Source organism: Micromonospora sp. NPDC023814 (assembly GCF_040639595.1).
GTDB lineage: Bacteria > Actinomycetota > Actinomycetes > Mycobacteriales > Micromonosporaceae > Micromonospora.
In genome coordinates this window covers 57672-112458 of sequence record NZ_JBFAAF010000020.1, presented here as the reverse complement: position 1 = coordinate 112458, position 54787 = coordinate 57672, and the positions used below count along the sequence as shown (strand labels likewise).

The following is a 54787-nucleotide window of genomic DNA, read 5'->3' as shown; positions in this document are numbered from 1 at the left end:
GCAAACTCGTCGAACGACCCACCGCCGAACTCGACACGACCGACGCCGCAGCCGCCTGATCAAGATTTCTCATCCACAAGTCTTGACTATTGCTCCCGGGGCAGGTGCCGAAGATCTCCATGGTGTGGCTGACGGTCGACAAGGCCGTGCTGGGCAGCGACCCGGTCGGCCCAGGCCGCGCTCAACCACGTCCAGCAGCTGGTGGCCACCGCCCAGGACCACGTCCGCGTGAGCCTCAGGATGCGCGGGCAGACGCGGCGGTGCTCTGGGTGCGCGATCCTTCCGGCAGGCGCGCTCCGGCGATTGTCAGCTCCGTCGTCCTGTCGTTCCTGCGCTGCTTCGCGTTCGCGGCAATCGACGACCTGGACGACCCGATGGCCCGCAGGGGGTACTGCTGGTACCTCCCATGACAGGGGCTCCCTTCCGATCGAGCACGCCGCTTGGATGGGAACACGGATCGGGGCTGTCCGCGACCAAACGGAAGGATATTCATCGGATGCGAACGAGACTAACGACGGCGACGACGGCGGCACTGATCCTCGCGTGCTCGCTGGCCGCGTGCGGCGGCGACTCCGACCCGAACACGCCTCGGGCGACACCGGAGGCGTCGTCACCCGCACCCAGCACACCGGGCGCATCCCAGGAGCGCGGCCACCAGCGTGTGGCTGGCACGGTCGTACGGTTCACCGCAGGTTCGATCGCGGTCGATGTGGCCATCGAGGAGGACACACCCACAACCCGGGATTTCCTGTCCCTGCTGCCGATGACGCTTGCGTTCGAGGACTACGGCGGGCGGGAGAAGGTCACCAATCCGCCCCGCCCGTTTGACTACGACGGCGCGACCGGGATGACCCCGCAGAACGGCGACCTCTTCTCCTACATGCCCTGGGGAAACCTCGGCTTCTTCTACAACGCCGACGGCCTCGGACACTCCGACGATCTCGTCCGCATCGGCACGACCGACGCCATCGATCAGCTCATGCACTTCGACGGGCAGGACGTCAAGATCGAGATCGCCGACTGAGCTCAGGCCTCCGGCGTCTCCTGCGCCGGGAGCGCTGCGAGGGGCCTCGCCGTCGGCTAACGATGCGACGTCGAGAGGCTGTTGTCGCTGGTGGTGGCGGCCCAGGAGGCGAGAAGCGTGAGCGCGTGCGCGGTCGGCGAGTCGGGTTCGGCGGCGTAGATGGTCATGGTGAGCTCCGGCTCGGCGCGCAGTTCCATGCTTTCGTACGCGAGGGCGAGGTCGCCCACGATGTGGTGGTGGAAGTGTTTGACGCCGGTGCCGTGGATGCGTACGTTGTGCGCGCCCCAGCGGCGGCGGAACTCGTCGCTGCGGGTGGACAACTCGCCGACGAGGTCGTGCAGACCCTTGTCGTGGGGGTCAATGCCCGCCGCGGTGCGCAGGTTGGCCACGGTCATGTCGGCGAACAGGTCCCAGTCCGGGTAGAAGCGGCGGGCGGCGCTGTCGAGGAACGTGAACCGGCCGAAGTTCGGCACGCCGGTGGGGTCGGCGTAGACGTCGCTGTACATGGCCCGGCCGAGCAGGTTGGCGGCGAGCAGGTCCTGCCGGTTGTTCACCACGATCGCCGGGGCGGTGACGGCATCCAGCGACCATTGCAGGCTGGGCCGCACGCTCCGCTGCTTCGCTCGTCGGCTCGGCCGCAGCAGCGCACTGCTGCCGTTGGCTTCCTGCGCGAGGCGCATCAGGTGGGCGCGTTCGGCGTCGTCGAGCTGCAGTGCGCGGGCGATCGCGTCGAGCACGCTGGCGGAGACTCCGGCCAGCGAGCCGCGCTCGAGCTTGGCGTAGTATTCGACGCTCATCCCGGCCAGCGCGGCGACTTCGCCGCGGCGTAGCCCAGGTACGCGACGCCGCCCGTCGGCAGGCAGCCCGGCCTGCTCCGGCGTGATCTTGGCGCGGCGCGAGGTGAGGAACTCGTGCACTTCGACTCGGTTGTCCACACCCTCGACCGTACGACGCGCCGCGCTGAACTGGGATGTACTGCGGGTACACCCATCGCTGGCGACTTCCACGCGCCGCCCCGAACGGATGTGCTTGACGCATCGCAGCGCCGCATCCTTCGGCAGGAACGCGGATAGCTTCACGGGAGATCTACTGGCCCGTACCGGGTCCGGGTGGCCCCGGTGCTCAGCGCCCAGTACCGGTCGCCGAACGACCAGTGCCACCATTCGGTCGGGTAGTTGACCAGGCCGGCGGACGAGAGCGCCTGGGCGAGGATGTCGCGGTTGGTGCGGGCCTGCGGGGAGATGTGGGGTGATCCGGTGAAGCAGGCGTTGGCGCTGTCCACCGGGCTGGCGTTGACGATCGTGCCCAGGTCCAGTTCTGTCCCGTCGGCCGTGCCGAGGGTGAGGTCGACCGTCCCGCCGGTGCTGTGCGGAGCCACCTCGGGCGGCGAGATGTACTTGCTGGCCTCCACGTGCCGGCGCGTCGAGTCCCACTCCGGGTGCCTGCGGCGCAGTTCGTCCTTGTAGCTCTCGAAGTAGGTCGTCTGCAGGCTGAGCGGCCGGTACCCCTCGATGATCAGCAGCCGCAGTCCTCGTGGCAGGGTCTGCTGGGCGGCGAGCAAGCGCTGGACGGTTGCCTCCCGAAGGTGCGCGTAGGCTCCGGCCTCGTCGGCCAGGCGATCGTCAACCCGAAGTTCCGCAACCTGGCGCACGTCGACCAGGGCTTCCCCGTTGTCGCCAAGCGGGATGGCCGAGATGCGCCGATCAGACAGCAGGATCATGACCGGCACCGGCCGGCAACGTCGATGATTGCGCTGGCCACGGCTGCGGCCGCGTGGGGGCGGCCGTGTTGACGGGCGGCGTTGGCCAGCTCCTGGCGTCGTTCCGGGTGGTCGATCAGCACCATGATCTCCTCGTAGAGGCGGTTGGCGGAGGCGTCGGGACCGGCGAGCATGCGGGAGGCACCGGCGTCGGCGAGGTGGCGAGCGGTCCGCCGCTGTTCGTCGCCGCCGGTGGGGATGAGCGGGATGAGGACGCATGCCTTGCCCAGGGCGGTGAGTTCGGCGACGGTGCCGGCGCCGCTGCGCGCGACGACGATGTCCGCGGCGCTCAGGACGTCCGGCAGCTCGCCGTGGACGTAGTCGACGACCCGGTACCTGCTGCGCAGGTGCTCCGGAAGGGCGGCCTCGACCTGCCGCATCCGGTCGAGGGAGTAGTCGCCGCACTGGTGCAGCACCTGACATTTCGGCAGGAGTCCGGGGAGGCTGTCGGCGATCAGGTCGTTGACCTGGACGGCGCCCTGGGCGCCGCCGGTGACGTACACCAGCGGCAGGCGGGGGTCCAGGTGGTGTGCGGCGAGCGCCCGGTTGCGGTTTCCCGTGAGGATCTCGGGCCGAATCGGGTTGCCGGTGACCACCGCGCGGGTTCTCGCCCCGGCGGGCAGATGGTCGATGGAGGATTCGTGGCTCAGCAGGACCCGATCGGCCAGGCGGGCGAGGATCCGGTTCGCCAGCCCGAGCGTGAGGATCTGCTCGTGCATGACCAGCGGGCGGCGGGTCATCCAGGCGGCGATCCCGATCGGGACGGAGACGTACCCGCCGGTGGAGAAGACAACCTCGGGCCGGGTGCGCATCATGATCATGATGGCCTGGAAGATGCCGAGCGGCACGCGGAAGGCGTCGACGACGTTGCGGCCCCACTCGTGCAGGTCCGGCGAGCGGCGCAGTTTGCCGGTGGTGATCGCCGTGAAGGGAATGCCCTCCTGCCGGGCGATTCTGGCCTCCAGTCCGTGGGCGACGCCCACCCAGCGGACGTCCGGTTCGGTGCCGGCTGCCGCCAGCCGGTCACGGAGCGTACGGATCGTGGTCAGCGCCGGGTAGGTGTGCCCGCCCGTTCCCCCCGCCCGCGACGATGATACGGAGACCACGGAGATGTTCCGCGGTGTAGACGGCCATCAGCAGGGACTCGGGCAGGGGGAGGCGGTGTGGCGTCGGTGCAGCGCGCCCTGGATGAGGATGTCGAGCAGTGCCGGGTAGCCGACGCCGGCCCGCTGCCAGATCTGCGGGTACTGGGAGGCGGCGGTGAATCCAGGGAAGGTGTTGACCTCGTTGATCACCGGCTCCTGGTGGTCTCCGGTCCACCCTGTGCCGTGGTCGGCGTCCGGATCCGGGAGGAAGAAGTCGACGCGGAGCAGCCCACGGCATCCGAGCGCGTGGAACGCCTGCACGGCCCGGTCCTGCAGTAGTCGGGTGGTGCCGGGGTCGAGTTGGGCCGGAATCTGGAAGACGGCACCGCCGTCGTACTTGGCGTCGTAGTCGAAGAAGGAGGCGTCCGCCACCCGTATCTCCAGCGGCGGCCCGGCCTCGACGCGACCGTCGGGGTGCTGAAGGACGCCGACGTCGATCTCGCGCCCGCGCACGGCGCGTTCGACGACAACCTTCGCGTCGCTCTCGCGCGCGAGTCGCAGGGCGGCGGGCAGTTGCGCCCATTGTTCGACCTTGGAGACGCCCAGGCTGGAGCCGGCCCGGGCCGGTTTGACGAAGACGGGCAGTCCCAGTCGCTCCTGGTCCCGCGACGACAGCTCCTCGTCGGGGCGCAGCGTCACCCCGGCGGCCACGCGCAGGCCGTCGGCGGCGAGGAGTTTCTTCGTGACCGGCTTGTCCATCCCCGCGGCGCTGGCAAAGACACCGTTTCCGACAAACGCGACGCCGAGCCACTCCAGCATCGACTGGACGGTGCCGTCCTCACCGTACGGACCGTGCAGCGCCGGGAACACCACGTCCTGGTCGCCGAGGGTCCGCAGCGCCTCGGCGAACGTGGCCCGGTCGCCGTTCACCCGCCACTGGCCGTCCCGCTCGATCAGCACCTCGGTCACGTCGTACGTGTCGCGGTCGAGATGGGCCAGGATGCTTTCCGCCGAGCGCCGGGAGACGTCGTGCTCCCCGCTGCGCCCACCGAACAGCACCGCCAAACGAACAGTCATGACGTTGTCGCTTCCCCGTGTAGGTGTACGCGCGCCACTCGCGCGCCGATTCCGGTCAGGACTTCGTGCGGGATGGTGCCGGCCCACTGCGCCCACTCGGCGGCCGTCGGCTCGGCCGGGTCGGGCGAGCCGGGCTCGGCGCCGGGGCCGAAGACGACCACGGGATCGCCGAGCGCCACCGGTAGATCGCCGACATCGACGACGCACTGATCCATGGCGATGCGGCCGACGATCGGGCATCGTCGACCAGCGAGCCAGACCCACGCGCGGCCCTCGGCGGTGCGCGACAGGCCATCGGCGTACCCGAGCGGCAGCAGAGCGAGCGTGGTCGGCCGATCGGTCACGTGGTCGGGCCCGTACGAGACGCCGGTTCCGGCGGGCACGCGTTTCAGGTTGATCACCCTTGACCGCAGGGTCATGGCGGGTCGCAGGCCGAAACGGCGGGGACCGGCCGCGCCAAAGGGGTCGATGCCGTACATGGCAAGGCCGATCCGACAGAGATCGAACCGGGTTTCCGGGGCGGCCAGTGCCGCCGCCGAATTGGCCAAATGCACCACTTCCGGATCAAGCCCAGCATCTCGGGTGATTCGCAGTGCCTCCCGGAACGTCGACAGCTGCCGCGCGATGCTCGGGCATCCAGGCACGTCGGCGTTGGTCAAGTGGGACCACACCCCGTGTACCCGGACGCTGCCCTCCGCCTCGTGCTTGCGAGCCCAGGCGACCAGCTCGGGCCATTCGTCGCCGCTGGCACCGTTGCGGGACAGACCGACGTCCGCCTTGAGGTGGACCGCGGCGGGCACCCCGAGACCCGTCGCCGCGTCGGCGATCGCGCGCAGGTGGGTCAGGGTCGCCACCGCGATGTCGACGTCCGCGGCGATCAGGCGGGCGAAGTCCTCGTCCGGCCGGTGCAGCCAGCTCAGGACGGGCGTGTCGATGCCCGCCGATCGCAGTGCCACCGCCTCCGTCGCCGAGGTCACGCCCAGCCAGTCGGCGCCGGCCCCCAACGCAGCCCGCGCCACCGGCACCGCGCCGTGCCCGAACGCGTCGGCCTTCACCACGGCCATCAACCCGGTACGGACGATCGCTGCGATCGTCCGAATATTCTGCGCGATCGCCGCGAGATCTATCACGGCCTCGGCCAGCTCGGCACTCTCACTGATCACACCGGTCCCCGCGCGCCGACCGCGCGTACCCGGCGTCACCCGGCGGCCCTGGGTTCGACGGGCGGTTCCTCCGGCGGTTCGGCGGCCCCGTGCCCGCCGACAGCGGCGGCCCGGCGCACCGCGAGCGTCTCCCGGATCCGCCGCCGGACCGCCCGCCGCTGTTGCTCCCCGCGGCGGCCTGGGCGTGCTGGTTCCAGGATCATGTCCGGCTCCTGACTGACATGACCGGAACCGTAGGCAGCCTGTGGTGAAGAACCTTTGAAGAAGCCGTGGGCCAGCTGTGCGGGTATCCCGCTCGCCGCTCTCCGGAGCCCGTCCACATCAGTTCTTCACAGGTTTCGGTTTTACTTGACCCCGCCACCACTAGCCGGAACGGGGAAACATGAGCGCGCGGATCCTGGTCGCCGAGGACGACCCCAAGCAGGCCAACCTGGTGCGGGTCTATCTCGAACGCGAGGGGCACAGCGTGCTGCTGGTCGGCGACGGGCGGGCCGCGCTGGACCAGTGCCGGACCCGCCGGCCGGACCTGGTGGTCCTCGACGTGATGATGCCGGTCGTCGACGGCCTCGACGTGTGCCGGATCCTGCGCGCCGAGTCGGAGATTCCGATCCTGCTGCTGACCGCCCGCACCACCGAGGACGACGTCCTGCTGGGCCTCGATCTCGGTGCCGACGACTACCTCACCAAGCCGTACAGCCCGCGGGAGCTGGCCGCCCGGGTACGGGCGCTGCTACGCCGGGCCCGGGTGGTGAGCGCCGACAACCGGGCGGTTCTGCGCGTCGGCGAGCTCGAGGTGGACGCCGGCCGCTTCGAGGTACGCGTCGGCGGCCGGCCGGTCGCTCTGACGGCCAAGGAGTTCGGCATCCTCGAGGTGCTCGCCGGCGAGCCCGGGCGGGTGTTCACCCGGGCGCAGATCATCGACCGTGCCTTCGGCTTCGACCATTTCGTGCTCGAACGCACCGTCGACGCGCACGTGATGAACCTCCGCCGCAAGATCGAGGCCGACGTTGCCGAGCCGCGGTACGTGCAGACCGTCTACGGCCGCGGCTACCGGCTCGCCGAACCGGAGCCGGAACCGGCGGCGACGCCGACGCCCGAGGGGACGCCCGGAGCCAGCCGGTGAGTTTTCGGCTACGGGTGCTCTGGCTGGTCATCCTCGTCGCGGTGAGCGCAACCGCGGCGACTGCGTGGCTGACCCTGCGGCAGGCCTCGCAACAGATCAACGAGTCGGCCACCGTCGACCGGGCGCAGCTCGACCAGGTCGTCGCCCGACTCGAGGCGTACGGCAGCCGGCACGGCACCTGGGAGGGCGTGCCCGGCCTGGTGCAGGACCTACGCGCCGAGACCGGTCAGCGGATCCACCTGGTCGCCGATACGGGCCAGGTGATCGTGGACACGGACACCCAGGAGAATCGCACCGCCCGTCCGCTCGGCACGATGGTCGGGTTCGTCGACCCGCGGCCGGTACTGAATCTGGCCGCATTGCCAGCGGAGCCGGCGGGCCGGGAGAAAGGCGTGGTCGGTGCGATCGCCGCCTACCGCACGGGCGTGCTGTTCGCGGCCTGCCTGACCCGGGAATCCGTCCCTGTCGTCGCCTCACCTACCAGCACGGGAGTTCCGCAGTTCGACGCAGACCTGGGCACGGCCGACGGGCGCGATCGCCAGGGCGTCGACGAGATCGTCCGCGGCTGTCGCGACATCGCGGCCCGGCCGGGCCCGGACCGGGCGGCCGGCGCCGACCGGGTGCAGGGCTGTGGCGCCCTGACGGCGGTGGAACCACTGGATTCCTGCCTGGCCCAGGTCTTCACCAACCAGATCAGTGACGTCGCGCCGGTACCCGCCCGGGTCTACCTCGGCGCTCGTGGCGATCCGGCCTCCGCGCTGGCGGCCGGTCCGCTGCTCGCCGCGGCAGCAGGCGTTGCGACGGTCGCGATCATCGGCACCGTACTGCTGAGCCGGCGGGTGCTGCGCCCCATCGACACGCTCACCGCAGCCGCTCAGCGGCTCGGCCGGGGCGACCTCACCGGACGGGTTCCGGTGCGGGGCAACGACGAGCTGGCGGAGTTGGCCCGCTCGTTCAACCGGATGGCCGACTCCCTGCAGCGCGGGGAGGAGCGGCAACGCCGGCTGGTCGCCGACGTCGCACACGAACTGCGCACCCCACTGGCCAACCTGCGCGGCTATCTCGAGGCACTCTCCGACGGCGTGGTCACGCCGGACCAGGAGCTCTACGCCTCGCTGCTCGAAGAGGCGGTGCTGCAACAGCGCATCGTCGACGACCTGCAGGACCTGGCCCTGGCTGAGGCCGGCAACCTGGCGTACCACCGGGTCACGGTGGACCTGGCCGAACTCCTGGAGACCTGCGGCACCGCCCACCACGCCCGGGCGGAGTCAGCCGGGGTGTCGTTGCGCGTGGCGGCCGAGCCGGTTGCGGTACACGCCGATCCCGACCGGCTCCGCCAGGTGGTGGGCAATCTCGTCACCAACGCACTACGGGCGACCGCTGCGGGCGGCAGCGTCCGGCTGGTCGCGAGCCGCACCGACACGCAGGCGATCGTCCAGGTCGTCGACACCGGCTCGGGAATCGCAGCGGAGGCGCTGCCGCACGTGTTCGACCGGTTCTGGCGGGCCGACGCCGCACGGGGCCGCCGTACCGGGGGCAGTGGCCTCGGCCTCGCCATCGCCCGGCAGATCGTCACCGATCACCAGGGCACCATCACGGTCGCGAGTGAGGCCGGCGTCGGGACGACATTCACCATCACGCTTCCCCGCCTGGCGGTCGGTGGTGGTGCAGACGATCCAGGCCGCTGACCTGTCGCGGGTGGGTCCGCGACGCATTTACCAGCGCACGCCTGCAGCCGCGCGCGTTCACCGCCGGTAGGTGTACCAGCGGCCCGAAGGGGTACCCGCGCCCAACATCCCGCCAGAGAGGGAGGCCGCGTTGGAAAGTCGAGCCAAGGCGATGGGTCACGGGATCCACCCCATGCTGATCGTTTTCCCGCTGGGGCTGCTCGCCACGGCGGTGATCTTCGACATCCTGTATCTGATCACGGATCGGGCCGGATTCCAGATCTCCGCCGGGTACATCATCGGCGCCGGCATCATCGGCGGTCTCGTCGCCGCGGTCTTCGGGCTCACCGACTGGCGGGCCATCCCGTCCGGCACCCGCGCCAAGCGGATCGGCGCGATCCACGGCATCGGCAACGTCGTCGTCGTGCTGTTGTTCGCGGTGAGCTGGCTGGCGCGGGCCACCGCGGCGAACTGGGAGCCGAATGCCCTGGCCCTGATCTGCGGCTTCGCGGGCATCGTCCTGTCCGGGATGACGGCCTGGCTGGGCGGCGAACTGGTCGAACGGCTCGGCATCAGTGTCAGCGACGGCGCCGGCGTCAACGCGTCGAGTTCCCTGTCCCGCCGCCCCGCGCGCCGCTCCCGCGCCTGACTGGATCGGGGCGACATCACCACGACGCCACCGGCCCGTCGACCTCGCGTGCCGACGGAGGAACCCATGACCGGGTTACGTACCGACCTGTACGAGTTGCGGATGGCGGCCAGCTACCTGCGCCGGGACATGGTGGAGCGCGCCACGTTCAGCCTGTTCGTCCGCCGCCTGCCGCCGCAGCGCGGCTTCCTGGTGGCCGCCGGGCTGGCCGAGGCGCTGGCCTTCCTGGAGAGCTTCGCGTTCGACGAGGACGACATCGGCTATCTGCGCGACACCGTCGGGCTCGACCAACCGACCCTGACGGCGCTGGCCGGGCTGCGGTTCACCGGTGACGTCTGGGCCGTACCGGAGGGTCGCATGGTGTTCGCCGACGAGCCGCTGTTGGAGGTCACCGCGCCGATCGCGGAGGCGCAGTTGGTGGAGACCGGCGTGCTGAACCTGATCACCTTCCACACCACGGTGGCCAGCAAGGCGGCCCGATGCCGCCTCGCGGCCGGCGACGCGCAGTTGGTCGACTTCGCGTTCCGCCGGACGCACGGGATCGAGGCCGGGGCGGCCGTGGCGCGGGCGTCGGCGATCGCCGGCTTCGCCGCGACCAGCGACGTCGAGGCCGCGCGACGCTACGGGCTGGCGCCGTCCGGGACGATGGCCCACTCGTACGTCGAGGCGTTCCCCGACGAGCGTGCCGCGTTCCGCGCGTTCGCCACCGACTTTCCCACCAACCCGGTGTTCCTCGTCGACACCTACGACACGCCCGCCGGAGTGCGGGCCGCCGTCGAGGTCGTCGCCGAGCTGGGCCTGACCGGCCCGGTGGCCGTGCGGCTCGACTCCGGCGATCTCGCCGCGCTGGCCGTGCAGACCCGCGCGATCCTCGACGACGCCGGGCTGACCCGGGCCCAGATCGTGGCCAGCGGCAGCCTCGACGAGGACGTCATCGCGGCGCTCGTCGCCAAGGGCGTACCGATCGACGCCTACGGCGTCGGCACCCGCATGGGCGTCTCCTTCGACGCGCCGTCCCTGGACAGCGCCTACAAGCTGGTGGCCGTCGGCGACCGGCCGGTGCTCAAGCTGTCGCCCGGCAAGGCCACCCTGCCCGGTCCCAAGCAGGTCTTCCGTGATCCCACCGGTGCCAGCGGCGACGTGGTGGGGCTGCGCGACGAACCACCGCCGGGCAACCGCGATCCGCTGCTCGTGCCGGTCATGCGCGGCGGTCGTCGCCTCGACGCCGCCGACCCGGCCGGCGAGGTACGCGCCGCGCGTCGCCGATTCGACGCGGACCTCACCTGGCTACCGGAGACGGCGCGTCGGCTGGCGGACCCGACGCCGCTCGCCGCCACCGTCAGCCCGGCCCTCACCGCGCTGCACGACCGGGTGGCGGCGCAGGTGGCGCGGGGCGCGACCTACTGAGCTGTCGGAATCGCCTGCCCTGGCGACGACGTGCCGACGGACTCGCGGGCGAGCCACACATCGCGCCGGATCAGCCGGCCCACATGCCGTTCGACCAGCGCACCCCCAGGTCTCTCCCCACCCGAGCGATCGCACAGGCGTTCTGGACTACGTCGCCGGGGTGGAATTCCGCAACCGTCGAGCGACGCTGGTCCTGCTGCTGGGGGCGGCGACCGTGATCGGTGCCGGCGCGGCCACCGGAACCCTCTTCGGCTACGGGTTCACGTTCGCCTGGGTCGTGCACTTCGCGCTGATGGCCTGGATCGCCGGGTGGATGCAGCAGGCGCAGCCTGCGCTGTCGGGTGGTTACTGGCGGGCTCGGCCCTGGGAGCATGCTCTCCACCGACGGCTCGGCGTCTGGTGGTACGCGCGCCTGCTGGGCTGGGAACGGTTCATCCGCAACCAGCGCGGGCGTTGCGGACCCGGGTCGAGCGGATCGCCACCGCCGACGCGCCGCCGGCGGTCTGAACGGACAACAGGGAGACCGGAGAACGGCGTCGGCCGGTTTCCCACCCGGCCGACGCGCCGTTCACGCGGGACGTCAGTGCTTTTCCAACTCCACCTTCGGCAGCAGCCTCGCCAGCGGCTCGGGCATCCACCAGGCGCGCCGGCCCATCAGCTGCATCGCGGCGGGCACGATCAGGCAGCGGATGATAACCGCGTCCACGAAGATGGCCACCGCCATGCCGAAGCCGGTCTGCTGGAGCAGCCGCTCCGGGCTGAGCATGAAGGCGCCGAAGACAACGATCATGATGGCGCCGGCGGCGCTGATGACCGAGCCGGTGTGGCCGAGGCCCTGACGGACGGCGAGTGCATGGTCCTTGGTGCGCACCCACTCCTCGTGGATCCGGGAGACCAGGAAGATCTCGTAGTCCATGGAGAGACCGAAGACGACCGCGAAGATCATCACCGGTAGGTACGCCTCGATCGGGCCGGGCTCGACGCCGAACCAGCCCTCCTGGAAGACCAGGGTGATCGCGCCGAGCGCCGCGCCGATGCTGAGCAGGTTGAGCAGCGCCGCCTTGAGTGGGATCAGGACCGAACGGAACACGGCCATCAGCAGGATGACGGATGGCGGGCACGTTGAGCATCACCGTGGCGTAACCGGTGGTGCCGTCGGGCGCGATGGCGGCCGCATCCTCGTAGAGGCTGCGTACCTGCGCGACGTTGGGCTGCTCGGCGACCTCGGCCAGCATCGTCTCGACGCGCTGCCGGACGGCGGGGTCGCGCAGTCCGTCCTTGGTGTGCAGGACGATCTCCATGGTGTCCCCGGCGCGGGCCGCGCCGCTGGCCCCAGCAGGTCGGCGGCGGCCTGGGACTCGGTGCCGGGTAGGGAGAAGTCCTCGCGGTAGTCGTTGCCGGCCATGACGGCCGAGGTCCAGACGCCGATCATCACGGCGAGCCAGAGCAGCAGGGCGAGCCAGCGGCGGCGGTGGGAGAAGCTGGCGAGGCGCGCGAACACGCCCGGCCGGCCGCGTGAGTGCGGTGCTGCCTGGGCGATCTCTTCGGTGAGGGTCACGGTCTCTTTCCAGGTCGGATCAGCAAGGGGAGTCGGTCGGTGCGTTTCACCACGGGGTGGTTCCGCGCGGCCGTTGCGCGGCCGGCCCGTCCTCGCGGGTCTGGCGGCCCGCCCGGGGTTGTTGCGGGCGCATATCCGGGTCGAAACCCCGCAGATTCACATACATCTGCCCGTCACGGATACGGTCACGAACCTGATGGGCCCGGTGTGCCGCCAGTGCGGTCTTGACTCAGCCAGCCGTGTAGGGGGTGGCAACGGGCGTGATCATGTGGTGGTGAAGTCGGCCATCATGGCCATGTCTTCGTGTTCGAGGTTGTGGCAGTGCAGCATGAAGGTCCCGGCGTAGTCGGTGAACCGGATGGCGATCTCGACCGCTTCGGACGGGCGTACGTCGACGGTGTCCTTCCAGCCGGCGTCGTACGGGCCGGGTGCCCGGTTGTTGCGGCTGATCACCTGGAACGGGTCGAGGTGAACGTGTACCGGGTGGTGGAAGTCGCTGATCAGTCGCCAGACCTCGGTGGTGCCGAGGCGCGGCCGGGCCAGCGGGCGGCCGGGTCGGTAGGGGTGGCCGTTGATGGTCCATCCGTGGTCGGGGCGCAGCTGGAAGTGGAATGTCCGTGTCACCGCGGCGCGGGCCGGGTCGAGGGGCTCGATGTGGCTGAGTCGCTCGGGCAGGCCCGGGTCGTCGTGGGTCGCGTCGGTGATGTCGAAGGCCATCACGTGGGCCGTCTGGCCGGTGCCGAGGCGGTTCACCAGCCGTACACGTGTGCCGGGACGGTAGCGAGAGAAGTCGACGACCACGTCGAAGCGTTCGGCGGGTGCGATGTCGATGGTGTGGTGGGTCAACGGGCGGTGCAGCAGACCACCGTCGCTGCCGATCTGCACCAGGCCGCCGCCGGGGGCTGGCGGGTCGAGCGCCAGCCGGTACCGCCGGGCGTTGGAGGCGTTGAGCAGCCGCAGCCGGTACCGGGCCCGGTCGGTCCGCAGCACCGGCCAGGGCGCGCCGTTGACCAGGATGACGTCGCCGAGCACGCCGTTCATGTACGGGTCGGTGACGCCGGGGGTGCGCAGGTCCGGGTCGATCAGCGGGTAGCGTAGCGAACCGTTCGCGGCGAACGACCGGTCGGCGATCATGATCGGGATGTCGCGGTCGCCGGCGGGTAACCGCAGCGCGTCCTCCTCGTCGTCGTGCACGAGGTGGAAGCCGGCCAGCCCGCGCCAGACCGCCACGCCGGTGTGCCCGTGCCGATGGTCGTGGTACCAGAGCGACGCGGCCCGCTGCCGCATCGGGTACGTGTAGTCCCGCTCGCCGACGCTGATCCGCCCCGGTTCGTGGCCGCCATGGTGGCCGGCGTGGTGGCCGGCGTGGTGGCCGACGTGCGCTGGGGTGCTTCCTCCGGCCGGCATGATGAGGTCCGCGGGGTAGCCGTCGCTGTCGGCGGGGGTGTGTCCGCCGTGCAGGTGGACCACGGTCGGGTGGGGCAGGGTGTTGCGGTGCCGGACGACGGTGCGCCGGCCGGTGCGGGAGCGGATCGTGGGGCCGGGGAAGCTGCCGTGGTACGTCCACGCCTCGGTGGGCAACCCCGGCAGGATGCTCAGCGTGGCCGGCCGTTGGGTGATCTCGTGGTAATCCGTCGTGGCGTCGGAGCGTACCGGCGCGAGCACCGGAGGAACGGGCAGCGGCACCTGGTACGGCCGGGGCAGCGGCACCTGGCTCGGCAGCAGCCGGCCCGGTTCGCCGGGGCCGAGCAGCCCGCTGCGGGCGAGCCAGCCACCGCCGGCGGCCGCCGCCACGGCGGCCGCGCTCGTGCCGAGCAGTCGACGGCGGGTGATACGTGGACTCATGCGGCCTCCTCCGTGGTCAGGTCCGGCGTCCCTCGTGTCGGCGTGCCGGTCGCCGTCCGCCGGGGACGGGTGGGTGCCGCGCCCCATGACTTGACGAGCAGCAGTGCCACGCCCACGGTGAGTCCGACGGCGAGGGGAACATGGACGGTCAGGACCCGCTGCTCGCCGAGGGGGATCAGCGCGCCGGCGATCAGGAGTTGGATCAGGCTGGTCCGCACCGGCCAGGACGGGCCCCTGCTGGCCCGCCACCAGACCACGGCGGTGATGCACTGCACCAGCAGGGCCAGCGCCAGCAGCCCTCCGTTGAGGCCGTGGGCGGCGAGGGCGTCGTAGTGCCCGGAGAGGAACCCGCCGGCGAGGGCGGCCTGGCCGAGGATCAGCACGGCCACGCAGGTGGTGATCGCGCGGAAGAGCAGCCATGACCGGGAGCGTGCGGCGCCCGGGGTGGGGGCGGGTGCGCGGTGGTCGAGGATCGTCACGTCACCCGTCCTCAGATCTGGGAGTCGGCGACGGCCGGCTGCCGGGTCTGGCGTACGCCGCGACGCCAGACGTCGACGACGGCGCTGACGGCGTGGATGTCGGTGGTCGGATCCCCGTCGACGAGCAGCAGGTCGGCGCGGAGCCCGGGCGCGATGCGGCCCCGGTCGGTCAACCCGAAGTGCCGGGCCGGCACGCTCGTGGCCGCCGCCAGCGCTTCGGTCCGGGTCAGTCCGGCCTTGACGAGCAGCGCCAGCTCGCGGTGCATGGCGGTGCCGTGCTGCGGGGCGAACGGGGTGGCATCCGTGCCGGCCAGCAGCGTGACTCCGGCCCGGTGCAGCACGCCGGCGGCGTGCACCGCGTTGGCGGCGCTGCCCGCGGCGACGTGGTCCAGGGCGGCGCCCTGGCTGATCGCTTCGAAGTAGGCGAGCGTGGTGACCACGAAGACGCCGTCGCCGGCGATCCGCTCCGCGAGTCGCCAGCCGATCGGGTCGTCCGACCCGGCGTCGGCGTAGACGTGCGCGAGCCCGTCGACACCGCCGTCGAGGGCGATGGTCACCTCCCGGGTCGTGATGGCGTGTGCGATGACTGTCAGGCCGACGGCGTGTGCCGCCTCGACCAGGGCGGACACGACGTCGGGGGTCAGCACGGGAAGGTCCGCGCCGTGCATCGCCCCGTCGTCGACGACGATCTTGATGTAGTCGGCGCCCTCGGCGACCCGGGCGGCGACGAACGGCGCGGCGTCCGCCACCTGTGCGACGGTGGGGAACGGGCCGGCCGCGTCGCCGAGCGCCGCCATCGCCTGCGGGTCGAGACCGGTCATCAGTTGGCTCGGGTGGCCGCCCGGGGCCGTGGCGAGCAGGCCGCAGCTGCGCAGGTCGGCCACGTCATCGCAGTCGGCCGCCAGCCGGCGCTGGCGGGCCAGGTTGTCCGGCAGGCAGAACATGTCCAGTTCGGTGGTGACGCCGGCGGCCAGGGCCTGGGCGAGGCTGCCGTCGAAGGTGTGGGTGTGGGCGTCGATGAGGCCGGGCAGCAGGGTCCGGCCGGTGCCGTCGACCTGCACGTCGGCCGGTCGGTCGTCCGGTTCGGCAATCCGGTCGCCGTCGATGAACACGTCGGCTCGTTCCACGGTGTGCTGCCCGTCGAACACCCGCACGTCACGGATCACGGTACGCATTGCGGCCTCCAAGGCGGTGGGAGTGGCTCGGCCGGGACGGGATCGTCCCGACTCGGCAACCAGGAGGGCGCCCGCGTCGCCAACTGTGACAGCGGTGGTGCTCGGCTGCGGGATGGATCACATTTCGCCACCGGCGATGTCACACTCCGGGGCGACGGTGTCCTCTCAGAGGTGAACCCGACCGGAGGTGACACCCGTGTCCGACGACGTGCAGCCGGCGCCGACCGCCGACCCGACGACTACCTTCCTCGCCCACCGGGAACCGCTGTTCTCGGTGGTCTACGCGATGCTGGGCAGCGTCGCCGACACGACGACGTGCTGCAGGAGACCTGGTTGGCCTGGGCGGCAAGAAACCACACCGACGGTGCGTCGATCGAGAACCCACGCGCCTATCTGACGCGGGTCGCCGTCAACCAGGCCCTCGCCCAGCGCGCGGCCCTCGACCGGCGCCGGGAGTCCTACGTCGGCCAGTGGCTGCCCGAGCCCCTCGCCACCCTGCCCGCCGAGGACGGCGACGCGGGCGACGCCGTCCTGCGCGCCGAGTCCTCGTCGATGGCGCTGCTGGTGGTGCTGGAGACCCTCACCCCGGCGGAACGGGTCGTCTTCGTCCTGCACGAGGTGTTCGGCTACCCGCACACCGAGATCGCGACCATCATCGGCCGCTCACCGGCGGCGGTGCGCCAACTCGCCCACCGGGCCCGTGAGCATGTGCAGGCCCGCCGCCCCCGGTTCCAACCCGATCCCCGACTCCAGCAGCAGGTGACCGAGCGGTTCTTGACCGCCGCGCTCGGCGGTGACCTGCGCGGCCTGCTGGCCGTTCTCGCCCCGGAGGTCACCCTGTGGACCGACGGTGGCGGCAAGGGCCCTGCCACCAGCCTGCACCCCGTGCACGGGCGCGACGAGGTGGCCCGGCTGCTCGTCGCGGTCGCCGCCGGTGTCCCGGCCGGGCTCGACATCCGCTACCGGCCGGTCAACGGCGATCCCGCCGCGATCCTGTTCGAGCGCAATGTTCCGTTCGCGGTCCTGGTGCTCGACCTCGACCCCGAGCAGGAGACGGTGCGCCGGGTCTTTTCCGTCACCAACCCCGACAAGCTCTCCCGGGTCGGCGGATGAGGCGGCGGATCGCGAGCCGGCCTGGTCGTGCCGCTGGCGGCCGTGCCGCCGGCACCACCGTCCGCCGGGTCGTCACCGACAACGGCCCCTGCTACAAGTCCTTCCTCTGGCCAACATCCTTTCCGAGGTCAGGGGGCAGGTCGGCACTCCCCGCGCCCTCGTGAGCGGTCCAGGTCCGCGGACCATCGAAGCGCCACGCACGACCGGCGGCGTCGGCAACGTCGTCGCCGGCCTCCAGGAGGGACCTGGCCCTGGCGCGGCCACCGTGGCAAGGTGGTGAGGCGCGCTTGACGCTGGAGCTTGATCATGCAGGAACGGGTGGTCGTCGTCGTCGGCTACGACGGCGCTGAGTTGCTGGACGTCGCCTGCGTGACGTCCAGCCTCCACCTCGCCAACCGCATCGGGGCCAACCCACCCTACCGGCCCCTGCTCGCCACACCCGGCAGCCGTCCGATCACGTGCGACTCCGGGCTGCGGGTGGATGCCCATGTCGCCGTGGAGCGATTCAACGCCCCGCTGGACACCCTGCTGGTCTCCGGTGGCCTCGGCCACGAACGGGCTGCCGGAAGCACCTCCCTGGTCGGACACGTGCGACGCTTGGCCGCCCTCGCTCGCCGGGTCGCGGCGGTCTGCACCGGGTCCACAGTGCTGGCGGAGGCCGGTTTGCTCAACAACCGGCGCGCCACCACCCACTGGATGTACGCCGACCAGCTCGCGCACCGCTATCCCGACGTACAGGTCGATCCGGATCCGATCTACATCCGGGATGGCCGTATCGCGACCTCCGGCGGAGTCACGAGTGCCCTGGATCTGACCCTGGCGTTCATCGAGGAAGATCACGGGGTGGCACTGGCGCGCGGCGTCGCGCTGGGCACGGTCGCGTATCTGCAGCGCCCGGGCGGCCAGACACAGCGGAGCATGTTCCTGACCCCTCACGCCACCGACGATCTCGTGGTCCGCCGGACGACCAACCACATCCTGAGCCACCTCGGCGACGACCTCAGCACCGGCAGACTGGCACGGCTCGCCGGGGTCAGCGAACGCCACCTGTCCCGGTTGTTTCTCGCCTACGTGCACGAGACCCCCGCGCAGTACGTACGCCGGGCGCGGACCGAGGCGGCGGCGCACCTACTGACGTCGACCGCTCTGCCGCTGGCCGCAGTAGCCCGGCGGTGCGGCTTCGGCTCGACCGAATCGTTGCGGCAGGCGTTCCGCGGTCGGTATGCCGTTCCGCCGTCGCAGTACCGGCGAAGCCGCCAGTCGTCCGGAACAGTTGAGCCCACGATATCGGCATCGCTTCACAGGAATCCGGACCCGATCCACCGCGGCTGCTGACCGGCCCTGGTACGGCCCCGACGATCGGTGCCATGACTGAGAGGCTGGTGCCGCGTGGGGCGAGGCTCACCGATCGTTGGCCGACCGCGTTGGCGATCGTTGTCAGCTCAGGCGCGATCACCGTGATTGCGCTCGTGGGACGCGAGGCCGAGCTGTTCGGCCCGGCCATCGCCACGATGGCGGGAATCTATCTGATGGCGTACGCGGTCGGTCGTCCGTGGACGGCGTGGCCGGCATTCGTCGTGCTGAGCGCGGTCGTGTCGGCGCTGCACGTCCTGCGGCACTCGCGACTGCTCCCGCTCGATCCGGCGACGGGGATGGCGTTCGTCCTGGTGCCTCTGTGGTTGTGGGCGGTGGCCCGCCGTCGGTTCACCGATGTCGGCACGTTTTCGATCCAGACTGGCGGCGCGGTGGGCTTCGGTGTGCTCACGTTGCTGTGCGCAGCAGTTCAGCCGCGGCTGGGGGCCGTGCTGGCCGGTATCGGTTTCCTGACGCACGGGGTCTGGGATGCGTACCACTTCACAGCCGGCAAGGTGGTGAGCCGGCCGTGGTCGGAGTTCTGCGCCGTGGTCGACCTCGTGGTGGGCGCGGCCCTGATCGTCGCCGCCATGGCAAGGTGAGCGATGTCCGACGTGGAGGTGATCGGCGGCACCGGGCTGGCGGTTCGCGTGTTGGGGCCGCTCGAGGCATCGGTGGGCGGGCGGGCTGTCACCCTGACGTCGCCCCGGCTGCGCAGCTTGCTGGTGGTGCTGGCCCTGTCGGCGGGGGCACCGGTGTCGATCGGCCGGTTGGCGGCCGCATCTGGGATGAGGACCTGCCCGAGCACGCCCGTCGCGCGGCGCAGCCGGCCGCAGCGCGGCTCGGGCTAACGAGCCCGATGGTCACCTTCTCGGCTCGTACCGCATCACCACCGCCCCCGAGGCGAACTCCAGCCGGCTCACGAGCTTCAAGTCGACATACTTCGACAGACCCGCGAACAATGTCGGCCCGTGGCCCGCTATCCGGGGCTGCACCACGAACTCGTACTCATCGATCAGTCCCAGTTCCGCCAACGCCAGCGGGAGCTGCACGCCTGACACGAAGAGTCCCTTACCCGACTCCTGCTTGAGCTGCTGAACGGCCTTGCCCAGGTCCCCGCGCACGAGCTCCGCATTCCAATCGACCCGCTCCAGGGTGCTTGACACGACGTACTTCTTTGCCGCGTTGATCGTCTGGGCGAAGGGTTCCATCCAATCAGGTCTCGACCCCGTCGGCGCCGGCGGCCGCCACGCTGCCTCCATCATTTCGTACATCACCCGACCAAAAAGAAGTGCATCGGCCCGGTTGAGGTTCTCGGTGTGGTGACGATGCAAGTCTTCGTCAGGGGGAATTGCAAGATGATCGCAGCACCCGTCCAATGTGACGTTGATGGAGTACCGAAGAGGTCGCGTTTCGCTCGCCTCGTCGCCTGTGGTCACATGGTCTCCTCGTGGCTGGCGGATCCGGTCCGATGAGCGACGAACACCACAAGCGGTGCGTCGCCCCGGTTATGGCCAGCATACGGGGCGCTGCCCCGGTTATGCCGGACGCGGATTTGACCCGGACGCGGTACGTGCGGTCTGCCGGTACGGCTTCGAGAAAAAGAACCACGCGGCTCACCATCTCCACCAACCGTCGGATTCGTTGACGAAGGCCGACTGCGCCAAGTCGGCGTCGGCCTGGGCCGTGATCGGCGCGGCACCGTCCGCCGGGGACGCATGGTCGCCGACCGGGCCCGGCGGCCACGAGATCCCGCCCGTCGCGGTGGCGTCCCGGTAGTTGCCGGAGGCGTCACCGACGCGGGTGCCGGGCCGCTCGTCCAGGGGGGAGGTACGCCTCCTCGATCACCGGTGTGTCGGCCAACGCCCGGATCTCGGCGGGCACGAGCGCCCGCTGCCAGACCTTCACGTCGTCGATCCGACGCGCCGCCACGGAGAGTGCCGGTCAGGCCGGGGCGTGGTAGGCCAGCACGCCCCGGTTGACCGCGGCGATCGCCTGCCTGGCGGTGGACCTCAGCTCCGACGAGGCACCGCCGGAGTCGGCGAGCTGACCGAGCAGGTCGACCACCTGCCGGGCCCACCGGACGAAGTCGCCGGCCGGCATCTCGCCGTCGATCTCGTGGCCGCTCGCGAGCACCTTCGCCAGGGCCTCGCCCCGGGCCCAGCGGTAGACCGGCCAGGCGAAGCCCAGGTCCGGCTCGCGGGTGACCGCTAGGCCACGGGCCGCCTCGTCCGCCTCGATCTCGCTCCACAGCTTGAGCGTCTCGTCGACCGCCTCGGATACGGGGCCGCGCGGCAGCGACGCCCGCTCGTCGACGTCGCGGCGGGCCTCGAAGACCACCACCGACACGGCGGCGGCGAGCTCGGCCGGGGAGAGCCCGTCCCAGACCCCCCGGCGCAGGCACTCGGCGACCAGCAGATCCGCCTCCGTCCAGATCCGGCCGAGCATCCGGCCGGCGTCGGTCACCGTGCCGTCGGGCGCGAGGTAGCCGCGGGCGGTGAGCAGCGCGACGATCCGGTCGAACGTACGGGCCAGCGAACCGGTCCGGCCGGCCACCCGCTGCCGCAGTTCCTCCGTGTCCTTCTCCAGGCGGCGGCGCCGTTCCGCCCAGCGGGCGTGCTCCTCCCGGTCGGGGCAGGCGTGACAGGGGTGGCGACGCAGCTCGCCGCGGAGCTGGCTGAGCCGGTGGTCCTCGCCGACGGCCTGGCGGGAGCGGCCGCCCCGGCGCCCGCCGTGCCGGTCCAGCCCGGTGCCGCTGACCTCGGCGGCCAGGTCGCGTCGGGCGGCCGGCGACCGGTGGTTGAAGTGCTTCGGCACCCGGATCCGCGCCAGCACCTCGGCGGGGGTGGTGAAGTCGCCGGGACTGACGCGGCCGGCCCAGCGGTCCTGGGTGAGCACCAGCGGCCGGGGCTCACCGAAGCCGCCGGTGGCCGGGTCGAGCACGACCGCCAGGCCGGCCCGCCGGCCCGACGGCACCCGGATCACGTCGCCGACGCGCAGCCGCTCCAGCGAGGCCACCGCGGCGGCCTTGCGCTGGCTCTGCCCCTGCCGGGCGATGGCCCGTTCCCGGTCGGCGATGGCGACCCGCAGCGCGAAGTACTCGTCGAAGTCGCCGTGGTGGCAGGCCGCCTCCACGCCGTACGCCTCGATGGTTTCGGTGTTGCGCTGCACCTGGCGGGCCAGGCCGACCACCGAGCGGTCCGCCTGGAACTGCGCGAAGGAGGACTCCAGCAGCGCCCGGGCCGGCTCGGCGCCCACCGTGCCGACCAGGTTGACCGCCATGTTGTACGACGGCCGGAAGCTGGACCGCAGCGGGTAGGTGCGGGTGGAGGCGAGGCCGGCGACGTGCCGGGGGTCGGTCTCCGGGGACCAGACGACGACGGCGTGCCCCTCGACGTCGATGCCGCGCCGGCCGGCGCGGCCGGTGAGCTGGGTGTACTCCCCCGGCGTCAGGTCGACGTGCGCCTCGCCGTTGTACTTGACCAGGCGCTCCAGCACCACGCAGCGGGCCGGCATGTTGATGCCCAGGGCGAGGGTCTCGGTGGCGAAGACCGCCTTCACCAGGCCCCGGACGAACAGCTCCTCGACGACCTCCTTGAACACCGGCAGCATGCCGGCGTGGTGGGCGGCCAGGCCGCGTTCGAGGCCGTCGAGCCACTCCCAGTAGCCGAGCACCGACAGGTCCTCGCCGGGGATCGCGGTGACCCGGGACTCGACGACCCGGCGGATCTCCGCCCGCTCCTCGGGCGAGGTGAGCCGCAGCCCGGCGGCGAGGCACTGCTGCACGGCGGCGGCGCAGCCGGCGCGGCTGAAGATGAACAGGATCGCCGGCAGCAGCCCCTCCCGGTCCAGCCGGTCGACGATGTCGGGGCGCATCGGGCCGCGCCAGCGGGGCCCGCGCCGCCCGCCGCCCGGGCCGGCGCTGCGACCCTCGCCCAGCTCCAGCCGGCGCATGGTGTCGCGGGTGTAGCGCAGCAGCTCGGGGTGCACGTCGTGCTTGCGGGCGGCGTCGGCGTCGTGGAACAGGTCGAACATCCGCTTGCCGACCAGCATGTGCTGCCACAGCGGCACCGGACGGTGCTCGCTGACCACCACGGCGGTCTCGCCGCGCACGGTGACCAGCCAGTCGGCGAACTCCTCGGCGTTGGACACGGTGGCCGAGAGGGAGACCAGGGTGACGGAGGCGGGCAGGTGGATGATCACCTCTTCCCAGACCCCGCCGCGGAACCGGTCGGCGAGGTAGTGCACCTCGTCCATCACCACGTACGCCAGGCCCTCGAGGGTGGCCGAGCCGGCGTAGAGCATGTTGCGCAGCACCTCGGTGGTCATCACCACCACCGGGGCGTCGCCGTTGATGGCGTTGTCGCCGGTGAGCAGCCCGACCTGCTCGGCGCCGTAGCGGTCGACCAGGTCGTGGTACTTCTGGTTCGACAGCGCCTTGATCGGGGTGGTGTAGAAGCACTTGCGCCGCCGGGGCGCGGCCGGGGCCGGGGCGGCCTCGCCGCCGGCCGCGGGCACCACCTCGTCGCCCGCGCCGCCGGGGCCGCCGGCCTCGCGCGCCGGCGCGCCGCGCAGCGCCAGGTGTACGGCGAACTCGCCGACCACCGTCTTGCCAGCGCCGGTGGGGGCGCAGACGAGCACGCCGCTGCCCCGTTCCAGTGCCTGGCACGCCTCCCGCTGGAAGTCGTCGAGATCGAACCCCAGATCGAGGGCGAACTCGTCCAGCGCCGGGAACTGGGAGGCCTGCGCGGCCCGGCGGCGCGCCGCGGCGTACCGCTCGGCGGGGCTCGACATGTCCTCAAGATTAATGCGTGCCGGCGGCGGCCACGTGACAAGGCCAACCGACAGCGGGGTCGGGGGCGGTCGGTAGGGTGCACGGCGTGCCGGACCATGCCGAACCGCCCCACGCCTCACCCGGGGCCGACGACGCCGTCGTCCCGGGCCCGTCCCGCCGCCCCGTGGAGGCGGTTCTGTTCGACTTCCACGGCACGCTGGCCCAGGTGGAGGAGCCCCGCGAGTGGGTGCTCGCCGCCGCGGCCTCCTGCGGCGTGACGCTGGAGCGGATGCGGGCCACCGCGCTGGCCGACCGGCTGTTGACGGCGGGCCGGGCGGGCGGCCCCCTGCCGGCCCGGGTGCCGCCCCGGCTGGCCGAGCTGTGGGCCGATCGGGATCTCTACCCGCACGCCCACCGCGGCGCCTACACGGGGCTCGCGGAGACGGTCGACGCGGGCATCGAGGGCTTCGCCGAGGCGCTCTACGAGCGGGTGCTGGTCCCCGACGGCTGGGTGCCGTACCCGGACACCGCGCCGACCCTGGCCGCCCTGCGCGCCGCCGGCGTGCCGGTGGCCGTGGTCAGCAACATCGGCTTCGACATCCGGCCGATGTTCGCGGCGTGGGGGCTGGCCGACCTGGTCGACGCCTTCGCCCTGTCGTACGAGGTCGGGCGCTGCAAGCCGGACCCGGGGATCTTCCTGCGCGCCTGCGGGATGCTCGGCGTCGACCCGGAGCGCGCGCTGATGGTGGGCGACACGCCGGCCGACGCGGGAGCCGTCGCGGCCGGGTGCGGGGTGCTGGTGCTGCCGGCCGCCGAGGCGGGGCGCGCCAACGGCCTGGGCACCGTGCTGGACGTGGCCGGCGTCGACCAGCACCGCTAACGGCAAGTCGACAGCAGCGTTAACCACCATCGCTAACGCGAGGGCGTTATCGTCGTTGCCATGATCACTGAGATGTCGCCCCGGGACCGGATCGTCCGGGCCGCCGCCGCCCTGCTCGCCGAGGGCGGCCGGGAGGCGGTCTCGACCCGTGCGGTGAGCCGGGCGGCCGGGGTGCAGGCGCCGACCATCTACCGGCAGTTCGGCGACATGCGCGGCCTGCTGGACGCGGCGGCCAGCTACGGGTTCGCCGCGTACCTGCACGCCGAGTCGTCCCGGGACCTCGCCGGCGACCCGGTCGACGACCTGCGCCGGGGCTGGGAGCTGCACGTCGGCTTCGGCCTGGCCAACCCGGCCTGCCACGCCCTGATGTACGGCGACCCGCGTCCCGGCGAGACCCCGACCGCGGCCCGGGTCGCGGCCGACATCCTGCGCCAGCTCGTGCACCGGGTGGCCGAGGCGGGCCGGCTACGCGCAGGCGTCGACGAGGCCACCGAAATGCTGCACGCCGCCGCCTGCGGGGTGACCCTCGCCCTGATCCGCACCCCGCCGCCGCGGCGCGACCCCGCCCTGTCGACCCGGACGCGGGAGGCGGTGCTCGCCGCGCTGGTCACCGACTCTCCCGCCGCCCGGGCGACCTCCCGGGCCGGCAACCCGGTCCGGCACGCGGTGGCGCTGCGCGCCGCCCTCGACGGGCTGGCCACCGACCTCTCCCCGGCCGAACGCGCCCTGCTCGCGGAGTGGCTGGACCGCATCGTCCGCACCACCCCCACCCCCTGACAGTGCGGATGCGGGAGCGGGGCGGGAACGGACGGGTGGCGGGGTGGGTCAGCGGAGCAGGTGGACGGCGGCCGGGACGGCGGTCACGGTCACCGGGAGGTCCAGTGCCCGCTCGCCGTCGGCGTACGTGGTGATGCCCTCGGCGCTCAACTCGACCGTGCGGGCGCGGTAGCTGCGCACCAGCGGGTGCGCCACGTGGGTGCCCCGGTAGATGCGCGGCTTGACCCGCATCAGGGTGCGCCGGTCGAACCGGCCGCCCACCACCACGTCGAGCAGCCCGTCGGCGGGGTCCGCGTCGGGGCAGATCCGCATGCCGCCGCCGTAGCTGGCGCAGTTGCCCACCGCCACCAGCACGGCGTCCACCTCGTGCGCCACCCCGTCGAGCCGCAGCGTGTAGCGGCGCGGGCGCAACCGGGCCAACTCCACCAGGATCGCCAGGTCGTAGCGGCGCGGCCCGCGCGGCCGGCGCATCCGGTTGGCGCGCTCGTTGACGATCGCGTCGAAGCCGGCCGCGAGCACCGCGCCGTACCAGCGGCGCACGCCGTCGGCTCCCGTCAGCCGCGCCAGGTCGACCGGGTAGGTGCGGCCGTCGCGCAGCGCCGCCGCGATCACGTCGACGGCGGCGAGCGGGTCGGCCGGGAAGCCGGTGTCGACCGCGAAGTCGTTGCCGGTGCCGGCCGGCACCGGACCGAACGGCACCGCCGTGCCGGCGACCGCCTGCAACGCGCGGTGCACCGTGCCGTCGCCGCCCACCGCGACCAGAGCGGACGCGCCGTCGCCGACCGCCGCGTGGCAGGCCGACTCGGCCTCGTCGGCGGTGTGCGCGTGCAGCAGGCGCACCGGCCGGCCGGCGGCCGCGAGCCGGTGCAGGACCTGCGGCAGCAGCCCCTGGTGCCGCCCCCGGCCGGCGGTCGGGTTGGCCAGCACGGCGACGGATCCGCCGGCGGCGGAGGGGTGATCGTCTGCGGTCACGGCGAGCACCGTACCGCCACCCACCGGGGCGGCCGCACCGCCCGCCCCGGCGACGGCGACACCGCCCGCAACCCGCCGCCGCGACCGACCAGCACCCGGGCGCGCCTGACATTTGTCACGGCCGGCCGTGCGGCACGCATTCACCGTCATGACTGATCGCACTGGATACGCCATGGCCCGAACGGACAGACTCAGATCAGCCAGCAGGACCGAGGGCTGGACCGAACAGCGGAGGGAGTGGTCACGGTGGACGATCGCTACGACAACTACTGCGCCGCCGACCGGCTGTTCTACGACTCGCTCGGCAGCGCGGTCGAACAGCCCACCTTCGCGGCGGCCCGGCGGCCCGTGCCCGACGGCTGGCGCTCGGAGCCGCTCGACGACTGGCTCATCTACGCCCCGGAGGGCGGCACGCTGCCCCAGCAGGGCTGGAAGATCCACGTGTCGGCGACCCTGGCCAACGCCGAGCGGGTGCTGGACACCGTCTGGGACTACTGCGTCCCGCGGGAGCTGTCGTTCAAGTTCCTCCGCGGCCCACGCACCCTGCTGCTGCGCAACTCCAAGTACGCCTCCCGCGGGGCCAGCGGCAAGTTCGTCACCGTCTATCCCCGTGACGACGCGGAGCTGGAGCTGGTCTGCAAGGAGCTGGACGAACTGCTCGCCGGCGAACCCGGCCCGTACATCCTCAGCGACCTGCGCCACGGCGCCGGGCCGGTGTACGTGCGCTACGGCGGCTTCGCGGCCCGCTACTGCCACTCCCCCGACGGCCAGGTCGTCCCGGCGATCGAGGACGACACCGGCACCCTCGTGCCGGACCGCCGCGACCCCGTCTTCCACGTGCCGTCCTGGGTGACGCTGCCCGACTTCCTCGGCCCGCACCTGGCCGCCCGCAACGCCACCAGCACCGACGAGGTGCCGTACCGGATCGAGAAGGTCATCCACTTCTCCAACGGCGGCGGCCTCTACGTCGGCCGGGACCTGCGCAGCGACACCCAGGTGGTGCTGAAGGAGGCCCGACCGCACGCCGGGCTGGACGCCGACGGCACCGACGCCGTCGCCCGGCTGGCCCGGGAGGGCGAGGCGCTGCGCCGCCTCGCCGACCTGCCGCAGGTGCCCCGGGTGCACGACGAGTTCACCCTCGGCGAGCACCGCTTCCTCGCGCTGGAGTTCGTCGAGGGCCGCGCGCTGAACAAGGTCCTGGTCGACCGGTACCCGCTGATCGACGCCGACGCCACGGACGCCGACCGCGCCGACTACACCCGGTGGGCGCTGGACGTCCACCGGCAGGTCGAGGAGGTCGTGCTGGCCATCCACGAGCGCGGCCTCGTCTACGGCGACCTGCACCTGTTCAACGTCATGGTCCGCCCCGACGACCGGATCGCGCTGGTGGACTTCGAGGTCGCCGCCCCGATCGACGGGTACCGCCGGCCGGGCCTGCGCAACCAGGGCTTCGCCGCGCCCCGGGACCGCACCGGTCCCGCCGTCGACCGGTACGCCCTGGCCTGCCTGCGACTGGCGCTGTTCCTGCCGCTGACCCAGCTGGTCCGGCTGACGCCGGCCAAGGCCGCGCACCTCGCCGACGTGATCGCCGCCCACTTCCCGGTGCCGAGGAAGCTCCTCGACGCCGCCGTGGAGGAGATCATCGGCGCCCCCGCCGCCGCCACGGCCGGCACGGCCGGCAGGACCGGCAGGACCGGCACGACGACCGACGAACGGGACGGAGCGGCGGCCGACCTCACCGTCGGCGTCGGGCCGGCGCACCGCGACCGGCTCGCCCGGGCGATCCTCGCCAGCGCGACACCCGACCGGGACGACCGGCTCTTCCCCGGCGACATCGAGCAGTTCCGCAGCGGCGGGCTCAACCTCGCCCATGGCGCCGCCGGGGTCCTGTACGCCCTGCACGTCAGCGGCGCCGGGCGCTGGCCCGACCACGAGCGGTGGCTCGTGCGCCGGGCCACGGCGCCCGCCTCCGGCACCCGGTGCGGCTTCTACGACGGCCTGCACGGCGTCGCGTACGCCCTGGAGCTGCTCGGCCGCCGGCAGGACGCCCTCGACGTGCTCGACGTCTGTCTGCGGCAGCCGTCGGACGGGCTGGACCACAGCCTGGCGAGCGGCCTGTCCGGGATCGCGCTCAACCTCGCCGAGCTGGCCGGGCGCACCGGCGAGACGGCCCTGCGCGACGCGGCCTGGCGGGCCGCCGAGCGGGTCGTCGACCGGCTCGCCGACGATCCGGGGCCGGACGTCAGCGGCGGGCGGCACCCGTACGCCGGGCTGCTGCGCGGCCGGACCGGCCCGGCGCTGCTGCTGGTGCGGCTGCACGAGCTGACCGGCGACCCCGCCCTGCTGGAGCACGCCGCCACCGCCCTGCGCCAGGACCTGCGCCGCTGCGTGGTCCGCCCCGGCGGCGCGCTGGAGGTCAACGAGGGCTGGCGCACCATGCCCTACCTCGGGCAGGGCAGCGTCGGCATCGGGCTGGTGCTCGACGAGTACCTGCGGCACCGCGCCGACGAGCGGTTCGCCGAGGCCAGCGCCGGCGTGCGCCGCGCCGCCCGGTCCCCGTTCTACGCGCAGTCGGGCCTGTTCGCCGGTCGCGCCGGCATCGTCGCCTACCTCGCGGCGTACCCGGACGACCCGGAACGGCGCCGCGAGCGGGACGCCCAGGTGCGGCGGCTGGCGTGGCACGCCCTGCCGTACCGGGACGGCACCGCGTTCCCCGGCGAGCAGCTGCTGCGGCTGTCCATGGACCTCGGCACCGGCACCGCCGGCGTGCTGCTGGCGCTGACCGCCGCGCGGCACGACGCGCCGGTGACCCTGCCGTTCCTCGCGCCCCTGGCGGGCGCCCCCGACTCCCTCGCCGACGCGAGGGCGACCGACCCCACCGATCAGCACGGAAGGAGGTGACACGACATGGCGCTTCTGGACCTCCAGGGCCTGGAGATGGCCCCCGCCGACCGCTCCGGCGGCGGCAGCAACGCGAGCCTGCTGCTCTGCGGCGACAGCTCGCTGTCCATCACGACCTGCAACTGATTAGGTCACCACGCGAGGCCCTGGGCGGGTAGACGTACCCGCCCAGGGCCGCACGTCTTTCCGGGAGGTCCGATGCGGACGCTGACCGGCTCCGACCGGCTGCTGCGCCGGGTGGTCCGCGACGGCGGCGGCTGGACGGTCCTGCTCGGGGCGGTCGCGCTCGCCGGCGCGGCCGCCGAACTCGCGCTTCCGGCGACGCTCGGGCTCGCCGTCGACGCCGCCGTCGGCGGTCACGGCTCCTGGTGGCCCGCCGCCGCCTGCGGGCTGGTCGCCGTCCTCATGGTCACCGACGTCCTCGGCGACCTCGCCGGCGGGTACGGCGCGGCCCGCGCCACCGCCCTGTTGCGCCGGCGCCTGCTGCGCCACCTGTTCGCCTCCGACGTGCGCACCGTCCGCCGGTACCCGGTGGGCGACCTGGTCGGTCGGCTCGTCGGCCAGGCCGCCGACGCCGGGCAGGCCGGCACCGCCGTGGTGCTGGGCGTCGTCGCGCTGCTCCCCCCGGTCGGCAGCGTCGTGGCGCTCACCCTGATCGAGCCGCTGCTCGGCGTCACCCTCCTTGGCGGGCTGGCCCTGCTCGCGGTGCTCATGCGCACGTTCGTGACCGACGCCTCCGCCGCCGTCGGCGGGTACCAGCGGGTGCTGGGCGTCATCGCGGGCCGGCTGCTGGAGGCGCTGGGCGGCGCCCGCACCATCGCCGCCGCCGCGACCGCCGACCGGGAACGGGACCGGGTGCTGGCGGCCCTGCCGGAACTGCGCGGGTACGGCCAGCTCGGCTGGCGGCTGCTGGCCCGGGCGAGCGCCCGCACCGCCGCCGTGGGACCGCTGCTCCAGGTGGCCGTGGTGGCCGTCGGCGGGTACGCGCTCGCGGCCGGCTGGCTCACTCCCGGTCAACTGGTCGCCGCGGTGCAGTACGCGGCCCTCGGCGCCGGGCTGGGCGCGGTGCTGGCCACCCTCAACCGGCTGGTCCGCAGCCGTGCGGCGGCCGGCCGGATCGCCGAGCCGCTGGCCCACCCGGTGCGCCCCGACGGCACCGAACCGCTGCCGCCCGGCCGCGGCGAACTGCGGCTGCGGGCCGTCGGCGTCCGCGCCGAGGACGGCAGGGCGGTCCTCGACGGGGTCGACCTGACCGTGCCGGCCGGCGCCACGATGGCCGTCGTCGGACGCTCCGGCGCCGGCAAGTCGACCCTCGCCGCGGTGGCCGGCCGGCTGCACGACCCGGACTCCGGCGAGGTGCTGCTCGACGGGCTGCCGCTGCGCCGGTTGCGCCCCGCCGCGCTGCGCCGGGCCGTCGGGCACGCCTTCGACCGGCCGGCCCTGGTCGGCGAGACGGTGCACGACGCGATCGGGCTCGCCCTGCCCGACGGGCCGGCACGCCCACCCGCCGGCGGCGCCCCGGCCACACCGGCCGTGCTGGCCGCGGCGCGGGCGGCGCAGGTCGCCGACGTCGTCGCCCGGCTGCCCGACGGGTTCCGCACCCGGCTGGTGGACGCGCCGCTGTCCGGGGGCGAGGCGCAGCGGCTGGGGCTGGCCCGGGCCTTCCCCGCCGAGCGGCTGCTGATCCTGGACGACGCGACGTCCAGCCTGGACACCGCCACCGAACACCGGATCGCCCGGGCGGTGACCGACGGCGCGCAGGGGCGCACGCGACTCGTGGTGACCCACCGCGCGACGACGGCGGCGGCGGCCGACCTGGTCGCCTGGCTCGACGGCGGACGGCTACGGGCTGTGGCGCCGCACCGGCGGCTGTGGGCCGACCCGGACTACCGGGCGGTCTTCGCGCCCGGCGGTGACGCCCCGTGAGCGGCGTACGCGGCACGACCTGGGGGGCGCTGCGCGCCCGCCGCCGGGCGCTGGGCCGGCTCGCCGCCTGGTCGGTGGCCGAGTCCCTGCCGGCGCTGCTCAGCGGGCTGCTCGTGGCCCGCGCGGTCGACCGGGGCTTCCTGGCCGGTCAGTTCGGCACCGGCCTGGCCTGGCTGGCCGGGCTCGCCGTGGCCGTGCTGGTCGGCGCGTCCGCCACCGGGCAGGTGTACCGCGGCCTCGGCGACGTGGTGGAGCCGTTCCGTGACGAACTGGCGGCCAGGGTGGTGCACGCGGCGCTGCGCGACGCGACCCGGGCCGGCGGCCGACCGGACAGCGCCGCCGTGGCCCGGCTGACCCACCAGGTGGAGGTCGTCCGGGACACCTTCGGCGGGCTGCTGCTGGTGGTCCGCGGGTTCCTGTTCACCGCCGGCGCGGCGCTGCTCGGCCTGCTCGCCCTGGCGCCACCGCTGGCGGGCGCGGTGGCCGCGCCGTTGCTGGTCGGGCTGGCCGTGTTCGCCGCGGCACTGCCGGCGATGGTGGCGCACCAGCGGGCCCAGGTGGCTGCCGGGGAGGAACTCGGCCGGTCGGCGGCGTCCGCGCTGGCCGGGCACCGTGACGTGGTCGCCTGCGGCGCGCAGGACCGGGTCGTCGCCGGGGTCGCCCGGCGGGTCTCGGCGCAGGCCGACGCCGAGCGGACACTGGCCCGGATGGCGGCGCTGCGCAGCCTCAGCCTCGGGCTCGGCGGCTGGCTGCCGGTGGTGGTGCTGCTGCTGGCCGCGCCGTGGCTGGTGCGGCACGGGCTCAGCACCGGCGCCGTGCTGGGCGCGCTGGTCTACGTCACCACCGGCCTGCAGCCCGCCCTGCACGCGGTCGTGCAGGGCGTGGGCGGCGGCGGCCTGCGCTACGCCGTCACCCTCGACCGGATCCTGCGCACCTGCCCGCCGCCCGGGCCGGTGCCGCGCCCGCCCGTCGTTCCCGGGCCGGTGCCGCGCCCGCCCGCCGTGCCCGGCCCGGCGGCCGCCCCGCCCGCGGTCCGGCTGCGCGGGCTGACCTTCCGGTACGGCCCACACGCCCGGCCCGTCCTGGCGGACCTCACCCTGACCGTGGCCCACGGCGAGCACCTGGCGGTGGTGGGGCCCAGCGGCGCCGGCAAGTCCACGCTGGCCGCCCTGGTCGCCGGGCTGGTGCCGCCGGAGTCCGGCACGGTGCACCTGGCCGGTACGCCCGTCGCCACCACCCCGCCCGAGGCGCTGGCCCGACTGCGGGTGCTGGTGCCGCAGGAGGCGTACGTGCGCAGCGGGACCCTCGCCGACAACCTGCGCTACCTGCATCCCGAGGTGGACGACGCGACCGTGGCGGCCGCCGTGGACGCCCTCGGGGCCCGCCCCCTCGTGACCCGACTCGGGGGGCTCGACGCCGAGATCGACCCCGCCGTCCTGTCCGCCGGGGAACGGCAGCTCGTCGCCGCGGTGCGGGCCTACCTGGCCCGGGCGCCGCTGGTGATCCTCGACGAGGCGACGTGCCACCTGGACCCGACGCTGGAGGCGACCGTCGAGCGGGCCTTCGCCCGCCGCCCCGGCACGCTGGTGGTGATCGCGCACCGGATCAGCTCGGCGACCCGCGCCCGCCGCGTGCTGGTGTTCGACGGCGACCGGCCGCTCGTCGGCACCCACGACGACCTGCTGGTCCGCTCCCCCACGTACCGCGAACTGGTCGGCCGTTGGCAGGACGTCGCACCGCCGGCGCGCGTGCCTCTCGGCCGGGTGTGACCGTAGGAGTCGTCCCCTGGAGCCTCCGGGGCGCCGTCAGATCCAGCCGGCCTCCCGGGCGACCCGCACCGCCTCCACCCTGGTGCGCGCGCCCGCCTTGCGGGTGATCCGCCCGAGGTGGTTGCGCACGGTCCCCGGCGAGAGCCCGAGCATCCGGGCGATCTCCACGACCGGTGCCCCGGCCGCCGTCAGGTCGAGGATCTCGGTCTCCCGCACGGTCAGCGGGCTGTCCCGGACCAGCGCCGCCATCACCAGGTCGGCGTCGATCACCGACTCCCGGCGGGCAAGCCGCCGGACCCCGTCCACCACCCGCTGCGGAGCGACGTCGTTGCCGAGGATGCCGACGGTCCGACCCGGCGTGAGGACCCGGTGCAGGCTGCGCGCCCGGCGGCGGTCGGCGAGCACCAGCAGGGGGCACTGCCCGGCCACCCCCGCCCCGACGAGGTCGAGGTCGACGACCGCCACGTCGGGGCGCTGCGCACAGACCGCCGGCGGGAGGGCGTCCTCCCGGTCCAGCTCCGCCACCACACTGATGTCGTCCTCGGCGGCGAGGACGAGCGAAAGGGCGCCACGGACCAGGGCACCGTCGAGGGCCAGCAGGGTACGGATCACCGTTGACCTTCCCGAGCGTCGTCAGACCGAGCACGGACCGTCCGCATTCAAACACGTACCGAGCGGCGCCGCTCGGCTCAGGCGCCGCGCGCTGTTCCACGCGGGGCGCGGAGGAATCCCTGTCCTCCGGGGCGGCGGAGAGAACGTCAGATCCACCCGTCGCGGCGGGCGCGCCACACCGCCTCCATCCGGTTGCGGGCGCCCGTCTTGCGCATGACCGCCGACAGGTGGTTGCGCACCGTGCCGTGCGCGAGGAACAGCCGGCGGGCGATCTCCTTGAGCGGCAGGCCCTCGGCGGCCACCCGCAGCACCTCCACCTCCCGACGGGTCAACGGACTGGACGGGGGTCGCAGCGCCGTCACGGCGACCGCCGCGTCGATGACCTTCCCGCCGGCGGCGAGTTCCCGGACGGCCTCGACCAGCGCCTCGAGCGACGCGTCCTTGCCGACCAGGCCGCGTACCCCGGCGGCCAGCAGGTCCCCGACCGCGGCCTGGCTCCACCGGCGACCCATGCCCAGCACGGCCGCCTCGGGCGCCGCCCCGATGATCTCGGCGACCACCTCGACCGGCTGCGGCGCGTCCGACGCCAGGTCCACCACCACCACGTCGGGCCGGTGCCGGCGCACCACGGCGGACAGCTCCGCCACCCCGGTCACCTCGGCAGCGACCTCGATGTCCCCCTGGCTCGACAGCGCGGCGCACAGCGCGGTGCGCAGCAGCCCCATCTCCTCGGCAACGACGACGCGGATCAACGCGTGGCTCCGATCTCGGGTACGTGGTGGCGACCGAGTCCCCTGGACGGGACTGTGCGGGCCGGCCGCGTGGACGGATTGGGGGTTCCGCCCGCGACGTCGGACATGGCGACGCTCACGGGCACCGTGTGACCACGCACCGGACGGTGCGACCGGACGGGCCGGACGACCGCACGGGCGGGTCCGCCGGAACTCAGCCGGGGCGTGCGCTCATACCGTGGAGCCGGTCGCCGGGTGCCACCGCTGGCTCTGCGGGGACGGCCACGCCGGGCCGAAGGCAGCACGGGCAAACGGCGGTGTGCCCTGCCCGGCAGCCTCCAGCAGGGCGGTCAACCGGGTGACGGGCAGCCTGCGCCACCCCGGCGAGGGGACAGCCCTCGGCACGGCGACGGGCGGAGGACGGAACGTCGGGCGACGCACTGGGCAGCGACCTCCCCGTGTCGGGAACGTCGACACATCGTAAAGACGCGATCACTCGACCGCAGCTTGTGAACGCGTGGTGACGGATTGCCGACTGGATCGCTCACAACGGGGGTGGCGTGCGCTAGGCGCGCGGGCGCCCGGCCGGAAACGACACAAGCCCCCGGCGAAGGGGGCTCGTGTCGGACGCGGGTGGTGCGTTCGGCCGCGGTCAGGTCATGTCGTCGTAGCGACGGTCGACCGGCGCCGGCGCGGCGACCGGCTCCGGGGCCGCGACCGGCGCGCTGGCGTCGACCCGCTGCCCGGCCTCGACCGGATCCGGGTCCAACTCCAGCGGCGACACCTCGTCGTCGCCGATGCCCGCGTAGACCTCCCGGCCGCGACCCTTGCGCTTGTCGTTGAGGTACGCGACGCCGACGGCGGCGAAGTAGAGCGCGCAGAGGCAGATCGCCAGCGCCGTCATCCCGAACGGGTCGGGCGTCGGGGTGACCACCGCGGAGAAGGCGAAGAAGACGAAGACCGCCACCCGCCACCAGCCCAGCAGCCGCTTCGCGCTGGCGATGCCGACGAAGTTCAGCATCAACACCAGCAGCGGGAACTCGAACGCCACCCCGAACAGCAGGATCAGGTTCGTCACGAACGAGACGTACCTGGTGATGTCCAGCGTCGTGTTGATGTCGCTGCCGGAGATCTCCAGCAGGAACTCCAGGCCCTTCGCGGTCACGAAGTACGCCAGCACCGCCCCGGCGGCGAACAGCGGCGCCGCCAGCCCGGTGAAGACGTACGCGTAGCGCCGCTCGTGCCGGTGCAGGCCCGGCGCGATGAACGCCCAGAGCTGGTAGAGCCAGACGGGCGCGGCGATGATCAGCCCGACCCAGAGACCGATCTTCAGGTTCAGCAGGAACAGGTCGGCCGGGCCGAGCTGGACGAAGTCGCACGCGCCGTTCGTCGTCTGCGCCTGCTCCAGGTCACAGTACGGCCGCTTGAGCACGTTCAGCACCGGCCCGGCGAGCCAGATGCCGAAACCGAACCCGACCAGGATCGCCAGGGACGCCTTGAACAGCCGGTTGCGTAGCTCGCGGATGTGCTCGACCAGCGTCATCGAGCCGTCGGCGGCCCGCTCGAAGTTGCTCGGACCGCGCTTACGGAGAGCGAAGGCCACGGTGTTCGGGCCCTCGGTCAGTTGTCGCGGACGCGGTGCACCGGGTCAACGACCGGCTGCTGCTGCGGCGGGGCCTGGTGGGGCGCCTGGTGCGGGGCCTGCTGACCGGCGTGCGGCGGGAGCGGCTGGTAGCCGGCCTGCGCGTCGGCCTTCTCGGCGAGGTCGCGGTCGTCGTCGTGCAGGCTCTTGGTCTCGGCCTTGATGATCCGCAGCGAACGGCCCAGCGAACGGGCCGCGTCGGGGAGCCGCTTCGCGCCGAAGAGCAGGATCAGCACGACCACGAGTACGGCGATGTGCCACGGCTTGAGGGCACCCATGGGAAGCTCCAGTCGCTCTGTGTCGTCGTGAGGGGTGTACCGCAGCCATCGTACGTGCGCCGACGGCCGTTGCCACCCGCCGGGTTCGTCCCGGCCGGTGAAGTCTTGACCAACCCGGGATGTCCCGTCAACACTCCCCCGACGGATCGTTCCTGCGCGGTACCGGACCGGATCGCGCAGGGACGCGACACCGACCGATCAACCGCCGCGCTTGGCCTTGATCAGCTCGACTCGCCGGTGGGTGACGTCGAGCTGCTCCTGGAGGGCCTCGGCCCGCTTCTGGAGGGCCTCCGCGGTGTCCCGCAGCGCCTCCGCCTCGGTCGCCCGGCGTTGCAGGGCGACGGCCGCGCGGCGCAGCCGGGGCAGCCGCGCCAGCACCGGCCGGACGGCCAGGGCCAACACGACGAGCGCGAACAGCACCACCGCGAGCACGATCCACTTCACCACGGCGGCCAGCCTACTGGGTGCCCGCGGTCACCGCCGGGTCGGCCGAGGGCACCGCCGGCGGCGTGTCCGACCCGTCCGCCGGGCGCCGGGGCGCGGCCGGGGTCGGCGTCGCGTACGCGTCGAGCGCGGCGGTCGCCGCGGCCCGGACCTGCTCGGCCAGCTCGGCCGGGGCGACCACGGCAACGTCCGGCCCCAGCCCCAGCACGAAGCGGCGGGCCCAGCCCAGGTCGGTGACCCGCAGCGAGACCAGCCACTGGTCGCCGCCGCCGGCCTCGACCCGCTCGCACGGGTAGTACTCGGTGATCCACCGCTCGCCCCGGCCGACCCGCAGGGTGATCAACGGCAGGTCCGGCGAGGGCCGGAACACGCCGTCGGTGAGGTCGTGCGGGCGGGCCTGCGGCGGCACCATCGCCGGCTCGTCCAACTCGGTGACCGCGTCGATCCGGTCGACCCGGAACAGCCGCACCGCCTCCGCCCGACGGCACCACGCCTCCACGTACGCCCGGCCACCGACCATCAGCATCCGCAGCGGATCGACGACGCGGTCCGTGGTCTCGTCCCGCGCCGCCGTGTAGTAGGTGATGCGCAACGCCCGGCCGCTCTCGACGGCGGCCCGCAGCTCCTGCACCCGGCGGGTGTCGGCGGGCAGCCGGACCTCGACGGGCGCGGCCACCAGGTCGCCGGCCGCATTCTCGATCTTGGCGAGGGCCCGCTCCACGGCCTCCCGGTTGGCCACCCCGGGCGTCTCGGCGAGCATCCGCAGCGCCACCACCAGCGCGAGGGCCTCGTCGGGGGTGAGCCGCAACGGCCGGTCGATGCCGGCATCGTAGGTGATGGTCACCCGGTCGCCGTCGAAGGCCATGTCGATCAGGTCGCCCGGACCGTAGCCGGGCAGCCCGCACACCCACAACAGTTCCAGGTCCTCGCGCAGCTGCCGCTCGGTGACGCCCAGGTCACCGGCGGCCTCCGCGATCTCGATGCCGGGCCGGGCGAGCAGGTAGGGCACCAGGTTCAGCAGCCGGGCCAGCCGGTCGGCCGACGCGCGGGAGCCGCCACGGGCGGCCGGCCGGGTCACCGGGCACCCCCGACGACGGCGAGGTCGTCGTGCCGAGCCGCGATCTCCTTGAGCCGCTGGATGACCGCCTCCCGCACCTCGGGCGGGTCGAGCACCCGCACGTCCGGACCGTAACCGACGAGCTGGCCGGCGAGGACGTCCACGTCGGCGTACGGCAGGACGAGCCGGTCGCCGTCGGGCCCGGCGGTGACACCGACCGCCCAGCGGCGCAGCCCGGCGGCGCGGCCCGGGGCAGCCAGCACGGTGGCCCGCCCGGTGCGCTCCACCGGCCCCGACCAGCGGGCCACGTGGCTGATCAGGTCGACCCCGGCCGGCGGCACGTAGCCGCCCGGTGTGCCCGTCACCCGGACCGCGCCGACCACCCGTGACAACCGGAAGCAGCGGGTCGCCTCACGGTCGAGGTCGTGGCCGACCACGTACCACCGGCCCCGCCAGCAGACCACACCCCACGGCTGCAACCGGCGGCGGTTCGGCTCGTCGCGGTCGGGCACCCGGTAGTCGAAGGTGACCTCCCGCCGGTCCCGGGCGGCGGCGGTGAGCGGCGCGAACGCCGGGTCCACCGTCACCATCGGCTCCAGGCCCAGCGTGGCCTGCGGGTCCACGTCGACGCCGGCGGCGCGCAGCTTCGCCAGCCCGGAGGAGGCGGCGGCGGCCAGCCCGGCGTGCTGCCACAGCCGCGCGGCGATGCCCACCGCGGCGGCCTCGTCCGGCTCGAGGGGAATGTCCGGCAGCGCGTACTCGCGGTGGGCGATCCGGTAGCCGGGCTCCGCGTCGAAGACGCTCGCCGTCCCGGTCTCCAGCGGTACGCCCAGCTCACGCAGCTCGGCCTTGTCCCGCTCGAACTTGCGCTGGAACGCCTCGTGGTCGCGCGCGTCCTCCGGATCGTGCTCGTAGCCGGGCACGGTCGCGGCGATCTGCGCGGCGGTCAGGAACCGTCGCGTGGACAGCAGGCAGATCACCAGGTTGACCAGGCGTTCGGTGCGGGTCCGCGACACGGGTAGACGCTAGCAGCCCGCGCTCCGGGCACGTGCACCCACGCGGGCACCACGTGGGTCGCGTCGCACCGGCCCCGCGTCCGGTCCGCCCGCACGGCACGTCCGGCGGTCATACAGTGACCTGGTGGCGCGGCCGGAGGTGAAGACGGAGAGCGTCGGCACCGTCGTGGTCGCCGGGGCCGCCAACCTCGCCATCGCCGTCGCCAAGCTGGTCGCCGGGCTGCTCTCCGGGTCGGCGGCGATGCTCTCCGAGGCCGTGCACTCCGTCGCCGACACCACCACCGAGGTGCTGCTCTACCTCGCGCTGCGACGCGGGGCGCGCCCGGCAGACGCCCGCCACCCGTTCGGGTACGGAAAGGAGAGCTACGTCTGGGCCTTCCTGGCGGCGGTGTTCACGTTCGTCGCCGGCGCCGGCTTCGCCATCACCCACGGCGTCACCACCATCCTGGTGCACGAGCACAGGAACGACTACCTGGCCGCCTACGTCGTGCTGGCCGTGTCGTTCGCCATCGAGTCGGTGTCGCTGGCCCGCGCCGTACGCCAGATCCGCACCGAGTCCCTGCAGTTGCACACCACACCACGCCGGTTCCTGCGGCTGACCGCCGACCCCGCCGTCAAGGCGGTGTTCTTCGAGGACGCCGCGGCCCTGATCGGCTTGGTGCTGGCCGCCGTCGGGTTGGCCCTGTCCCAGCTCACCGGCGAGGAGCTGTGGGACGGCCTGGCCTCCATCCTGATCGGGGTGCTGCTGCTCGTGGTCGCCACCGTCCTGGCCCGCAGCAACATCTCGCTGCTGGTCGGTCGGGCGGTGCCGGAGCGGGTGCACCGCGAGATCGCCGGCGAACTCGCCGGGCTGGCCACCGTGCGCCGACTCGACACGCTGCTGACCATGCAGCTCGGCCCGGCCGACGTCCTGGTCGCCGCGAAGCTGGACTTCGACGACGAGGCGACCGGCGCGACCATCGAGGCCGTTGCCGACGAGGCCGAGCGCCGCCTCACCGCCCGCTACCCGCAGATCCGGTACGTCTTCCTCGACCCCACCGGCACCCCACGCGGCGGCGCCCGGCAGCCGGACGACCCCGCCGGCTGACCGCCCTGCCTTCTCCCCCCGGCCGCCCCGCCCTGCTCTCCCCCGGCCGCCCCGCCCTGCTCTCCCCCGGCCGCCCCGCCCTGCTCTCCCCGGGCCGGGCCGCCCTGCCTTGCTCCGGCCGCCGCGCCCGGCGGCATCGCCCGGCCGCCCCCGGGCGCGGCCGGCCGGGGCGGCGACGCTAGCGTGCCGGGCATGGTGCGATGGCGGTCCGGAACGGTGACGGCGCTGCGGCGGCAGTGGACCGGGGCGGTGGAGCTCGACGTCGACCTGCCCGACGGCGCCACCGTCCGCGCCCTGGCCTACCCCGAGCTGGTCGGCCGACCCGAGCCCGGCGATCGGGTGCTACTCAACGCCGGCGCGCTGCTGATGGGCCTCGGCACCGGCGGGTACGCCCTGGTCGTGGCACTGCCCGACCGGCTGCCGCCGGACCCGCCACAGGCCCTCGACACCCGCGACGCCGGTCACCTCGTCAAGGCCCGCTACACCCCGCTGCAGCCGATCCTGCTCGGCGTCGACGAGGAGGCGTCCCCGCACCGCGAGGTCCTGGCCGCCGCCGACGACCTGGGCGGCCTGCCGGTCGTCACCGCCGACCTGCACTCCGCGCTGCCGGCGGTCCTGGCCGGCATCCACGCCGACGCCCCGGACTCCCGGGTCGCGTACGTGCTGACCGACGGCGGGGCGCTGCCCGCCTGGTTCTCCCGCACCCTCGCCGGGCTGCGCGACCACCTCGCCGGCACGGTCAGCGTCGGCCAGGCGTTCGGCGGCGACCTGGAGGCGAGCACCGTGCACAGCGGCCTGCTGGCCGCCCGCCACGTCCTGGGCGCCGACGTAGCGATCGTCGCCCAGGGACCCGGCAACCTCGGCACCGGCACCCGGTGGGGCTTCTCCGGGGTGGGCGTCGGCGAGGCCGTCAACGCCGTCGCCACGCTGGGCGGGCGCCCGGTCGGGTCGCTGCGGATCTCCGACGCCGACCCCCGGCCCCGGCACCGGGGCGTGTCGCACCACAGCCTCACCGCGTACGGCCGGGTGGCCCTCGCCCCCGCCGAGCTGGTGGTGCCCGACGGACTGGACCCGGCGCTGGCCCGCGAGGTGGACGCCGCGCTGGCCCCCCTCGCGGCACGGCACACCGTCGTCCGGGTGCCCACCGACGGGCTCGACGCCGCGCTGCGGGCGACGCCGGTGCCGCTGTCCACCATGGGTCGGGGCCTCGACGCCGACCACGCGTACTTCCTGGCCGCCGCCGCGGCCGGCCGGCACGCCGCCCGCCTGCTGATCTGACCCGGCCCGAGCCCGACCCGGACGCCGGACGACCGACCTGCCCGGCGGCGGGCTTCAGGTCGCCAGATAGCCCTGCCGCACGATGCGCTCGGCGGCCTTCTCGTACGCCGCCGGGTCGTCCGGGACCAGGGTGCCCAACCCGTCCACGTAGCGGTTGTACATGCAGAACGCCGCCGCGATCAGGACCGCGTCGTGGATCTCCAGGTCCGTCGCGCCGGCACCCCGGGCGGCCTCCACCAGGTCCACCGTCACGTCCCGGCCGCTGCGCTGCACGGCCTCGGCGACGCGCAGCAGCGCCCGCAGCTTGTCGCTGACCTCCGCGTCCACCGGATCGGCGAGGACCCGGTCCACCAGCGGCATCCCGGAGGGGAGCTGCGCCGCCGCGAAGGCGGAGTGCGTCGCGCAGCAGAACCGGCACTCGTTCAGCCCCGACACGTACGCCGCGATCAGCTCCCGCTCCCCGGGCGTCAGCGTCGGGTGCGGGGCGCGCAGCAGCACCTCCGCCAGCGCGTTGAGGGGCTTGGCCGTCTCCGGCCGGAACCGCATCGGGCCCCGGATGCCCGGATGCTCCCGCTCGTCGATACCGAGGTCGATGTGTGCGATGACGTCACCATCCCTTGCCGCCACGGCGGGCGTGCCCGGTCCTCGGACCGACAACGCCGAACGGGACGATCGTCCCAGCGCCGCCGGGCCGAGGCCACTTCGAGCTTGCGGTGCCACCGGGGCCGGGTCAGGCCGTGACGACCAGCGCCGCTCGGGGCGCGGTCAGGCCATGAAGATCAGGGTGAGCCAGGCGCCCACGATCAGCACCAGCGCGAGCGCCAGCACCCAGGTGGGCACCGTGTACTCGCCGCGCCGGTTGCGCTCGATCTCGGCGCGGATCTTCTCGCGACGGCGCTCGACCCAGTTCTGCCGCGCCCGGCCGCTGTCGGGAGGTTCGGAAGTCGTCATGGCGCGGTCAGCCTACCGGGCCGGCCGACCCGGCAGGCGGTCACCACCACACCGGACCGGCCCGCACCGTCACATGCTGGCGATCAGCCGCTCCACCCGCTCGTCGTACGCCCGGAACGGATCCTTGCAGAGCACCGTGCGCTGCGCCTGGTCGTTCAGCTTCAGGTGCACCCAGTCGACGGTGAAGTCACGCCGCTTCTCCTGGGCGTGCCGGATGAACTCGCCGCGCAGCCGGGCCCGGGTCGTCTGCGGCGGAGTCTCCTTCGCCTCGAAGATCTCCGGGTCGGTGGCCACCCGGTCCACCTCGCCGCGCCGCTCCAGCAGCCCGTAGAGGCCCCGGCCCCGACGCAGGTCGTGGTAGGCGAGATCCATCTGGGCGACCCGCGGGTGCGACAGCGGCAGGTCGTGCTTGCGCTGGTAGCGCTCGATCAGCCGCAGCTTGGTCACCCAGTCGATCTCCCGGGCCACCGGCTCCAGGTCGCCGGTCTCCACCGCGCGCAGCACCCGGCCCCACAACTCCACCACCCGCTTGGCGGTCTGGTCGCCGCCGCGGCGCTCCACGAACTCGGTCGCCTTCGCCAGGTATTCCTGCTGGATCTCCAGCGCGCTGACCTCCTTGCCGGAGGACAGCCGCACCTTGCGCCGGCCCGTGATGTCGTGCGACACCTCGCGGATCGCCCGGATCGGGTTCTCCAGCGTCAGGTCCCGCATCACCACCCCGGCCTCGATCATCCGCAGCACGATGTCGGCGGTGCCGACCTTGAGCAGGGTTGTGACCTCGTTCATGTTGGAGTCACCGACGATCACGTGCAGCCGGCGGTAGCGCTCCGCGTCCGCGTGCGGCTCGTCGCGCGTGTTGATGATCGGCCGGCTCCGGGTGGTCGCCGACGAGACGCCCTCCCAGATGTGCTCGGCCCGCTGCGACAGGCAGTAGACCGCCCCGCGCGGCGTCTGCAACACCTTGCCCGCGCCGCAGATCAACTGCCGCGTGACCAGGAACGGGATCAGCACGTCGGCCAGTCGGCCGAACTCGCCGTGCCGGGAGACCAGGTAGTTCTCGTGGCAGCCGTACGAGTTTCCGGCCGAGTCGGTGTTGTTCTTGAACAGGTAGATCTCGCCCGCGATGCCCTCGTCGTGCAACCGCTTCTCCGCGTCGACCAGCAGCCCCTCCAGGATCCGCTCGCCGGCCCGGTCGTGCGCGACCAGGTCCACCACCGAGTCGCACTCCGGCGTGGCGTACTCCGGGTGCGAGCCGACGTCGAGGTAGAGCCGGGCGCCGTTGCGCAGGAACACGTTGCTCGACCGGCCCCAGGACACCACTCGGCGGAAGAGGTACCGGGCGACCTCGTCGGGGGACAGCCGCCGCTGCCCGCGGTAGGTGCAGGTGACGCCGTACTCGGTCTCAAGGCCGAAGATTCGCCGCTCCATGATGAGACATTAGCCGCCCGAGGCCCCAGATGGGCAGCGCTCACCACGTCGTCTCGCGCCGGGGACGCCCGCCGGCCACGCCGGGGGCCACGCCGGGCTCGCCGGACCCGCCGTCACCGGGCACGTCCTCGCCGTACGCCCCCCGCCGGCGCGTCCCAGGTGGACCGTGCCGCCGCACGGGCGCACCGGCACGAAGGGACGGCGTCGCGCCGGGGCGGGCGTCGTCCGGCCCGGTCGATCCACGCGGGTCGGTCGGGACCGGCCCGCCGCGGCCGGCCCGCCAACCTGCGGGCGTACGACGACCGCGCGGGCGCCCAGGCCCACGGCCCCGACGCCCGCGCGACCGACTCCGCTACGCCTCGGGGGCCTCCGACTGCTGGCCCTCCAGGTCCGCCGAGCCGGCCGACGTGGTGGGCTTCCCCGCCTCCTCGGTCGGCGCGGTCGGGGTCTCCGGACGGGCCGGCACGGCCGGCTCCTCGGCCTTGCCGCCGTCGAGCAGGGCGGTCAGCGCCGCCCCGGTGATGCGGCGGAACGTCCGTCCCACCCGGCGCCGGTCCAGGACCGCCACCTCCAGCTGGTTCGCGGCGATGGTGCGGGACGCGCCGCCCTCGCCCCCGACGCTGCCCAGCGCCTGCACCGCGACCTTCACCGCCTCGCCCAGCGACATGTTCGGACGGTGGTGGGACTTCAGCACGCCGGTGATCGCCTCGGCCTGCCCGCCCATCGCCATCCGGCCCGGCTCGTCGTTGACGGAGCCGTCGTAGGTGAGCCGGTAGAGCTCGTCGTCCTCGGCGGTGGCGCCGACCTCGGCCACGCAGATCTCCACCTCGAACGGCTTCGACTGCTCGGTGAAGATGGCGCCCAGGGTCTGCGCGAACGCGTTCGCCAGGGCCCGGCCCGTGACGTCGCGCCGGTCGTAGCTCAGGCCGTTCAGGTCGGCCATCCGCACGCCGGCGCGGCGCAGGTTCTCGAACTCGTTGTAGCGACCGACGGCGGCGAAGCCGATCCGGTCGTAGATCTCACTCACCTTGTGCAGGGCGCTTGAGAGGTTCTCGGCGACGAAGAGCACCCCGCCCTCGTAGCTCAGGACGACCGCGCTGCGGCCCCGGGCGATGCCCTTGCGGGCCAACTCGGAGCGGTCGCGCATGATCTGCTCGGGCGAGGCGTAGAACTGCATGGCCACGGCGGCGGTTCTCCTTCAGGGCGCTGTGCTGACGGCTGCTGACTGGTGCGGGCGGGAGCGGATCAACCGCCCGGATTCTCCATCCGGCCGGAGACCACGCTCTCGGCGATCGCCGACATCTCCTCGTCGGTGAGCCGGTGGGTGCCCTCCGCCGTCGCCGTCATCACCACCGGGTAGATCCGGCGGATCAGATCCGGCCCGCCGGTGGCGGTGTCGTCGTCGGCCGCGTCGTAGAGCGCCTCGACCGCGAGCCGGACCGCCTCGTCGATCGAGAGACCCGGCTGGAAGCGCTTCTTCAGCGCGGAGCGGGCGAACAGCGAACCGGAGCCGATCGCGTCGTAGCCGGTCTCCTCGTACGGGCCGCCGGTGACGTCGAAGCTGAAGATGCGGCCGGCCCGCGCCGGATCCTTCGCGGCCAGGTCGAAGCCGGCGAAGAGCGGGACCACCGCCAGGCCCTGCATGGCGGCGCCCAGGTTGCCGCGGATCATCGAGGCGAGGCGGTTGGCCTTGCCGTCGAGCGAGAGCATCGCGCCCTCGATCTTCTCGTAGTGCTCCAGCTCCACCTGGAACAGTCGCATCAGCTCGATGCCGATGCCCGCCGTGCCCGCGATGCCCACCAGGGAGTACGCGTCGGCCGGGTGCACCTTCTCGATGTCGCGCTGGGCGATCAGGTTGCCCATGGTGGCCCGCCGGTCGCCCGCCATCACGACGCCGCCGACGGCCGAGATGGCCACGATGGTCGTCGCGTGGGGCGCCATGTCAGCGGCCATACCCGGCGGCAGCGGCCGTCGGCCGGGCAGCATCTCGGGGGCCACCTTGCTCAGGAACGAGGTGAAGGAGGACGTCCCCGCGTTGGTGAACACATCTGGTAGACGCCCGGATGGATCAAAACCCGCTGCCACGTGGTTCCTCTCAGATATGTGATCGCCCCGGCCAGCCGCGACTGATCGTCACGGAACTGGCCGAGACCACCGTTGCAGTTGAAGCACAATATCCCGCGCACCCAGCCGGTGCGATGATCGTGGTCCAGATGTTGGGGGTCCGGCGTGCCGCAGATCGCGCAGACGCCACCCTGCTCGGCCAGGAGCTCCTGAAACTCCTTCTCACCGATCCCGTAACGCCGCCGCAGGTGGTACTCGCGACTGCCGCCGTAGAGGCGCTGCTTGGTGTTTCGGGTCCGGGCGTTGTGGCACGGCTTGCAGTATGTGCCGTGGCCGGTGCTGTCCGACCGGTTGCGGGGAAAGTCCGCCAGCGGCTTGACCGAACCGCAATCAGCGCAGTATCGGTGCCCATCCGGAACCTTCCGGACCGGCTTGACTTCTCGCCCCCGGGTTTCCCGCGTCCGTTTGGCGTAGCTGGCCTTGGACCGCTGGTTGAAGCACGGCTTGCAGTAGCTGCCGCGACCGCTGGGACGCTTACTACTCGAACAAAATTCGTCGAGCAGCTTCCATTCCCCGCAGTCGCGGCAGCGGCGTCGGCCGTCCCGGTCGTCAAGAGGAAGCGACATGTCCGTTTCGTCCCGGAATGTTCACTGGCCTCCCTTTTGTACGTAACCACGCACGAATTCCTCGGCGTTCTCCTCCAGGACGGAGTCGATCTCGTCGAGCAGGTCGTCGACGTCCTCGGTGATCTCGGCGTGCCGCTCGGCGACCTCCGGGTTCGCCTCGGTGGTGACGTCCTCGATCTCCTCGCCCTGCCGGGACTTGCCCGACTGCGACTGCCCGCCGCTGTCACGAGTGGCCATTGCTGCCTCCTCCACGATCGCCCTGCGATCAACTTACCTCGCGGAGGCGACGAAAAGCCCGCCGCGCGCCGGCTTCGGCACGCGGCGGGAATCCGTCCACGCCGATCAGCCGCCGGTGAGGGTCTCGAGCAGGTCCTTCGCGCTGGGGCAGCGGTCGAAGAGCGCGCCGACGTGCTTACGGGTGCCGCGCTCGGGCTCCATCATCGGCACCCGCACCAGCGACTCCCGGCCCACGTCGAAGATGACCGAGTCCCAGCTGGCCGCGACGACCTCGGAGGCGTACTGGGCCAGGCAGCGGCCGCGGAAGTAGGCGCGGGTGTCCTCCGGCGGCTCGGTCATCGCGGTGCGGGTCTGCTCGTCGTCGAGCAGGGTCTTCATCGCGCCCCGGGAGACCAGCCGGTGGTAGAGGCCCTTCTCCGGGCGGACGTCCGAGTACTGCAGGTCGACCAGCTGGAGCTTGTGCGAGCCCCAGCCGAGCTTCTCGCGCTCCCGGTAGCCCTCCAGCAGCCGCAGCTTCGCCACCCAGTCCAGTTCGTCGGCGCAGAGCATGACGTCGCGGCCCAGCCGGTCCAGCACGCTCTCCCAGCGGGCGAGCACGTCCAGGGTCTGCTCGTCGGCGTCGGCGCCGTAGCGGTCGTCCACGAAGGACCGCACCCGCTCGTAGTACGCCCACTGCACGTCCAGGGCGGTGAGTCGCCGGCCGTCGCGCAGCCGCATCAGGTGGGTGAGCGACGGGTCGTGGCTGACCGCGCGCAGCTCGCTGACCGGGTCGGCGATGCCCAGGTCGGAGCCGAGCGCCTTGTCCTCGATCATGGTGAGGATCAGCGCGGTGGTGCCGACCTTGAGGTAGGTGGAGATCTCCGACAGGTTCGCGTCGCCGATGATGACGTGCAGCCGCCGGTACTTGTCGGCGTCGGCGTGCGGCTCGTCGCGGGTGTTGATGATCGGCCGCTTGAGGGTGGTCTCCAGGCCGACCTCGACCTCGAAGAAGTCGGCGCGCTGGGAGATCTGGAAGCCGGTCTGCCCGCCGTCCTGCCCGATGCCGACGCGGCCGGCGCCACAGACGATCTGCCGGGTCACGAAGAACGGCGTCAGGTACGCCACGATGTCGGCGAAGGCCGTCTGGCGGCGCATCAGGTAGTTCTCGTGGGAGCCGTAGCTGGCGCCCTTGTTGTCGGTGTTGTTCTTGTAGAGGTGGATGGGCTGGGTGCCGGGAATGGTGGCGGCGCGGCGGGCCGCCTCGGCCATCACCCGCTCCCCTGCCTTGTCCCAGCGCACCAGGTCCCGCGGGTTGGTCACCTCGGGTGTGGAGTATTCCGGGTGGGCGTGGTCGACGTAGAGCCGCGCGCCGTTGGTGAGTATCACGTTGGCCAGCCCGAGGTCCTCGTCGGCGAGCGCCTCGGCCGGGTCGTACGCGGCGCCGGAGTAGGTGAAGCCCCGCGCGTCCCGCAGCGGCGACTCCTCCTCGTAGTCCCAGCGGGCCCGGCCGCCCCGGTTGAGTTCCGGGCGCGCCCCGTAGGCGTTGACCACCTGGGAGGAGGTGACCATGGGGTTGGCGCCGGCCTGGCCGGGCACGGAGATGCCGTACTCGACCTCGGTGCCCATGATCCGTCTTACGCTCATCGACCTACCTGCTTCGCTCGCCCGACCCGGTCCCCCGTCACGTCGAGCGTAGTCGGCCGCGCGGCGGATGGGGGCGCGCCGGACCGGGGCGGCAGGCGCGGGCCGGACGGGGACGGGTGGGTCCGGACGGGACGGGGCCCGCGGCGCGTCGCGCCGCGGGCCCCGTGCGGGTGTGGGTCAGAGGTACTGACCGGTGTTGCTGGCGGTCTCTATCGACCGGCCGGCCTCCGCGCCCTTGCCGCCGGAGACGAGCGTGCGGATGTAGACGATCCGCTCGCCCTTCTTGCCGGAGATGCGGGCCCAGTCGTCGGGGTTGGTGGTGTTGGGCAGGTCCTCGTTCTCCCGGAACTCGTCGACGCAGGCGTCGAGGAGGTGCTGCAGGCGCAGGCCCTTGCGGCCGGAGGTGAGGAACTCCTTGATGGCCATCTTCTTGCCCCGGTCGACGATGTTCTGGATCATCGCGCCGGAGTTGAAGTCCTTGAAGTAGAGGACTTCCTTGTCGCCGTTGGCGTAGGTGACCTCGAGGAAGCGGTTCTCCTCGGTCTCCGAGTACATCCGCAGCACGACCGCGTCGATCATGGCCGCGACGGTGGCCTGGGGGTCGCCGCCGTGCTCGGCCAGGTCGTCCGGGTGCAGGGGCAGCCCGGAGAGGATGTACTTGGAGAAGATGTCCTTGGCCGCCTCGGCGTCCGGCCGCTCGATCTTGATTTTCACGTCGAGCCGGCCGGGGCGCAGGATCGCCGGGTCGATCATGTCTTCCCGGTTGGAGGCGCCGATGACGATGACGTTCTCCAGGCCCTCCACGCCGTCGATCTCGCTGAGCAACTGCGGGACGATCGTGTTCTCCACGTCGGAGGAGACACCGGAGCCCCGGGTCCGGAACACCGAGTCCATCTCGTCGAAGAACACGATGACCGGGGTACCCTCGCCGGCCTTCTCCCGGGCCCGCTGGAAGATCAGCCGGATGTGCCGCTCGGTCTCGCCGACGTACTTGTTGAGCAGCTCCGGGCCCTTGATGTTGAGGAAGAAGCTGGTGTGCCGCTCCTTGCCCTCCCGCTCGGCGATCTTCTTCGCCAGCGAGTTGGCCACCGCCTTGGCGATCAGCGTCTTGCCGCAGCCGGGCGGGCCGTAGAGCAGGATGCCCTTCGGCGGGCGGAGCTGGTGCTCCCGGAACAGATCGGCGTGCAGGAAGGGCAGCTCCACCGCGTCGCGGATCTGCTCGATCTGGGCGTGGAGGCCGCCGATGTCGGTGTAGTCGACGTCGGGCACCTCCTCCAGGACCAGCTCCTCGACCTCGCTCTTCGGGATCCGCTCGTAGGCGTACGCCGAGCGGGGCTCGATCATGAGCGAGTCGCCGGCCCGGATCGGCGAGCCGATCAGGGTCTCGGCGAGGTGCACGATCCGCTCCTCGTCGGAGTGCGAGACCACCAGTGCCCGGTCGCCCGGGCTGCCGTCGGGACCCGCGAGGATCTCCTTGAGCATGACCACCTCGCCGACCCGCTCGTAGCCGAACGCGTCGACGATGTTGAGCGCGTCGTTGAGCAGGACCTCCTGGCCGCGCCGCAGCTCGGCGACGTCCAGCGAGGGCGAGACGGCGACCCGGAGCTTGCGTCCGCCGGTGAACACGTCCACCGTGCCGTCGTCGTGCCGCGCGAGGAAGACGCCGTAGCCACTCGGTGGCTGCGCGAGGCGGTCGATCTCCTCCTTGAGCGTCACGATCTGCGCGCGAGCCTCCTTGAGGGTGCTCACGAGCCGGTCGTTGTTCTCGGTCAGCCGCGCCAACTGTGCCTGGGTGGCCGCCAGCCGCTCTTCGAGCTGCCGGACGTGTCGGGGGCTTTCGGTCAACTTGCGCCGCACCAGAGCGAGTTCCTCTTGAAGGAACGCGACCTGCGTGGAGAGATCGTGGGCCTCCTTCTCCCACCGTGCGGCGCGCGAGTCCGCGTCGTCGCTGCGTGCCACGTCCCACCTCCCCGGGGGGCTTGAACGTTCTGCCCTAACACTAGCCGCTATGAGGCCGATTCGGTCCCACGCAACGCGCTCGTCACCGAACCTTGATCGCCAAGGGTGGCCCCGAGGGCCGGTCCGGGCGTTCGGGTACCGTCGGGGCGTGGGACGGGAGAACATGGGGGGTGCGCCGTGGCGGAGGTCATGACCGACCAGCTGCAGGTCTGGGTGGACCAGGATCTCTGCACGGGCGACGGGCTCTGCGTGCAGTACGCGCCCGAGGTCTTCGAGTTCGACGTCGACGGGCTCGCCTACGTCAAGGGCCCCGACGGTGAGCTGCGGCTCGCGCCGGGCAGCCGGGTCGACGTGCCCGAGCACCTGCGCCTCGAGGTGATCGACTCGGCGAAGGAGTGCCCGGGCGAGTGCATCCACGTCGTACGCGGCAGCGACGGCGTCGAGGTCGCCGGCCCGGAGGCCGAGGAGGACTGAGCGCCCCGCCCTCCCGCGCCGCCGGGGGCGGGAGGGCTGCCGGGCGTACGCCTCAGAGCATCGGCCGGCCGACCACCGAGGCGACCAGGCGGGCGAACTCCTCCAGCCGGGCGATCTGCCCCGCGCCACCGTCGTCGAGGGTCTTGCCGAAGCGCAACGCGTCGTGCCGGGGCGCGCCCACCGCCTCGTCGCTGGGCGGCGCCTCGTCCAGCGAGGTCAGCAGCAGGTAGACGTCGATGCTGTCGACGCGGATCCCGCCGTTGTCGTCGCGGGTGAGCCGGCGCCGGCAGCCGACCTCGGTGACGGTGGAGACCGGCACCACCCGCAGCGAGGACGTCATCGACCCGGGTGGCCCCTCCCCCGGCGGCACGTCCTCGCCGTGCCAGAGGACGAGCCGGCTGCCGTCGCAGACCACGACCTCCTGCCACACCCCGTTGACCTCGTTGACGAAGCGTTCCAGGGTGAAGCCGAGCACCGACGCCCCGCGCAGCACCCCGCCCAGCGCCTCGAGGGCGACGTCGGGGTCGCGCAGGTAGGCGCGGGCCGCCGATTCGAGGTCCTGGTAGGGCGACCAGTCCGGGAACACCGCCGGCAGGTCTCCGCCGAAACCCGGCCGGTTCATGCCACCTCCCCGTAGCCGTGCCACCGGCCCGCACCGGCCGGCAGGTTCCGTCCGCTCACTCCCAGCCGCCAAGTTCCACGGTCACGGCTGCGTCGTGTCCCCGGCGGCGGCCGGCTCCGCTGCGGCGGCCCGCGCGGCGGCGGCCTGCCGGGCCGCCTCCGCCTCGCGCAGCGCCTGCCGGCGTTCGGCGTACGCCTCGGCGCCCTTGCTGGGCTTGCGGCGCCGCGGCGGCGCGGTGACGCCCGGAGCGAGCTTACGCGCGGACACCAGGAACGCGGTGTGCGCGATCATGCGGTGGTCCGGGCGCACCGCCAGCCCTTCGGCGTGCCAGTCGCGCACCAGCGACTCCCAGGCGCGCGGCTCGGTCCAGCCGCCGCGCTCGCGCAGCGCCTCGACCAGCTCGGACAGCTGCGGGGTGGTGGCGACGTAACCGATGAACACGCCGCCGGGCAGCAGGGCCCGCTCGACCATGTCGAGGGTCTCCCACGGGGTGAGCATGTCGAGGATGATCCGGTCGAAGCCCGTCTCGGTGCAGGTGGCGACGTCGCCGACGTGCAGGTGCCACGCCGGGTGCGGCCCGTTGAAGAAGGCCTCGACGTTGCGCTTGGCGATCTGGGCGAAGTCGTCGCGCACCTCGAACGAGTGCAGCTCGCCCTCGGTGCCGACCGCGCGCAGCAGCGAGCAGGACAGCGCCCCGGAGCCGGCCCCGGCCTCCAGGACCTTGGCGCCCGGGAAGATGTCGCCCATGGCGACGATCTGGGCGGAGTCCTTCGGGTAGATCACCTGCGCGCCGCGCGGCATGGAGAGCACGTAGTCCGAGAGCAGCGGGCGCAGGGCCAGGAACGCGGTGCCGCCGCCGGAGGTGGTGACCACGCTGCCGTCGGGCAGGCCGATCAGCGTGTCGTGCTCCAGAATGCCCCGGTGGGTGTGGAACGCCTTGCCCGGCTCCAGGGTGACCGTGTGCATCCGCCCCTTGGGGTCGGTCAGCTGCACCCGGTCGCCGGGCCGGAACGGCCCGCGGTGCACGGGGGGCAGCGCCCGGGTGTCGGCGGGCACCGCGGTGCCCGGGTCGGCCTGGGCGGCGGGGGGAGTTGCGGTCACGTGTTCATCTTCCGTTGAGGTTCGAGGAGCTGAGCCAGATCCGCGATGTGCAGGATGCCGACGACATCTTCGCCTGAGGTCACCACGTACTGCGCGCCCGGGTGGGTCTGTACCGCCTCCATCACCCGCTCCCCGTCGAGCCCGACCGGCATGGCGGGCAGGTCGGCCAGCGACCGGGCGACCGCGTCGACGGCCAGCCAGGGGCGGCGTTCCGCCGGCACGGCCTCCGCCGCGGCGGGGTCGACCAGGGCGACCGGCCGCCCGGCGGAGTCGGTGACCAGGAGCGCGGCGCCCGGCGTGGCGCCGGCGGCCCGGCGCTGCGCCTCGGCCAGCGGCGTGCCGGTGGGCACGGCGAGCACCGGCCGGGACAGCCGGGACAGGTCGATCAGCGGGAAGCGGCGGCTGATCCGCGCCATCCGGATCGACTGCCCGGCGCCGCGCCAGAGGGTGAACGCGACGAGCAGCATCAGCGGCAGCGCCAGCGGCGCCAGGTCGCCGGTGAGGGTGAACAGGGTGACCAGCCCGGCGGTGCCGACGGCGACGGCGCGCCCCACCCACCCGGCGACCTCGGTGCCCCGGTGCCGGTCGTGGGTCACCGCCCAGACCGCCGCCCGCAGCGCCCGGCCGCCGTCGAGCGGCAGCCCCGGCAGGATGTTGAACACCGCGACGATGACGTTGCTCACCGCCAACTGGAACGCGAGCTGGTTGGCCAGGGTGCGGTCGGGCAGGGCGAGGGTGGCGGCGACGGCGACCGCGCCGAGCACGGCGGAGACGGCGGGGCCGGCGAGCGACACCAGCAGGTCGACGCGGGGAGACGGGGCGTCGCGGTCCATCTCGGTGTAGCCACCGAGCAGCTCCAGGGTGATGCCGCGCACACCGATGCCGTACCGGCGGGCGGTCAGGGCGTGGCCGAGCTCGTGCAGGAGCACCGAGCCGAGCAGGGAGACCACGAAGCCGAAGCCGATCAGGTAGCCGGCGAGCTGGGACAGGTCGAGCTGGCGGCGGGCGAACTCCGCGTACAGCACGGTCACCAGCAGGGTGAGCAGCACCATCGAGCCGTTGAGGTGCAGGGGCACCCCGAAGACCCGGCCCACGGTCAGGCCGGGCCGCGGGTCGGGCCGGCGCCGCGGGTGCCTCGTCTGCTCCATCGGACCGATGCTACGCGGCGGAGGATCATGCGCCGGAGCGGCGACGGCGGAGGTGTCACACCGGTGCCCTAACCTTCCGGGCATGACGGCGGAACCGGTGACCACGCAGCAGCCCGCGACCCCGGCCGAGGTGCCGGCGACGGTGCGGGCCTCGCTGTCGCCGTCGCGGGCGGCGGATTTCAAGACCTGCCCGCTGCTCTACCGGTTCCGCAGCATCGACCGGCTGCCGGAGCGGCCGACCGTCGAGCAGGCCCGGGGCACGCTGGTGCACGCCGTGCTGGAGCGACTGTTCGACCTGCCTGCCGGCGGGCGCACCCCGACGGCGGCCGCCGACCTGGTGGCCCCGCAGTGGGACCGGCTGGTCACCGAGCAGCCGGAGCTGGCGGGGCTGTTCGCCGACGGCGACACGTCGGCCGCGGCCGAGTTCCTCCGCTCGGCCGCCGCGCTGCTGGAGGGCTACTTCGCGGTGGAGGACCCGCAGCGGCTGGAGCCGGCCGAGCGGGAGAGCCTGATCTCGGCGGTGGTCGACGAGGAGCTGCTGATCCGGGGCTACGTCGACCGGCTCGACGTGGCGCCGGACGGCGCGCTGCGGGTGGTCGACTACAAGACCGGCGGCGCGCCGCGGGAGGCGTTCGAGGCGCGGGCGCTGTTCCAGCTCAAGTTCTACGCGCTGGTGCTGTGGCGCACCCGGGGCGTGGTCCCCCGGGTGCTGCGGCTGCTCTACCTCAAGGACGCGGAGGTCTGCGACTACGCCCCGGACGCCGAGGAGCTGCTCCGCTTCGAGCGCACGGTGGTGGCCCTGTGGCGGGCGATCGAGCAGGCGACCGCCCGCCAGGACTTCCGTCCCCGGCCGAGCCGGCTCTGCGACTGGTGCAGCCATCAGGCCCTCTGCCCGAGCTTCGGCGGCACCCCGCCGCCGTTCCCGGCGCAGGTGGCGACGGATCCGCTGCGCGACGCCCGGTCCCGCCCGGCGGCCCCCGGCGCCGACGAGTGACTCCGCCGCGCGCGCGACCGCGGCCCCACGTGGTCAACGGGATGCCCACGGTCGACCGGTGGCGCAGTGACCGCACGGACCGGTGAGCGACCGGATGCGCGGGCCGGCGAACCACCGGGCTCCCGGCCCGGGGAGCCGGCGGGCGCGAGGGCCGGCGAGCCGTCCGGGTGCCCGGACCGGGAACCCGGCGGGCGGCGGGCGGGCCCTGGCGCGGTGGAGGCAGTCTCCTCCTCAGGGATGAGGCCGGGCTCACCGTCGGCGACGATCAATCCGGCGTGGGGGCGGCTAGCGTCGCGGTATGACTTCGGGCCCGAAGGAGTGGCTGCGCCGGCACCCGCTCGCCGCGGACGCTCTCCTCGCCGTCGGGCTCGTCGGGGCGGAGATCGTGTTCACCTTCCTCACCCCCCGCGAGTACTGGCCGCCGCACCTGCTGGCGGCGCTGGCCTGGAGCCCGGTCTGCGCCGCGCCGGTGGCGCTGCGCCGGGTCGCGCCGTGGCCCGCCGTCTCCGCGGCGGTGGCGACGCTGGCATTGCCCGTCCTGCTCGACCTGGCGCCGGCCGCGCAGGGCCTGACCTTCCTGGTGCTCACCTACACGGTGGCCGCGACCCGGCCGCTCCGGACGGCGGTCGCGGCGGCCCTGGCGCTCTGGCTGCCGGCCGCGGTGGCGAACGCAATCGCACCCCTGGACGGGGTGGTGGAGGGCGTCAGCTCCGCGTACCTGGTGGTGAACAACCTGCTGACGGGGGCGGTGTCGTACTCGGTGGGCCGGGCCGTGCACGGGCGTCGGGCCGCCACGGAGGCGCTGCGGGAGCGGGCCCGGGCCGCCGAGGAGAACCAGCGTTCACTCGCCGAGCAGGCGGTCGCCGACGAGCGCCGCCGCATCGCCCGGGAGCTGCACGACGTCGTCGCGCACCACGTCAGCGTGATGGGGGTGCTGGC

50 protein-coding genes and 2 pseudogenes (1 of these 52 running past the window's edge) are annotated in these 54787 nt (G+C 73.2%); 20 read left to right on the top strand and 32 right to left on the bottom strand.

Features of this window, described 5'->3' with window-relative positions; translation table 11 throughout:
* The first annotated feature begins 406 nt into the window (after positions 1 to 406).
* Complete coding sequence (locus tag AB0G14_RS13875) at positions 407 to 1024, top strand: cyclophilin-like fold protein (RefSeq protein WP_357697102.1); 618 nt, start codon at positions 407 to 409, stop codon at positions 1022 to 1024.
* Between the two features lie 56 nt (positions 1025 to 1080).
* Here AB0G14_RS13875 and AB0G14_RS13870 read toward each other — a convergent pair whose 3' ends face one another.
* The 5 genes and pseudogenes from AB0G14_RS13870 to alr form a co-directional block, all read right to left on the bottom strand.
* Positions 1081 to 1959 carry a helix-turn-helix transcriptional regulator gene (locus AB0G14_RS13870; protein WP_357697100.1) on the bottom strand — a complete coding sequence of 293 codons (879 nt, stop codon included), beginning with the start codon at positions 1957 to 1959 and terminating at the stop codon, positions 1081 to 1083.
* A 140-nt stretch (positions 1960 to 2099) separates the two neighbouring features.
* Positions 2100 to 2744: a M15 family metallopeptidase gene (locus AB0G14_RS13865; RefSeq protein WP_357697098.1), complete on the bottom strand. Its 645-nt coding sequence runs from the start codon at positions 2742 to 2744 to the stop codon at positions 2100 to 2102.
* Positions 2741 to 3917 (bottom strand): annotated as a pseudogene (locus AB0G14_RS13860) (UDP-N-acetylglucosamine--N-acetylmuramyl-(pentapeptide) pyrophosphoryl-undecaprenol N-acetylglucosamine transferase). Before AB0G14_RS13860 ends, AB0G14_RS13865 begins: the two are co-directional and overlap by 4 nt.
* Positions 3917 to 4945 (bottom strand): D-alanine--D-alanine ligase family protein, encoded by a 1029-nt coding sequence (locus AB0G14_RS13855; protein ID WP_357697096.1) that lies wholly within the window; start codon positions 4943 to 4945, stop codon positions 3917 to 3919. Before AB0G14_RS13855 ends, AB0G14_RS13860 begins: the two are co-directional and overlap by 1 nt.
* Positions 4942 to 6108 (bottom strand): alanine racemase, encoded by a 1167-nt coding sequence (gene alr, locus AB0G14_RS13850; RefSeq protein ID WP_357697094.1) that lies wholly within the window; start codon positions 6106 to 6108, stop codon positions 4942 to 4944. Before alr ends, AB0G14_RS13855 begins: the two co-directional genes overlap by 4 nt.
* A 382-nt stretch (positions 6109 to 6490) precedes the next feature.
* Between alr and AB0G14_RS13845 the strand changes: the two genes are divergently transcribed.
* The 4 genes and pseudogenes from AB0G14_RS13845 (at position 6491) to AB0G14_RS13830 (ending at position 10954) form a co-directional block, all read left to right on the top strand.
* Positions 6491 to 7231 (top strand): response regulator transcription factor, encoded by a 741-nt coding sequence (locus tag AB0G14_RS13845; protein WP_357697091.1) that lies wholly within the window; start codon positions 6491 to 6493, stop codon positions 7229 to 7231.
* A 314-nt stretch (positions 7232 to 7545) separates the two neighbouring features.
* Positions 7546 to 8820, top strand: a pseudogene (locus AB0G14_RS13840) (ATP-binding protein); the annotation flags it as partial.
* Between the two features lie 250 nt (positions 8821 to 9070).
* Positions 9071 to 9547 (top strand): DUF2231 domain-containing protein, encoded by a 477-nt coding sequence (locus AB0G14_RS13835; RefSeq protein ID WP_357697116.1) that lies wholly within the window; start codon positions 9071 to 9073, stop codon positions 9545 to 9547.
* Positions 9548 to 9613: 66 nt separating this feature from the next.
* On the top strand, positions 9614 to 10954 hold the full coding sequence (locus tag AB0G14_RS13830; protein WP_357697089.1) for a nicotinate phosphoribosyltransferase: 1341 nt from the start codon (positions 9614 to 9616) through the stop codon (positions 10952 to 10954).
* 580 nt (positions 10955 to 11534) lie between these two features.
* On the opposite strand, the gene AB0G14_RS13825 is transcribed toward AB0G14_RS13830, so the two are convergent.
* From AB0G14_RS13825 to AB0G14_RS13810, 4 genes are all read right to left on the bottom strand, one after another.
* Positions 11535 to 12050 (bottom strand): MMPL family transporter, encoded by a 516-nt coding sequence (locus AB0G14_RS13825; RefSeq protein WP_357697087.1) that lies wholly within the window; start codon positions 12048 to 12050, stop codon positions 11535 to 11537.
* 726 nt (positions 12051 to 12776) lie between these two features.
* Complete coding sequence (locus AB0G14_RS13820; RefSeq protein ID WP_357697085.1) at positions 12777 to 14357, bottom strand: multicopper oxidase domain-containing protein; 1581 nt, start codon at positions 14355 to 14357, stop codon at positions 12777 to 12779.
* Positions 14354 to 14836 carry a hypothetical protein gene (locus tag AB0G14_RS13815; protein WP_357697083.1) on the bottom strand — a complete coding sequence of 161 codons (483 nt, stop codon included), beginning with the start codon at positions 14834 to 14836 and terminating at the stop codon, positions 14354 to 14356. Before AB0G14_RS13815 ends, AB0G14_RS13820 begins: the two co-directional genes overlap by 4 nt.
* Positions 14837 to 14847: 11 nt before the next feature.
* Positions 14848 to 16011 carry an amidohydrolase family protein gene (locus AB0G14_RS13810; protein WP_357697081.1) on the bottom strand — a complete coding sequence of 388 codons (1164 nt, stop codon included), beginning with the start codon at positions 16009 to 16011 and terminating at the stop codon, positions 14848 to 14850.
* 315 nt (positions 16012 to 16326) lie between these two features.
* Here AB0G14_RS13810 and AB0G14_RS13805 point away from each other — a divergent pair, with 315 nt between their 5' ends.
* The 4 genes from AB0G14_RS13805 (at position 16327) to AB0G14_RS13790 (ending at position 19328) form a co-directional block, all read left to right on the top strand.
* Entirely contained in the window at positions 16327 to 17124 is a 798-nt protein-coding gene (locus tag AB0G14_RS13805) for a sigma-70 family RNA polymerase sigma factor (RefSeq protein WP_357697079.1), read from the top strand.
* 306 nt (positions 17125 to 17430) lie between these two features.
* The gene (locus AB0G14_RS13800) at positions 17431 to 18459 is read left to right on the top strand and encodes a helix-turn-helix domain-containing protein (RefSeq protein WP_357697076.1); all 1029 of its coding nucleotides are present in this window, start codon (positions 17431 to 17433) and stop codon (positions 18457 to 18459) included.
* Between the two features lie 32 nt (positions 18460 to 18491).
* Positions 18492 to 19079, top strand: a complete 588-nt coding sequence (locus tag AB0G14_RS13795; protein ID WP_357697074.1) for a hypothetical protein — start codon at positions 18492 to 18494, stop codon at positions 19077 to 19079.
* A 3-nt stretch (positions 19080 to 19082) separates the two neighbouring features.
* A complete protein-coding gene (locus AB0G14_RS13790) occupies positions 19083 to 19328 on the top strand; it encodes a hypothetical protein (RefSeq protein WP_357697071.1) in 246 nt (81 codons plus the stop codon).
* A gap of 12 nt (positions 19329 to 19340) precedes the next feature.
* Here the strand turns inward: AB0G14_RS13790 and AB0G14_RS13785 are convergent, their stop codons facing one another.
* The 3 genes from AB0G14_RS13785 to AB0G14_RS13775 form a co-directional block, all read right to left on the bottom strand.
* The gene (locus tag AB0G14_RS13785) at positions 19341 to 19916 is read right to left on the bottom strand and encodes a dihydrofolate reductase family protein (protein WP_357697068.1); all 576 of its coding nucleotides are present in this window, start codon (positions 19914 to 19916) and stop codon (positions 19341 to 19343) included.
* Between the two features lie 352 nt (positions 19917 to 20268).
* On the bottom strand, positions 20269 to 20409 hold the full coding sequence (locus tag AB0G14_RS13780) for a hypothetical protein (protein WP_357697066.1): 141 nt from the start codon (positions 20407 to 20409) through the stop codon (positions 20269 to 20271).
* A 12-nt stretch (positions 20410 to 20421) separates the two neighbouring features.
* Positions 20422 to 23271, bottom strand: a complete 2850-nt coding sequence (locus AB0G14_RS13775) for a DEAD/DEAH box helicase (RefSeq protein ID WP_357697064.1) — start codon at positions 23269 to 23271, stop codon at positions 20422 to 20424.
* An 86-nt stretch (positions 23272 to 23357) separates the two neighbouring features.
* Between AB0G14_RS13775 and AB0G14_RS13770 the strand changes: the two genes are divergently transcribed.
* Both AB0G14_RS13770 and AB0G14_RS13765 read left to right on the top strand, forming a co-directional pair.
* Positions 23358 to 24131: an HAD-IA family hydrolase gene (locus AB0G14_RS13770; protein ID WP_357456883.1), complete on the top strand. Its 774-nt coding sequence runs from the start codon at positions 23358 to 23360 to the stop codon at positions 24129 to 24131.
* A 60-nt stretch (positions 24132 to 24191) separates the two neighbouring features.
* On the top strand, positions 24192 to 24908 hold the full coding sequence (locus AB0G14_RS13765; RefSeq protein ID WP_357697060.1) for a TetR/AcrR family transcriptional regulator: 717 nt from the start codon (positions 24192 to 24194) through the stop codon (positions 24906 to 24908).
* Positions 24909 to 24956: 48 nt separating this feature from the next.
* Here the strand turns inward: AB0G14_RS13765 and AB0G14_RS13760 are convergent, their stop codons facing one another.
* On the bottom strand, positions 24957 to 25889 hold the full coding sequence (locus tag AB0G14_RS13760; RefSeq protein WP_357697114.1) for a diacylglycerol kinase: 933 nt from the start codon (positions 25887 to 25889) through the stop codon (positions 24957 to 24959).
* 237 nt (positions 25890 to 26126) lie between these two features.
* Here AB0G14_RS13760 and lanKC point away from each other — a divergent pair, with 237 nt between their 5' ends.
* From lanKC to AB0G14_RS13740, 4 genes are all read left to right on the top strand, one after another.
* Positions 26127 to 28781: a class III lanthionine synthetase LanKC gene (gene lanKC / locus AB0G14_RS13755; RefSeq protein WP_357697058.1), complete on the top strand. Its 2655-nt coding sequence runs from the start codon at positions 26127 to 26129 to the stop codon at positions 28779 to 28781.
* 6 nt (positions 28782 to 28787) lie between these two features.
* Complete coding sequence (locus AB0G14_RS13750; RefSeq protein ID WP_357697056.1) at positions 28788 to 28907, top strand: SapB/AmfS family lanthipeptide; 120 nt, start codon at positions 28788 to 28790, stop codon at positions 28905 to 28907.
* Positions 28908 to 28979: 72 nt separating this feature from the next.
* Complete coding sequence (locus AB0G14_RS13745; protein ID WP_357697054.1) at positions 28980 to 30707, top strand: ABC transporter ATP-binding protein; 1728 nt, start codon at positions 28980 to 28982, stop codon at positions 30705 to 30707.
* Complete coding sequence (locus tag AB0G14_RS13740) at positions 30704 to 32476, top strand: ABC transporter ATP-binding protein (RefSeq protein ID WP_357697052.1); 1773 nt, start codon at positions 30704 to 30706, stop codon at positions 32474 to 32476. The genes AB0G14_RS13745 and AB0G14_RS13740 overlap by 4 nt, the downstream gene beginning before the upstream one ends.
* A gap of 36 nt (positions 32477 to 32512) precedes the next feature.
* Here AB0G14_RS13740 and AB0G14_RS13735 read toward each other — a convergent pair whose 3' ends face one another.
* The 7 genes from AB0G14_RS13735 to AB0G14_RS13705 all read right to left on the bottom strand — a co-directional run bounded on the left by AB0G14_RS13735 (position 32513) and on the right by AB0G14_RS13705 (position 38256).
* Positions 32513 to 33088 carry a response regulator transcription factor gene (locus AB0G14_RS13735; protein ID WP_357697050.1) on the bottom strand — a complete coding sequence of 192 codons (576 nt, stop codon included), beginning with the start codon at positions 33086 to 33088 and terminating at the stop codon, positions 32513 to 32515.
* 146 nt (positions 33089 to 33234) lie between these two features.
* A complete protein-coding gene (locus tag AB0G14_RS13730; RefSeq protein WP_357697047.1) occupies positions 33235 to 33840 on the bottom strand; it encodes a response regulator transcription factor in 606 nt (201 codons plus the stop codon).
* Positions 33841 to 34471: 631 nt separating this feature from the next.
* Positions 34472 to 35422, bottom strand: a complete 951-nt coding sequence (tatC, locus tag AB0G14_RS13725; RefSeq protein ID WP_357697044.1) for a twin-arginine translocase subunit TatC — start codon at positions 35420 to 35422, stop codon at positions 34472 to 34474.
* 17 nt (positions 35423 to 35439) lie between these two features.
* Positions 35440 to 35739 (bottom strand): Sec-independent protein translocase subunit TatA, encoded by a 300-nt coding sequence (gene tatA / locus AB0G14_RS13720; protein WP_357697041.1) that lies wholly within the window; start codon positions 35737 to 35739, stop codon positions 35440 to 35442.
* Positions 35740 to 35937: 198 nt separating this feature from the next.
* Positions 35938 to 36186, bottom strand: a complete 249-nt coding sequence (locus AB0G14_RS13715; protein ID WP_357697038.1) for a hypothetical protein — start codon at positions 36184 to 36186, stop codon at positions 35938 to 35940.
* Between the two features lie 10 nt (positions 36187 to 36196).
* On the bottom strand, positions 36197 to 37261 hold the full coding sequence (locus AB0G14_RS13710) for a YafY family protein (protein WP_357697036.1): 1065 nt from the start codon (positions 37259 to 37261) through the stop codon (positions 36197 to 36199).
* A complete protein-coding gene (locus tag AB0G14_RS13705; RefSeq protein ID WP_357697034.1) occupies positions 37258 to 38256 on the bottom strand; it encodes a WYL domain-containing protein in 999 nt (332 codons plus the stop codon). The genes AB0G14_RS13710 and AB0G14_RS13705 overlap by 4 nt, the downstream gene beginning before the upstream one ends.
* 124 nt (positions 38257 to 38380) lie before the next feature.
* Here AB0G14_RS13705 and AB0G14_RS13700 point away from each other — a divergent pair, with 124 nt between their 5' ends.
* A complete protein-coding gene (locus AB0G14_RS13700) occupies positions 38381 to 39343 on the top strand; it encodes a cation diffusion facilitator family transporter (protein ID WP_357697032.1) in 963 nt (320 codons plus the stop codon).
* Between the two features lie 192 nt (positions 39344 to 39535).
* Positions 39536 to 40621 (top strand): DUF3866 family protein, encoded by a 1086-nt coding sequence (locus AB0G14_RS13695; protein ID WP_357697029.1) that lies wholly within the window; start codon positions 39536 to 39538, stop codon positions 40619 to 40621.
* A gap of 54 nt (positions 40622 to 40675) precedes the next feature.
* Here the strand turns inward: AB0G14_RS13695 and AB0G14_RS13690 are convergent, their stop codons facing one another.
* The 9 genes from AB0G14_RS13690 to arc form a co-directional block, all read right to left on the bottom strand.
* The gene (locus AB0G14_RS13690; protein ID WP_357697112.1) at positions 40676 to 41224 is read right to left on the bottom strand and encodes a peroxidase-related enzyme; all 549 of its coding nucleotides are present in this window, start codon (positions 41222 to 41224) and stop codon (positions 40676 to 40678) included.
* 162 nt (positions 41225 to 41386) lie between these two features.
* Complete coding sequence (locus tag AB0G14_RS13685; RefSeq protein ID WP_350704269.1) at positions 41387 to 41572, bottom strand: hypothetical protein; 186 nt, start codon at positions 41570 to 41572, stop codon at positions 41387 to 41389.
* A 69-nt stretch (positions 41573 to 41641) separates the two neighbouring features.
* Positions 41642 to 43000 carry a Pup--protein ligase gene (pafA, locus tag AB0G14_RS13680; protein ID WP_350685647.1) on the bottom strand — a complete coding sequence of 453 codons (1359 nt, stop codon included), beginning with the start codon at positions 42998 to 43000 and terminating at the stop codon, positions 41642 to 41644.
* A gap of 352 nt (positions 43001 to 43352) precedes the next feature.
* On the bottom strand, positions 43353 to 44183 hold the full coding sequence (gene prcA, locus AB0G14_RS13675) for a proteasome subunit alpha (RefSeq protein WP_357697026.1): 831 nt from the start codon (positions 44181 to 44183) through the stop codon (positions 43353 to 43355).
* 62 nt (positions 44184 to 44245) lie between these two features.
* Positions 44246 to 45085, bottom strand: coding sequence for a proteasome subunit beta (prcB, locus tag AB0G14_RS13670; RefSeq protein ID WP_357697024.1), 840 nt, complete (start codon positions 45083 to 45085; stop codon positions 44246 to 44248).
* A complete protein-coding gene (locus tag AB0G14_RS13665; protein ID WP_357697022.1) occupies positions 45004 to 45690 on the bottom strand; it encodes an endonuclease VII domain-containing protein in 687 nt (228 codons plus the stop codon). The genes prcB and AB0G14_RS13665 overlap by 82 nt, the downstream gene beginning before the upstream one ends.
* 21 nt (positions 45691 to 45711) lie before the next feature.
* The gene (locus AB0G14_RS13660; RefSeq protein WP_067366797.1) at positions 45712 to 45927 is read right to left on the bottom strand and encodes a ubiquitin-like protein Pup; all 216 of its coding nucleotides are present in this window, start codon (positions 45925 to 45927) and stop codon (positions 45712 to 45714) included.
* 105 nt (positions 45928 to 46032) lie between these two features.
* Positions 46033 to 47550: a depupylase/deamidase Dop gene (dop, locus tag AB0G14_RS13655; RefSeq protein WP_357697019.1), complete on the bottom strand. Its 1518-nt coding sequence runs from the start codon at positions 47548 to 47550 to the stop codon at positions 46033 to 46035.
* A 177-nt stretch (positions 47551 to 47727) separates the two neighbouring features.
* On the bottom strand, positions 47728 to 49509 hold the full coding sequence (arc, locus tag AB0G14_RS13650; protein ID WP_350685640.1) for a proteasome ATPase: 1782 nt from the start codon (positions 49507 to 49509) through the stop codon (positions 47728 to 47730).
* Between the two features lie 177 nt (positions 49510 to 49686).
* Here arc and AB0G14_RS13645 point away from each other — a divergent pair, with 177 nt between their 5' ends.
* Positions 49687 to 49983, top strand: coding sequence for a ferredoxin (locus AB0G14_RS13645; RefSeq protein ID WP_350685639.1), 297 nt, complete (start codon positions 49687 to 49689; stop codon positions 49981 to 49983).
* A 52-nt stretch (positions 49984 to 50035) separates the two neighbouring features.
* Here the strand turns inward: AB0G14_RS13645 and AB0G14_RS13640 are convergent, their stop codons facing one another.
* The 3 genes from AB0G14_RS13640 to AB0G14_RS13630 all read right to left on the bottom strand — a co-directional run bounded on the left by AB0G14_RS13640 (position 50036) and on the right by AB0G14_RS13630 (position 52758).
* Positions 50036 to 50605, bottom strand: a complete 570-nt coding sequence (locus AB0G14_RS13640; protein WP_357697016.1) for a hypothetical protein — start codon at positions 50603 to 50605, stop codon at positions 50036 to 50038.
* An 81-nt stretch (positions 50606 to 50686) separates the two neighbouring features.
* On the bottom strand, positions 50687 to 51661 hold the full coding sequence (locus AB0G14_RS13635) for a tRNA (adenine-N1)-methyltransferase (RefSeq protein ID WP_357697110.1): 975 nt from the start codon (positions 51659 to 51661) through the stop codon (positions 50687 to 50689).
* A gap of 41 nt (positions 51662 to 51702) precedes the next feature.
* Positions 51703 to 52758 carry a M50 family metallopeptidase gene (locus tag AB0G14_RS13630; protein WP_357697108.1) on the bottom strand — a complete coding sequence of 352 codons (1056 nt, stop codon included), beginning with the start codon at positions 52756 to 52758 and terminating at the stop codon, positions 51703 to 51705.
* A gap of 178 nt (positions 52759 to 52936) precedes the next feature.
* On the opposite strand from AB0G14_RS13630, the gene AB0G14_RS13625 reads away from it, so the two are divergent.
* Both AB0G14_RS13625 and AB0G14_RS13620 read left to right on the top strand, forming a co-directional pair.
* Complete coding sequence (locus tag AB0G14_RS13625) at positions 52937 to 53848, top strand: PD-(D/E)XK nuclease family protein (RefSeq protein ID WP_357697014.1); 912 nt, start codon at positions 52937 to 52939, stop codon at positions 53846 to 53848.
* A gap of 298 nt (positions 53849 to 54146) precedes the next feature.
* Positions 54147 to 54787, top strand: the 5' portion of a protein-coding gene (locus AB0G14_RS13620) for a sensor histidine kinase (RefSeq protein ID WP_357697012.1). Its footprint extends 556 nt past the window's final position; the window shows 641 of its 1197 coding nt (coding positions 1–641); the start codon lies at positions 54147 to 54149; its stop codon lies beyond the right edge, outside the window.

Coding starts and splice junctions, on each gene's coding strand:
- AB0G14_RS13875 (WP_357697102.1), top strand. CDS start 407: ATGACAGGGGCTCCCTTCCGATCGAGCACGCCGCTTGGATGGGAACAC.
- AB0G14_RS13865 (WP_357697098.1), bottom strand. CDS start 2,744: ATGATCCTGCTGTCTGATCGGCGCATCTCGGCCATCCCGCTTGGCGAC.
- AB0G14_RS13855 (WP_357697096.1), bottom strand. CDS start 4,945: ATGACTGTTCGTTTGGCGGTGCTGTTCGGTGGGCGCAGCGGGGAGCAC.
- AB0G14_RS13845 (WP_357697091.1), top strand. CDS start 6,491: ATGAGCGCGCGGATCCTGGTCGCCGAGGACGACCCCAAGCAGGCCAAC.
- AB0G14_RS13835 (WP_357697116.1), top strand. CDS start 9,071: ATGGGTCACGGGATCCACCCCATGCTGATCGTTTTCCCGCTGGGGCTG.
- AB0G14_RS13830 (WP_357697089.1), top strand. CDS start 9,614: ATGACCGGGTTACGTACCGACCTGTACGAGTTGCGGATGGCGGCCAGC.
- AB0G14_RS13825 (WP_357697087.1), bottom strand. CDS start 12,050: ATGGCCGTGTTCCGTTCGGTCCTGATCCCACTCAAGGCGGCGCTGCTC.
- AB0G14_RS13820 (WP_357697085.1), bottom strand. CDS start 14,357: ATGAGTCCACGTATCACCCGCCGTCGACTGCTCGGCACGAGCGCGGCC.
- AB0G14_RS13810 (WP_357697081.1), bottom strand. CDS start 16,011: ATGCGTACCGTGATCCGTGACGTGCGGGTGTTCGACGGGCAGCACACC.
- AB0G14_RS13800 (WP_357697076.1), top strand. CDS start 17,431: ATGCAGGAACGGGTGGTCGTCGTCGTCGGCTACGACGGCGCTGAGTTG.
- AB0G14_RS13795 (WP_357697074.1), top strand. CDS start 18,492: ATGACTGAGAGGCTGGTGCCGCGTGGGGCGAGGCTCACCGATCGTTGG.
- AB0G14_RS13790 (WP_357697071.1), top strand. CDS start 19,083: ATGTCCGACGTGGAGGTGATCGGCGGCACCGGGCTGGCGGTTCGCGTG.
- AB0G14_RS13775 (WP_357697064.1), bottom strand. CDS start 23,271: ATGTCGAGCCCCGCCGAGCGGTACGCCGCGGCGCGCCGCCGGGCCGCG.
- AB0G14_RS13765 (WP_357697060.1), top strand. CDS start 24,192: ATGATCACTGAGATGTCGCCCCGGGACCGGATCGTCCGGGCCGCCGCC.
- AB0G14_RS13750 (WP_357697056.1), top strand. CDS start 28,788: ATGGCGCTTCTGGACCTCCAGGGCCTGGAGATGGCCCCCGCCGACCGC.
- AB0G14_RS13745 (WP_357697054.1), top strand. CDS start 28,980: ATGCGGACGCTGACCGGCTCCGACCGGCTGCTGCGCCGGGTGGTCCGC.
- tatA (WP_357697041.1), bottom strand. CDS start 35,739: ATGGGTGCCCTCAAGCCGTGGCACATCGCCGTACTCGTGGTCGTGCTG.
- AB0G14_RS13695 (WP_357697029.1), top strand. CDS start 39,536: ATGGTGCGATGGCGGTCCGGAACGGTGACGGCGCTGCGGCGGCAGTGG.
- AB0G14_RS13685 (WP_350704269.1), bottom strand. CDS start 41,572: ATGACGACTTCCGAACCTCCCGACAGCGGCCGGGCGCGGCAGAACTGG.
- pafA (WP_350685647.1), bottom strand. CDS start 43,000: ATGGAGCGGCGAATCTTCGGCCTTGAGACCGAGTACGGCGTCACCTGC.
- AB0G14_RS13665 (WP_357697022.1), bottom strand. CDS start 45,690: ATGTCGCTTCCTCTTGACGACCGGGACGGCCGACGCCGCTGCCGCGAC.
- AB0G14_RS13660 (WP_067366797.1), bottom strand. CDS start 45,927: ATGGCCACTCGTGACAGCGGCGGGCAGTCGCAGTCGGGCAAGTCCCGG.
- dop (WP_357697019.1), bottom strand. CDS start 47,550: ATGAGCGTAAGACGGATCATGGGCACCGAGGTCGAGTACGGCATCTCC.
- AB0G14_RS13640 (WP_357697016.1), bottom strand. CDS start 50,605: ATGAACCGGCCGGGTTTCGGCGGAGACCTGCCGGCGGTGTTCCCGGAC.
- AB0G14_RS13630 (WP_357697108.1), bottom strand. CDS start 52,758: ATGGTGCTGCTCACCCTGCTGGTGACCGTGCTGTACGCGGAGTTCGCC.
- AB0G14_RS13625 (WP_357697014.1), top strand. CDS start 52,937: ATGACGGCGGAACCGGTGACCACGCAGCAGCCCGCGACCCCGGCCGAG.